52 protein-coding genes and 1 pseudogene (2 of these 53 cut by a window edge) are annotated in these 56,856 nt (G+C 66.7%); 14 read left to right on the plus strand and 39 right to left on the minus strand.

The window, feature by feature from the left end:
* Window positions 1-97, minus strand: the 5' end (the start) of a protein-coding gene (gene dgcN, locus B7G54_RS08740; protein ID WP_085038721.1) for a diguanylate cyclase DgcN/YfiN. 1,172 nt of this gene lie to the left of the window's left edge; 97 of the gene's 1,269 nt are visible here — the first part of the coding sequence; it begins with the start codon at window positions 95-97; its stop codon lies off the left edge, out of view.
* Complete coding sequence (yfiR, locus tag B7G54_RS08745) at window positions 94-798, minus strand: regulatory sequestration protein YfiR (protein WP_085038722.1); 705 nt, start codon at window positions 796-798, stop codon at window positions 94-96. The genes dgcN and yfiR overlap by 4 nt, the downstream gene beginning before the upstream one ends.
* A 627-nt stretch (window positions 799-1,425) precedes the next feature.
* Between yfiR and B7G54_RS08755 the strand changes: the two genes are divergently transcribed.
* On the plus strand, window positions 1,426-2,667 hold the full coding sequence (locus B7G54_RS08755) for an NAD(P)/FAD-dependent oxidoreductase (RefSeq protein ID WP_085038724.1): 1,242 nt from the start codon (window positions 1,426-1,428) through the stop codon (window positions 2,665-2,667).
* Window positions 2,668-2,690: 23 nt separating this feature from the next.
* Here the strand turns inward: B7G54_RS08755 and B7G54_RS08760 are convergent, their stop codons facing one another.
* The 9 genes from B7G54_RS08760 to B7G54_RS08800 all read right to left on the minus strand — a co-directional run bounded on the left by B7G54_RS08760 (window position 2,691) and on the right by B7G54_RS08800 (window position 11,891).
* Window positions 2,691-3,458, minus strand: coding sequence for a FadR/GntR family transcriptional regulator (locus tag B7G54_RS08760; RefSeq protein WP_085038725.1), 768 nt, complete (start codon window positions 3,456-3,458; stop codon window positions 2,691-2,693).
* Between the two features lie 68 nt (window positions 3,459-3,526).
* Entirely contained in the window at window positions 3,527-4,417 is an 891-nt protein-coding gene (locus B7G54_RS08765; RefSeq protein ID WP_085038858.1) for an L-fucono-1,5-lactonase, read from the minus strand.
* 60 nt (window positions 4,418-4,477) lie between these two features.
* Entirely contained in the window at window positions 4,478-5,419 is a 942-nt protein-coding gene (locus B7G54_RS08770) for an ABC transporter substrate-binding protein (protein ID WP_085038726.1), read from the minus strand.
* An 88-nt stretch (window positions 5,420-5,507) separates the two neighbouring features.
* On the minus strand, window positions 5,508-6,545 hold the full coding sequence (locus B7G54_RS08775; protein ID WP_085038727.1) for an ABC transporter permease: 1,038 nt from the start codon (window positions 6,543-6,545) through the stop codon (window positions 5,508-5,510).
* Window positions 6,546-6,564: 19 nt separating this feature from the next.
* Entirely contained in the window at window positions 6,565-8,103 is a 1,539-nt protein-coding gene (locus tag B7G54_RS08780; protein WP_085038728.1) for a sugar ABC transporter ATP-binding protein, read from the minus strand.
* Between the two features lie 12 nt (window positions 8,104-8,115).
* Entirely contained in the window at window positions 8,116-8,892 is a 777-nt protein-coding gene (locus B7G54_RS08785; RefSeq protein ID WP_085038729.1) for an SDR family oxidoreductase, read from the minus strand.
* Between the two features lie 43 nt (window positions 8,893-8,935).
* Entirely contained in the window at window positions 8,936-10,213 is a 1,278-nt protein-coding gene (locus B7G54_RS08790; RefSeq protein WP_085038730.1) for an L-fuconate dehydratase, read from the minus strand.
* Between the two features lie 23 nt (window positions 10,214-10,236).
* Window positions 10,237-11,079, minus strand: coding sequence for an ureidoglycolate lyase (locus tag B7G54_RS08795; RefSeq protein ID WP_085038731.1), 843 nt, complete (start codon window positions 11,077-11,079; stop codon window positions 10,237-10,239).
* A 47-nt stretch (window positions 11,080-11,126) separates the two neighbouring features.
* Complete coding sequence (locus tag B7G54_RS08800; RefSeq protein ID WP_085038732.1) at window positions 11,127-11,891, minus strand: SDR family oxidoreductase; 765 nt, start codon at window positions 11,889-11,891, stop codon at window positions 11,127-11,129.
* Between the two features lie 664 nt (window positions 11,892-12,555).
* On the opposite strand from B7G54_RS08800, the gene B7G54_RS08805 reads away from it, so the two are divergent.
* The 3 genes from B7G54_RS08805 (at window position 12,556) to B7G54_RS08815 (ending at window position 14,499) form a co-directional block, all read left to right on the plus strand.
* Window positions 12,556-12,846, plus strand: a complete 291-nt coding sequence (locus B7G54_RS08805) for a DUF3331 domain-containing protein (protein WP_021161446.1) — start codon at window positions 12,556-12,558, stop codon at window positions 12,844-12,846.
* 155 nt (window positions 12,847-13,001) lie between these two features.
* The gene (locus B7G54_RS08810; RefSeq protein ID WP_085038859.1) at window positions 13,002-13,988 is read left to right on the plus strand and encodes an oxidoreductase; all 987 of its coding nucleotides are present in this window, start codon (window positions 13,002-13,004) and stop codon (window positions 13,986-13,988) included.
* Between the two features lie 214 nt (window positions 13,989-14,202).
* The gene (locus B7G54_RS08815; protein ID WP_039366237.1) at window positions 14,203-14,499 is read left to right on the plus strand and encodes a DUF4148 domain-containing protein; all 297 of its coding nucleotides are present in this window, start codon (window positions 14,203-14,205) and stop codon (window positions 14,497-14,499) included.
* Between the two features lie 202 nt (window positions 14,500-14,701).
* Here B7G54_RS08815 and B7G54_RS08820 read toward each other — a convergent pair whose 3' ends face one another.
* From B7G54_RS08820 to B7G54_RS08845, 6 genes are all read right to left on the minus strand, one after another.
* Window positions 14,702-15,898 (minus strand): TauD/TfdA family dioxygenase, encoded by a 1,197-nt coding sequence (locus B7G54_RS08820; RefSeq protein WP_085038733.1) that lies wholly within the window; start codon window positions 15,896-15,898, stop codon window positions 14,702-14,704.
* 22 nt (window positions 15,899-15,920) lie between these two features.
* Window positions 15,921-16,877, minus strand: coding sequence for an alpha/beta hydrolase (locus B7G54_RS08825; protein WP_085038860.1), 957 nt, complete (start codon window positions 16,875-16,877; stop codon window positions 15,921-15,923).
* Between the two features lie 33 nt (window positions 16,878-16,910).
* Window positions 16,911-17,399, minus strand: a complete 489-nt coding sequence (locus tag B7G54_RS08830; RefSeq protein WP_085038734.1) for a thioesterase family protein — start codon at window positions 17,397-17,399, stop codon at window positions 16,911-16,913.
* Between the two features lie 12 nt (window positions 17,400-17,411).
* The gene (locus B7G54_RS08835) at window positions 17,412-18,377 is read right to left on the minus strand and encodes an L-carnitine dehydrogenase (protein WP_011354221.1); all 966 of its coding nucleotides are present in this window, start codon (window positions 18,375-18,377) and stop codon (window positions 17,412-17,414) included.
* A gap of 88 nt (window positions 18,378-18,465) precedes the next feature.
* Window positions 18,466-19,395 carry a 3-dehydrocarnitine:acetyl-CoA trimethylamine transferase CdhC gene (gene cdhC, locus B7G54_RS08840; RefSeq protein ID WP_059525285.1) on the minus strand — a complete coding sequence of 310 codons (930 nt, stop codon included), beginning with the start codon at window positions 19,393-19,395 and terminating at the stop codon, window positions 18,466-18,468.
* A gap of 76 nt (window positions 19,396-19,471) precedes the next feature.
* The gene (locus B7G54_RS08845) at window positions 19,472-20,425 is read right to left on the minus strand and encodes a choline ABC transporter substrate-binding protein (RefSeq protein WP_085038735.1); all 954 of its coding nucleotides are present in this window, start codon (window positions 20,423-20,425) and stop codon (window positions 19,472-19,474) included.
* Window positions 20,426-20,748: 323 nt separating this feature from the next.
* On the opposite strand from B7G54_RS08845, the gene B7G54_RS38555 reads away from it, so the two are divergent.
* Together B7G54_RS38555 and B7G54_RS08850 are read left to right on the plus strand one after the other, a co-directional pair.
* On the plus strand, window positions 20,749-21,078 hold the full coding sequence (locus tag B7G54_RS38555; RefSeq protein WP_133059153.1) for a hypothetical protein: 330 nt from the start codon (window positions 20,749-20,751) through the stop codon (window positions 21,076-21,078).
* The gene (locus tag B7G54_RS08850) at window positions 21,036-22,619 is read left to right on the plus strand and encodes an isocitrate lyase (protein WP_085038736.1); all 1,584 of its coding nucleotides are present in this window, start codon (window positions 21,036-21,038) and stop codon (window positions 22,617-22,619) included. The genes B7G54_RS38555 and B7G54_RS08850 overlap by 43 nt, the downstream gene beginning before the upstream one ends.
* 81 nt (window positions 22,620-22,700) lie before the next feature.
* Here B7G54_RS08850 and B7G54_RS08855 read toward each other — a convergent pair whose 3' ends face one another.
* Window positions 22,701-23,597: a LysR family transcriptional regulator gene (locus B7G54_RS08855; RefSeq protein ID WP_085038737.1), complete on the minus strand. Its 897-nt coding sequence runs from the start codon at window positions 23,595-23,597 to the stop codon at window positions 22,701-22,703.
* A 121-nt stretch (window positions 23,598-23,718) separates the two neighbouring features.
* Here B7G54_RS08855 and B7G54_RS08860 point away from each other — a divergent pair, with 121 nt between their 5' ends.
* Window positions 23,719-24,162 carry a DMT family transporter gene (locus tag B7G54_RS08860; RefSeq protein WP_085038738.1) on the plus strand — a complete coding sequence of 148 codons (444 nt, stop codon included), beginning with the start codon at window positions 23,719-23,721 and terminating at the stop codon, window positions 24,160-24,162.
* Window positions 24,163-24,233: 71 nt separating this feature from the next.
* Here the strand turns inward: B7G54_RS08860 and B7G54_RS08865 are convergent, their stop codons facing one another.
* From B7G54_RS08865 to B7G54_RS08895, 7 genes are all read right to left on the minus strand, one after another.
* On the minus strand, window positions 24,234-25,739 hold the full coding sequence (locus B7G54_RS08865; protein WP_085038739.1) for an aldehyde dehydrogenase family protein: 1,506 nt from the start codon (window positions 25,737-25,739) through the stop codon (window positions 24,234-24,236).
* Window positions 25,740-25,772: 33 nt separating this feature from the next.
* Window positions 25,773-26,213, minus strand: a complete 441-nt coding sequence (locus tag B7G54_RS08870) for a c-type cytochrome (RefSeq protein WP_244289310.1) — start codon at window positions 26,211-26,213, stop codon at window positions 25,773-25,775.
* Window positions 26,214-26,314: 101 nt separating this feature from the next.
* Entirely contained in the window at window positions 26,315-26,815 is a 501-nt protein-coding gene (locus tag B7G54_RS08875) for a c-type cytochrome (RefSeq protein WP_085038741.1), read from the minus strand.
* A complete protein-coding gene (locus B7G54_RS08880) occupies window positions 26,812-27,357 on the minus strand; it encodes a methylamine dehydrogenase light chain (RefSeq protein WP_011354212.1) in 546 nt (181 codons plus the stop codon). The genes B7G54_RS08875 and B7G54_RS08880 overlap by 4 nt, the downstream gene beginning before the upstream one ends.
* A gap of 39 nt (window positions 27,358-27,396) precedes the next feature.
* A complete protein-coding gene (gene mauD, locus B7G54_RS08885; protein WP_085038742.1) occupies window positions 27,397-28,023 on the minus strand; it encodes a methylamine dehydrogenase accessory protein MauD in 627 nt (208 codons plus the stop codon).
* On the minus strand, window positions 28,020-28,574 hold the full coding sequence (locus B7G54_RS08890) for a MauE/DoxX family redox-associated membrane protein (protein ID WP_085038743.1): 555 nt from the start codon (window positions 28,572-28,574) through the stop codon (window positions 28,020-28,022). The genes mauD and B7G54_RS08890 overlap by 4 nt, the downstream gene beginning before the upstream one ends.
* A 7-nt stretch (window positions 28,575-28,581) precedes the next feature.
* Window positions 28,582-29,739, minus strand: coding sequence for an amine dehydrogenase large subunit (locus B7G54_RS08895; protein WP_085038744.1), 1,158 nt, complete (start codon window positions 29,737-29,739; stop codon window positions 28,582-28,584).
* Between the two features lie 244 nt (window positions 29,740-29,983).
* Between B7G54_RS08895 and B7G54_RS08900 the strand changes: the two genes are divergently transcribed.
* The 5 genes from B7G54_RS08900 to B7G54_RS08920 all read left to right on the plus strand — a co-directional run bounded on the left by B7G54_RS08900 (window position 29,984) and on the right by B7G54_RS08920 (window position 36,050).
* Window positions 29,984-30,946 (plus strand): helix-turn-helix domain-containing protein, encoded by a 963-nt coding sequence (locus B7G54_RS08900; protein ID WP_085038745.1) that lies wholly within the window; start codon window positions 29,984-29,986, stop codon window positions 30,944-30,946.
* Window positions 30,947-31,073: 127 nt separating this feature from the next.
* On the plus strand, window positions 31,074-32,018 hold the full coding sequence (locus B7G54_RS08905) for a GlxA family transcriptional regulator (RefSeq protein ID WP_085038746.1): 945 nt from the start codon (window positions 31,074-31,076) through the stop codon (window positions 32,016-32,018).
* Between the two features lie 490 nt (window positions 32,019-32,508).
* Complete coding sequence (locus B7G54_RS08910; protein ID WP_085038747.1) at window positions 32,509-34,221, plus strand: M36 family metallopeptidase; 1,713 nt, start codon at window positions 32,509-32,511, stop codon at window positions 34,219-34,221.
* Window positions 34,222-34,300: 79 nt separating this feature from the next.
* Complete coding sequence (locus B7G54_RS08915; protein ID WP_085038748.1) at window positions 34,301-35,554, plus strand: M20/M25/M40 family metallo-hydrolase; 1,254 nt, start codon at window positions 34,301-34,303, stop codon at window positions 35,552-35,554.
* A 127-nt stretch (window positions 35,555-35,681) separates the two neighbouring features.
* Window positions 35,682-36,050: a YbjQ family protein gene (locus B7G54_RS08920; protein WP_085038749.1), complete on the plus strand. Its 369-nt coding sequence runs from the start codon at window positions 35,682-35,684 to the stop codon at window positions 36,048-36,050.
* A gap of 10 nt (window positions 36,051-36,060) precedes the next feature.
* On the opposite strand, the pseudogene B7G54_RS08925 reads toward B7G54_RS08920, so the two are convergent.
* From B7G54_RS08925 to betC, 8 genes and pseudogenes are all read right to left on the minus strand, one after another.
* Window positions 36,061-36,342: pseudogene (locus B7G54_RS08925) on the minus strand (PepSY-associated TM helix domain-containing protein); the annotation flags it as partial.
* A 97-nt stretch (window positions 36,343-36,439) separates the two neighbouring features.
* Window positions 36,440-37,123, minus strand: coding sequence for a Fe2+-dependent dioxygenase (locus B7G54_RS08930; protein ID WP_085038750.1), 684 nt, complete (start codon window positions 37,121-37,123; stop codon window positions 36,440-36,442).
* A 44-nt stretch (window positions 37,124-37,167) separates the two neighbouring features.
* A complete protein-coding gene (locus B7G54_RS08935; RefSeq protein WP_085038751.1) occupies window positions 37,168-39,357 on the minus strand; it encodes a TonB-dependent receptor in 2,190 nt (729 codons plus the stop codon).
* 543 nt (window positions 39,358-39,900) lie between these two features.
* Complete coding sequence (locus B7G54_RS08940; RefSeq protein WP_085038861.1) at window positions 39,901-41,151, minus strand: MFS transporter; 1,251 nt, start codon at window positions 41,149-41,151, stop codon at window positions 39,901-39,903.
* Window positions 41,152-41,401: 250 nt separating this feature from the next.
* Window positions 41,402-42,814, minus strand: coding sequence for a cysteine--tRNA ligase (gene cysS / locus B7G54_RS08945; RefSeq protein ID WP_085038752.1), 1,413 nt, complete (start codon window positions 42,812-42,814; stop codon window positions 41,402-41,404).
* Between the two features lie 383 nt (window positions 42,815-43,197).
* On the minus strand, window positions 43,198-44,337 hold the full coding sequence (locus tag B7G54_RS08950; RefSeq protein ID WP_085038753.1) for a porin: 1,140 nt from the start codon (window positions 44,335-44,337) through the stop codon (window positions 43,198-43,200).
* 258 nt (window positions 44,338-44,595) lie between these two features.
* Window positions 44,596-45,561 (minus strand): choline ABC transporter substrate-binding protein, encoded by a 966-nt coding sequence (gene choX, locus B7G54_RS08955; protein WP_085038754.1) that lies wholly within the window; start codon window positions 45,559-45,561, stop codon window positions 44,596-44,598.
* Window positions 45,562-45,606: 45 nt separating this feature from the next.
* Window positions 45,607-47,142 carry a choline-sulfatase gene (gene betC / locus B7G54_RS08960; protein WP_085038755.1) on the minus strand — a complete coding sequence of 512 codons (1,536 nt, stop codon included), beginning with the start codon at window positions 47,140-47,142 and terminating at the stop codon, window positions 45,607-45,609.
* A gap of 264 nt (window positions 47,143-47,406) precedes the next feature.
* On the opposite strand from betC, the gene B7G54_RS08970 reads away from it, so the two are divergent.
* Both B7G54_RS08970 and purU read left to right on the plus strand, forming a co-directional pair.
* The gene (locus B7G54_RS08970; protein ID WP_085038756.1) at window positions 47,407-48,312 is read left to right on the plus strand and encodes a choline sulfate utilization transcriptional regulator; all 906 of its coding nucleotides are present in this window, start codon (window positions 47,407-47,409) and stop codon (window positions 48,310-48,312) included.
* A gap of 223 nt (window positions 48,313-48,535) precedes the next feature.
* Complete coding sequence (gene purU, locus B7G54_RS08975) at window positions 48,536-49,420, plus strand: formyltetrahydrofolate deformylase (protein WP_085038757.1); 885 nt, start codon at window positions 48,536-48,538, stop codon at window positions 49,418-49,420.
* 163 nt (window positions 49,421-49,583) lie between these two features.
* Here the strand turns inward: purU and B7G54_RS08980 are convergent, their stop codons facing one another.
* From B7G54_RS08980 to B7G54_RS09005, 6 genes are all read right to left on the minus strand, one after another.
* A complete protein-coding gene (locus tag B7G54_RS08980) occupies window positions 49,584-51,239 on the minus strand; it encodes a trimethylamine N-oxide permease (protein ID WP_085038758.1) in 1,656 nt (551 codons plus the stop codon).
* A gap of 227 nt (window positions 51,240-51,466) precedes the next feature.
* Entirely contained in the window at window positions 51,467-52,330 is an 864-nt protein-coding gene (locus B7G54_RS08985) for a glycine betaine ABC transporter substrate-binding protein (protein WP_085038759.1), read from the minus strand.
* A 134-nt stretch (window positions 52,331-52,464) separates the two neighbouring features.
* The gene (locus tag B7G54_RS08990; protein WP_085038760.1) at window positions 52,465-53,613 is read right to left on the minus strand and encodes an FAD-binding oxidoreductase; all 1,149 of its coding nucleotides are present in this window, start codon (window positions 53,611-53,613) and stop codon (window positions 52,465-52,467) included.
* 112 nt (window positions 53,614-53,725) lie between these two features.
* The gene (locus tag B7G54_RS08995; protein ID WP_085038761.1) at window positions 53,726-54,967 is read right to left on the minus strand and encodes an aromatic ring-hydroxylating oxygenase subunit alpha; all 1,242 of its coding nucleotides are present in this window, start codon (window positions 54,965-54,967) and stop codon (window positions 53,726-53,728) included.
* A 52-nt stretch (window positions 54,968-55,019) separates the two neighbouring features.
* The gene (locus tag B7G54_RS09000) at window positions 55,020-55,805 is read right to left on the minus strand and encodes an electron transfer flavoprotein subunit beta/FixA family protein (RefSeq protein WP_085038762.1); all 786 of its coding nucleotides are present in this window, start codon (window positions 55,803-55,805) and stop codon (window positions 55,020-55,022) included.
* On the minus strand, window positions 55,802-56,856 hold the 3' portion of the coding sequence (locus tag B7G54_RS09005; protein ID WP_085038763.1) for an electron transfer flavoprotein subunit alpha/FixB family protein. 115 nt of this gene lie beyond the right edge of the window; 1,055 of the gene's 1,170 nt are visible here — the last part of the coding sequence; the start codon falls outside the window, past its right edge; it ends in the stop codon at window positions 55,802-55,804. The genes B7G54_RS09000 and B7G54_RS09005 overlap by 4 nt, the downstream gene beginning before the upstream one ends.

Genomic DNA, 56,856 nt, shown 5'->3' on the forward strand with positions numbered 1-56,856 from the left:
CGACGAACGCGAGGCGCAGGTGCGCGCGGCGCAGCACGCTTTGCAACGTGGGGCGCGGCACGCGCGACAGGGCAACGGGCGGGGCGTGCCGTGTCATGGTGCCCCCGGCCGCCGCGCGAGATTGAGCACGTTCGGATGTACGCGCACGCCGCTGCGTGCGACGGCGTCGAGATTGATGTCGAACGACACGCGTTCGCCGTCGACGTTGAGACAGAACATGCCGCCCGCGGTGCAGGATGGATCGTGTTCCGAAATCGTCAGCACCGGATGGCCGGCCACCGCAGCTCTCACGCGCGCGCGCTCATCCGCGCTCAGGTTGCCGAGATAGACGATGTCGCAGGCGATGCCGAGCGCGGGATCGTCGAAGCGCACGCGCTGCACGTCGAGCAGCGTCGAACCGGCCTGCAGCGTATCGGTCAGGCCGCGTGCGTAGTCGGGCCGGCCCGTGACGCACAGATGCAGGCGCACGGGTGTCGTCGGCCAGTGGGTGAAGCTGATGATGCCCAGCACGACCTGACGCACGGCCGTGTCGTGTGATGCCGCTGCGGAATCGGCAGGGGCGGGGCTCGCGGCGGCAACCATGCGCACCATGTCGGCGGGATCGACAGCCTCGGCGGAAGCGCCGGCGAGCACGGCCTGCGCCGCCCCCAGAACGCAAACGATTGCGACCAGCGCATGGCGCAGCGGAGCGGTTCGACCGGGACGGCCGGGCGCCGTTCGCGCGGCGATTGCCGCCGCGCCCGCTGGCGTCGCTGCAGTCGCGAAACTGGCAGTCGACGCGCACACTTTCGCATCCATGATGGCAACATCCGCTGGCGTCGCTCCGGCGCTGCCTCCCGCCTCCCTCCATGCGCGTGCAGGCACCGAATTACGCGCATGATGGCTTCATCTTAGGTAAAAATTCGCATGACCAACCAGTGGGAAACACCCGCGAGAAACGTTGGAAAGTATGCGGAATGAGTGTTGTGCGCACGTACGTGCCTGCCGATGTCGAGCCCGTGTCGACGTTGTGAAATTGATCAGCGGATTGGACGCACGCACACGCCAAACTTCATACAATCCGTCGCGCGATGCCAATCGCCGACATGTCGAATGACGTCTTGCTCGACCGCGTCCTCGTCAGCCGGAACATCGCGTTTGCGATTGCCGGCGCAACAGCCTGCGTTCGACAGCGCGGCATCGATCGCGCAGGCGGGCACCGTCTCGGGTCGCACGACTACGACCACTTTGCAGAGGTGCCCGATACGCACGTGCTCATGCAGCCGTGAGAGACGTTGTCCGGGCCACCTGCCATGCGCAGGCCGCATGCGTCCTATTGGTGCCCCACGCCGCCGCGAGTATGCTTGCAGTTCGAACGATCTCCAACCCAGGTGCACATGCCCCATCACGGGTGCGCGCACCACTAACCGTCTTTCACCACCATCGATGGATTTCGACGTCATCGTTCTCGGCGCAGGCATCGTCGGCGTCTCCGCGGCACTCCACCTGCAGGATCGCGGGCGCAAGGTTGCCCTCGTCGATCGAGGCGCGCCCGGCGAAGGCACGAGCTTCGGCAACGCGGGGCTGATCGAGCGCTCGTCGGTCGAGCCCTACCCGTTCCCGCGCAGCCCGTTCACGCTGATGCGCTACGCGCTGAACCGCTCGACCGATCTCTACTGGCACAGCGCATCGCTGCCCGCATTCGCGCCATGGCTTGCACGTTTCTGGTGGGAATCGGCGCCGCTGCGTCACGCGGCAGCGGCGCGCGACATGCTGCCGCTGATCGAGCGCTGCATCGTCGAGCACGATGCGCTGATCGCGCGGGCCGGCGCCGGTGAACTCATTCGCGCGAACGGCTGGCTGGAAGCGTTCCGCACGCCGGCCGCATTCGAACGCGGCGTGGCCGAAGCCGGACTCACTGCGCGCCGCCACGGGCTCGGCATCACGCCGCTCGATGCCGGCGCGCTGCTCGCGCACGAACCGAGCCTCGCGCCCGGCTTCTGTGGCGCGCTGCACTGGCTCGATCCGAAAAGCGTCGTCGATCCGTCCGCGCTCGTCAAAGCGTACGCTCAACTCTTCGTGCAAGGCGGCGGCACGCTGCTGACGGGCGACGCCGCGAGCCTCGACGCATTGTCGCCAGGCTGGCAGGTCACGACGGAACAAGGCAAGATCGCCGCGCCGGCCGTGGTCGTCGCGCTCGGGCCGTGGTCCGACACGGTGTTCGGCAAGTTCGGCTACACGATCCCGCTGCGCGAGAAGCGCGGCTATCACATGCACTACGCGCCGTCCGCGCGCGGCGTGCCGTCGGCACCGATCGTCGATCGCGAATACGGTTACGTGATCGCCCCCATGAAGCGCGGGCTGCGGCTGACGACCGGCGTCGAGATCGCGCGGCGCGGCGTGCCGCCGACCGGCGTGCAGCTCGAACGCGCGGAACGTGTGGCGCGGCCCACGTTCGGTTTCGGCGAGCGGCTCGACCCACAACCGTGGCTCGGCTTCCGGCCCTGTACGCCCGACATGCGCCCGGTGATCGGCCCCGCACCCGCGCATCGCGGGCTATGGTTCTCGTTCGGGCACAACCATCACGGGCTGACGCTCGGCCCCGTCACCGGCCGCCTGCTGGCCGAGATGATGACGGGCGAAGCGCCGTTCACCGATCCGGCGCCGTATCGCGCGGATCGCTTCTGACCAGGCAACGTGTCAACGCGCACTCAGTCGAGCGCGCGGCCGAAGATGCGGATCACTTCGTCGAGATGCTCGGCCATCGCGCGGCGCGCGGCGTCCGGATCGCGTGCGCGGATCGCATCGAGGATCGCGCGATGTTCGAGTTCCGACCGGTGCGGCATGTCGTTCGGCATGTACAGCGATTGCAGCCGCTGGAACATCAGGTCGTACTTGTGCGCGAGCAGCTGCTTGATCATCAGCGCATAGGCGGCGTTGTCGCTCGCTTCCGCGATGCGGATATGAAACAGCCGGTCGCCCGGATGCGTGAGCGAGCCGCTGCGGTTGTCTTCCTGGTTGCGCAGGAACGCTTCGTGGATCCCTTCGATCTGCTCGTCCGAGCCGTGCTTCGCGGCAAGCGACGCGGCTTCCGGCTCGATCAGCCGGCGCGCCTGCAACAGCGCGAACGGCGGGATTTCGGTATCGAGGTCGAGCGCGATGCCGAGTTCCGGATCGATCTCGATGATCGTGAACGGCGCGGCCTTCTCTGCCAGGTCGGGCGCGGGTTCGGGTGCGGCGGCCGTTTCGGGGTGGCGCACCTTCACGCCGTCGCCGACGCGCACGCTCACGAGCCCGCTCACTTCGAGCGCGATCAGCGCCTCGCGCACCGACGTGCGCGACACACCGAACTGTTCGGCGAGTTCGCGCTCGGGCGGCAGGTAGCTGCCCGGCGGAAAATCGCCGGACTCGATCATCGCACTGAGCTTGTCGGCGATCTGCTGGTAGAGGCGGCGGTTCTGAATCGGCTGGATGGACATACGTTGATGCAGGTGATCGGTTTCGTTCCGGACGGTCTGACGAATCGAACAGACCGTTCGCGCCTATTCTATATGCCGCGCGTCATCGCGCCCGGCACCGCATAGCATCGCGCGGCGGTGCCGCCCCACAGCGCGTTGCGCTCGGCCGCCGACAGCCGCGATTCGGCCCAGCGCTCGACGATCGACGCGACTTCGTCATACGACGCGGCCAGCAGGCACACGGGCCAGTCCGACCCGAACATCAACCGCTGCGGGCCGAACGCGTCGAGCGCCGCGTCGAGACATTGCTCGATACGCCGGACGTCCTTCCCGCGCAGGCCGCGCTTCCAGTCAGCCTCGGTTACAAGCCCCGACAGCTTGCACGCGACATGCGGCAGCGCGCCCAGCTCGCGCAACGCGGCGCGCCAGCGCGCGAGCGCGGTGTCGTCGCGCTCGAAATCGGCGAGCGCGGGCTTGCCCGCATGATCGAGCACGAGCCAGTGCGCATCGTGCCGCGCGCAGAAGGCATGCACGTCCGGCAACTGCCGCTCGAATACGAGCACGTCGTACACGTAACCGTGCGCCTGCAGCCACGCGACGCCGCGATTGAAGCCCGGCTCCGCGACGAACGCGCCGGCATCGGCTTCGTCCTGCACCTGGTGACGGAAGCCGCGCAGCTTCGGGCTGTGCCATTCGGCGATGCGATCCGCGAGCTGCGGCGCGGCGAGATCCTCCCAGCCGACCACCGCCGCGATGCGTGCATCGTCGCGCGCGAGATCGAGCAGGAACGCCGTCTCGTCGCGCCCGGCACGCGCCTGCACCGCGATCGACGCGCCGAGCGCCTGCGCATGCATCAGCGGCCATAGCGCGTCGGGCAGGTAGTCGCGCGCGAGTACCTCCATCCCGGGGCCGATCCACGGGTAATCGGCGGCGCGATAGCGCCAGAAGTGCTGATGGGAATCGATACGCACTGCACCCATGATGCCCTCGTGTCCGGTCGCCGCAGCGGCGGCGCGCGCCACCGCCGCTCGACACAACGTTCAGTCGTACAACACCGCCGCGATCTTCGGATCGTCGATATTGGTCTTGTCGTACCAGTAGAAACCGGTATCGATGACCTTCGGCAGTTTCTCGCCCTTGATCGCCTTCACGGCTGCCTCGACCGTCTTGTAGCCGATCCCGATCGGGTTCTGCGTGATCGCGCCGGCCATCAGCCCGCTGCGGATCGCATCCTTCTGCTGCTTGCCGGAATCGTAACCGACGATCACGACCTTGCGCTTCATCTCGCGCACGCCATTCACCACGCCGATCGCCGAGCCTTCGTTGGTACCGAACAGCCCCTTGAGCTTCGGATACGCCTGCAGGATCGACTTCGTCACCTCGGTCGACTTCAGCTGGTCGCCTTCGCCGTACTGCACGGTCACGACCTGCACCTTCGGGTGCGCCGACTTCATCCGTTCGAGAAAGCCGTCACGGCGGTCGATGCCGGTGCGGCTCGTCTGGTCGTGCGCGACCACGGCCACTTCGCCTTCGTCGCCGATCAGCGCGGCGAGCTTGTCGGCGGCGAGCGACGCGGCGGCCTTGTTGTTGGTCGCGGCCGTCGTCACCGGGATGTCGCTGTCGACGCCCGAGTCGAACGCGATCACCGGGATCTTCTCGGCCTGCGCCTTCTTCAGGAGCGGCAGCGCGGCCTTGCTGTCGAGCGCCGCGAAGCCGAGCGCGGCCGGCTTCTTCGCGATCGCGGCCGACAGCATGTCGATCTGCTTGTCGACCATCGCCTCGGTTTCGGGCCCTTCGAACGTCACCTTCACCTTGTAGTCCTTCGCGGCCTGCATCGCGCCCGATTTCACGGCCTGCCAGAACTGATGCTGGAAGCCCTTCGAGATCAGCGGGATGTAGGTTTCCTGCGCCTGCGCGCCGGCCGTGACGCCGACGGCGAACGTCAGCCCGACGATCGCGTTCAACACCTTGCTCCTGATCACTTCGCGTCTCCTTTTTTCGTATCGACTGGAACGACTGGAACGCCGGCCGGAACCGGCGGTTAAGCGCATGCCTGCGTGGATGCGTGGATCAACGGCGCCGCCGGCGCAGGATGTCGACGTAGACGGCCAGGATGATGATCACGCCCGTCACGACCGTCTGCCATTCCTGCGCGACCGACATGATGCGCAGGCCGTTGGTCAGCACGCTCATGATGAACGCGCCGATGATCGTGCCGACGATGCTGCCCGCGCCGCCCGACAACGACGTGCCGCCGATCACGACGGCCGCGATCGCATCGAGCTCGTAGCCCTGCCCGAGCGCGGGCTGCGCGGAATTCAGCCGCGACGCGATCAGGAGCCCGGCGATCCCGCACACCGCGCCGCTGAACGTATAGACCGCGATCTTCCATGCGTCGACGTTCACGCCCGACAAACGCAGCGCTTCCTCGTTGCTGCCGAGCGCGAACGTGTAGCGGCCGAAGATCGTGCGGTTCAGCACGATCGATGCGCCGATCGCGACGAGGAACAGGATCAGCACCGCGTTCGGAATCGGCAACGCGGGGATCAGGTTGCCGATCAGCGAATCCTGCGCGATCGACGTGAAGCCCGGCGTGTCGTTGAAGTAGATCGGCCGCGTGCCCGAAATCACGAGCGACAGCCCCTTGAGCAGCATCATCATGCCGAGCGTCGCGATGAACGGCGGCACCTTCATCTTGGCGATCACGAAGCCCGACACGCAGCCCGACAGCGCGCCGAAAAACAGCGCAGCCAGGATCCCGAGCGGCAGCGGCATGCCCCACTTCGTCAGCACGACGCCCGCCATCACCGCGCAGAACGTCATCAGCGTACCGACCGACAGGTCGATGCCCGACGTGATGATCACATAGGTGCACGCGACGGCCAGCACGCCGTTCACCGCGGTGGCCTGCAGGATCGTGACGAGGTTGTCGACTTCGAGGAAGTTCGGCGACGCGAAGCTGAAGAATGCGATCAGCAGCACGAGGCTCGCGAACGCGAGCAGCTTCTGCCGCGCGGCCGGGTTGAAGAAGCGGGCTCGGAAACCGGATGCGCCGGCCGGCGTGTCGCCGGAAGCAAGAGGCGGAACGGGATGCGTATCGTTGGACATGATCGGGTAAGCGTCTGAATCAGGACAATACGGTCGACTCGCGCTGCGTCGCGAGCTGCATGATCTTTTCCTGCGTGGCGTCGGCCGCGCGCAATTCGCCGGTCACGCGCCCTTCGCACATCACGAGGATCCGGTGGCTCATGCGCAGCACCTCGGGCAGTTCCGACGAGATCATCACGATCGCCTTGCCGTCGGCGGCGAGCGCGTCGAGCAGCTTGTAGATCTCGCTTTTCGCGCCGACGTCGATGCCGCGCGTCGGCTCGTCGAAGAACAGGATGTCGCAGTCGCGCAGCAGCCATTTCGCGATCACGATCTTCTGCTGGTTGCCGCCCGACAGCAGCCGCGCCGGCTGCGTGACCGACGGCGTGCGGATCGCGAGCTGCCGCACGTACGCCTGCGCGGTGTCGCGCAGCGCACGCGCGTCGAGGAACACGCCGCGGCGCACGAAGCGGCGCATGTTCGACAGCGCGATGTTGTTCTGTACGTCCATCCCGACCGCGAGCCCGAAGTGCTTGCGATCTTCGGACAGGTAGCCGATGCCGTGCTTGACTGCATCGGCCGGCGTGCGGATCGATACGGTCTTGCCGTGCACGCGGATCTCGCCCGCATCGACCGGGTCCGCGCCGAACACCGCGCGCGCGACCTCGGTGCGGCCGGCGCCCATCAATCCCGCGAAGCCGAGGATCTCGCCGCGCCGCAGCGTGAAGCCGACATCGCGGATCGCGCGGCCGCGCGACAGCCCGCGCACTTCGAGCGCGACGTCGTTCGCGGACGTATCGGGCGGCGTGCGAAATTCCGTCGCGAGCTGGCGTCCGACCATCATCGCGATGATCGCGTCCATCGACGTGTCCGCCATCGGCACGGTCGCGACGTACTTGCCGTCGCGCATCACGGTCACGCGATCGGCGATCTGGCGCAGCTCGTCCATCTTGTGCGAGATGTAGACGATGCCGACACCGTGCTTGCGCAGGTCGCCGATGATGCGGAACAGCTCGGCGATCTCCGCGTTGTTGAGTGCGGCGGTCGGCTCGTCCATGATCAGCACGCGCGAGTCGAACGACAGCGCCTTCGCGATCTCGACCATCTGCTGCTTCGCGACCGTGAGCCGGCCGACCGGCGTACGCGGGTCGAGATCGAGGCGCATCCGCGCGAAGATCGCGGCCGCGTCCCGGTTGAGTGTCTCTTCGTCGACGAACACGCCGAAGCGGCCGCGCGGCTCGCGGCCGATGAAGATGTTCTGCGCGACGCTCAGGTGGTTCATCAGGTTCAGCTCCTGATGGATGATGCCGATCCCGAGCGCCTGCGCGGCGCGCGGATCGGCGATCTCCACCGCGCGGCCGTCCATCCGGATCTCGCCTTCGTCGCGCTGGTAGACGCCCGCCAGGATCTTCATCAGCGTCGACTTGCCGGCGCCGTTCTCGCCCATCAGCGCATGCACTTCGCCGGCGCGCAGGTCGAAACGGCAGTCGTCGAGCGCCTGCACGCCCGGGAAACGCTTGCCGATACCGGTCAACGCGATCAGCGGCGGCGCGGCATTCAGGTTCGGGTCCGGTTGCATGGATCGCTGCCCTCAGCTGATCGCGCGGTCGAGATGCGTATAGCCGCCGTCGACGAACAGCCACTGGCCCGTCGTGTGCGATGCGCGGTCCGACAGCAGGAACACGGCCGTATCGGCGATCTCGTCGGCCGTCGTGAAGCGCTTGCCGAGCGGCACCTTGCCCGCGATGCCGGCCAGCTTCGCGTCAGGGTCGTCGAAGCCGGCGAGCCAGTTCCGGTACAGCGGCGTCATCACCTCGGCCGGAATCACCGCGTTCACGCGCACGCCGTCGTCGCGCAACGCGACGGCCCATTCGCGCGTCAATGCGAGCTGCGCGCCCTTCGATGCGCAATAGCCGCTCGTGTTGCCCTGCCCGGTGACGGCCGTCTTCGACGAGAGGTTGACGATCGCGCCGCGCGCCGCCTTCAGGTGCGGCACGCAGTAGTGCGCCATCACGTAGTAGTGGATCAGGTTGCGTTCGAGCGACGCGACGAACGCGTCGCGCCCGGCATCGAGCCCGACGCTGTCGTTGACGCCCGCGTTGTTGACCAGGCCGTCGAGGCGGCCGAACCGCGCGATCGTCTCCGCAACCGCATCGCGGCATTGCGCTTCGTCCTGCAATTCGACCGAGATGCACGCGGCCTGCGGCTGCTTCTGCACGAGTGCGCGCCAGAACGCGTCATCAGGCGCGTGGCGCGCGAACACCACCGGAATCGCGCCTTCTTCGGCGAGCCGCATCGAGATCGCGGCGCCGATGCCCGACGCGCCGCCGGTCACGATCACGACCTTGTGTTGCAGATTCAAATCCACTTCGCGTCTCCGTCGTTCATGTTGTCGGCACACTCAACGCGTATCAGCCGCGGAACCGGTATTGCTCCAGCGATTCGGGCTTCATCTCGATCGAGAAACCGGGCGCCGTCGGCGGCATGTACGCCGCGCCGCGCACCACGCACGGTTCGACGAAATGCTCGTGCAGGTGATCGACATACTCCGTCACGCGCCCTTCCTTCGTGCCGGAAATGCAGATGTAGTCGATCATCGACAGATGCTGCACGTACTCGCACAGCCCGACGCCGCCCGCATGCGGGCACACGGGCAGCCCGTACTTCGCGGCCATCAGCATCACGGCGAGAATCTCGTTCACGCCGCCGAGCCGGCACGCATCGATCTGCACGACGTCGATCGCCCCGCGCGCGATGAACTGCTTGAACAGCACGCGGTTCTGGCACATCTCGCCGGTCGCAACCTGCACGGGCCCGATCGCATCGCGGATCTTGCGATGCCCTTCGACGTCGTCGGGGCTCGTCGGCTCCTCGATGAACCACGGCCGCGCGAACGCCAGCTCGCGCACCCAGTCGATCGCCTCGCCCACTTCCCACACCTGGTTCGCGTCGATCATCAGCTTGCGGTCCGGGCCGATCACCTCGCGCGCGATCGTCACGCGGCGGATGTCGTCTTCCAGGTTCGCGCCGACCTTCAGCTTCACGTGCTCGAACCCGGCTTCGACGGCTTCGCGGCACAGCCGCCGCAGCTTGTCGTCGCTGTAGCCGAGCCAGCCGGCCGATGTCGTGTAGCACGGGTAGCCGTCGCGCTCGAGCAGCGCGATCCGTTCGGCCTTGCCGGGCACCTGCCGGCGCAGCAGGCCGAGCGCTTCGTCCGGCGTCAGGCAGTCGGTCAGGTAGCGGAAGTCGATCGACCGCACCAGTTCCTCGGGGCTCATGTCGGCCACGAGCCGCCACAGCGGCTTGCGTTCGGCTTTCGCCCACAGATCCCATACCGCGTTGACGACGGCGCCCGTCGCCAGGTGGATCGCACCCTTGTCGGGGCCGATCCAGCGCAACTGGCTGTCCGACGTGACGTGCCGCCAGAAGCGGCCCATGTCCGCGCGGATCCAGTCGAGGTCGAGGCCGACGACGAGGTGACGCATCGCGTCGATCGCCGCGCAGCAGATCTCGTTGCCGCGCCCGATGGTGAACGTGAGCCCGTGACCTTCGAGCCCGTCGCGGTCGGTTTCGAGCACGACGTACGCGGCCGAATAATCGGGGTCCGGGTTCATCGCATCGGAGCCGTCGAGCTGGCGCGAGGTCGGGAAGCGCACGTCGAGGACGCGCATCGATCGAATGATAGGCATGGCGAATCGTCCGCGAAAGGAAATCAGGCCTGCACGGTGCGCTGGCGTTGCTCGCCCAGCCCGTCGATGCCGAGCGTGATCACCTGCCCGGCGCGCAGATAGACAGGCGGTTTCTGCCCGAGACCGACGCCCGGCGGCGTGCCGGTCGAAATCACGTCGCCCGGCTGCAGGCTCATGAAGCGGCTCAGGTAGCTGATCAGGTGCGGCACGCGGAACACCATCGTCGCGGTCGTGCCGTTCTGGTAGCGATGGCCGTCGACGTCGAGCCACAGCCGCAGCGCGTGCGGATCGGGCACTTCGTCGGCCGTCACGAGCCACGGGCCGAGCGGCCCGAACGTGTCGTTGCCCTTGCCCTTGTCCCAGGTGCCGCCGCGCTCGAGCTGGAATTCGCGCTCCGACACGTCGTTCACGACGCAGTAGCCGGCGACGTGCGACAGCGCGTCGGCTTCGTCGATATAGCGGCCGCCCTGGCCGATCACGACGCCGAGCTCGACTTCCCAGTCGGTCTTCTCCGAGCCGCGCGGGATCTCGACGTCGTCGTTGGGCCCCGAGATCGCGCTCGTCCACTTGCCGAACACGACGGGCTCCTTCGGCACTTCCATCCCCGATTCGGCCGCGTGGTCGGAATAGTTGAGCCCGATGCAGATGAACTTGCCGACGCGGCCGACGCACGCGCCGATGCGCGGCGTACCTTCGACGAGCGGCAGCGACGACGGTGGAATGTCGCGCAGCCGCGCGAGCGAGGCCGGTGACAGCGCATCGCCGGCGATATCGTCGATCACGCCGGACAGGTCGCGGATATGGCCCTGCGCATCGAGCAGGCCCGGTTTTTCATGGTGCTTGTCGCCAAATCTCAGCAGTTTCATGTCGTCTTGAACGGAAACGGAAAGTGAAGGGGAAAGAAAAGGCGCGGTCAGTTTGACCAGCCGCCATCGATCAGGTGGATCGCGCCGGTCGTGAACGACGCTTCGTCGGAGGCCAGGTACAGCGCGAGCGCGGCCACTTCTTCGGCGCTGCCGATGCGGCCGATCGGCTGGCGCGCGACGAATGCCCGGCGCACCTCGTCGGTCGACACGTGGCGCGTGTGCGCCTGGTCCGCGATCCGCTGCTCCAGCGACGGCGATTCGATCGTGCCCGGGCAGATCGCGTTGCAGCGGATGCCCCGCTCGACGAAGTCGGCCGCCACCGCCTTGGTCAGGCCGATCACGGCCGCCTTGGTCGTGCCGTAGACGAAGCGGTTCGGCACGCCCTTCACGCTCGATGCAGCCGACGCCATGTTGATGATCGACGCGCCGCCGGCTTCGAGCATCGCGGGCAGCAGCGCCCGGATCAGCCGGTACATCGACGTGACGTTCAGGTTCATCGAGAACGCCCATGCTTCGTCGTCGCAGTCGAGGATCGAGCCGTGATGGACATAGCCCGCGCAGTTGAAGAGCACGTCGAACGCGCGCGCGCTCGCGGCGAGCGCCGCGACGCCCTGCGCATCGGTGACGTCGAGCCGCCGCGTGGACAACCGGCCGCCCGCGCGTTCGGCGTCGGCCTCGAGCCGCACGAGCGCGGCTTCGTTGATGTCGGTCGCCAGCACGTCGGCGCCCTCGCTCGCGAACCGCAGCGCGGTCGCGCGGCCGATGCCCTGCCCGGCCGCCGTCACCAGCGCGCGCTTGCCCTGCAATCTCATGAGCACGTCTCCCGAAAAAGCCGGCCATTCGTCGGCCGATTGGCACAAAGGACTAAAGGTCCAACCAATCATAGGAAATGATTTTGCGCTTGTCACGGAATCGGGATTCAGTATTTACCCGAGCGGGGAAATCGGTCGGCCGAGTCAGGATTCAGCGTTCGACGGTGCCCGGGAGCACGCGCCGAAGTCCGCGCACACGCAATACCGGCGGGCCTTCCGGCCGTCTATTCGCACACGCCCGGCACGACACCGCGCCAAACTGACAAAAAAGTCATGTTCACGTCAGCGTCTCAACGGGATGCGCGCGCCATCATGGCGTACCGGACCGCGCTTCCGGTCCATCGCCTCCCCGCCCGCGTTCGATCCCTGCGGGCACCTCCGTCCCCCGGCGATGGGCTCCGTGACTGGGCGAGCAGACACGGCGCGCGGGCCGATTTTCCGCCCTGGGCTTCGCGCCCGGGGCGTTTTTGTCTGTGGTTTCCAAGAAAATAAGCGTGGATTGTTTCTAAATCGGCAAAAGGTAATTTGAGCCAGACAGGATGTTTTTTCCGGTCACAGACGCTTACATTTAGCGCACCACTCATGGAAACCGCTACGGATTCGCCATCGGGCAGTGACATCCACTGCCACGGCCGAAACCGCACGAGCTTTAGGAAACGGCAAAATGAAGGCCTCCAAATCCCTGCCTGTGCTCGATCCCGCCGACGTCCACGTCGAAATCCTCGAACGTTCCGATACGCTGCTCGTCGTCCGCTGGGTCGAACCCGGCCGCTGTCACTACGGTGAACAGCGCTGGCGCCGCCGCTTCGCGCAACGCACCGGCACCTGCGCACTGTCGCGCCAGGTCATCCAGCGCGGCGACGAAGTCTTCCGCCCGGCCGAACGCCCGGCACCCGCGAACGCGGCCGCGATGATCTCCGCCGCCGAAGTGCTCGCGCTCGCCGGCGGCAGGTAAATCCTGCCGGCCGCGCGTCGCGGCACGCGGCGCCAGTCCTAGAAGCGCCGGTCTAATTCCCCCGCTTGTCTGCCACGCCCGCGCGCACTATCGTTACACCACGCAATGTAATGATTACGTGCCGCGACCGCCCGGTCGCGCCGATGGAGGCAGACATGCATGCATGGAGCGCGCGCCACGTCCCGGCGCAGGGCGGCAAGGTCGCGGTCGTGACCGGCGCCAACAGCGGGCTCGGCTGGCAGCTCGCGGAAACGCTTGCCGCGAAAGGCGCGACGGTCGTGATGGGCTGCCGCGACGCCGCCCGCGCCGCGCAAGCGGCCGACGCGATCCGCCGGCTCCATCCCGATGCCCGCGTCGAAGTCGATGCGCTCGACCTCGCCGATCTCGCGTCGATCGCGCGCTTCGCGGCCGATGTGGCCGAACGCCATGGCCGCGTCGATATCCTCTGCAACAACGCCGGCGTGATGTTCCTGCCGCTGCGCCATACGCGCAACGGCTTCGAGATGCAGTTCGGCACCAACCACCTCGGCCATTTCGCGCTGACCGGCCATCTGCTGCCCGCGCTGCGCGCCGCGCGCCGGGCGCGCGTCGTGACAATGTCGAGCGGCCTCAACCGCGGCGGCCGGATCCGCGTCGACGACCTGCGTGCCGAGCACCGCTACAACCGTTATCTCGCCTATTGCGACAGCAAGCTCGCGAACCTCGTGTTCGCGATCGAGCTGCAGCGCCGTTTCGAGCGCGCGGCGGTCGCCGGGATCAGCGTGGCCGCGCACCCGGGCTACGCGGCAACCAACCTGCAGTTCGCGGGCCCGGCGATGGACAGCTCGCCGGCCCGTGCCGCGCTGATGCGCGCCGCGAACCGCTATCTCGCGCAGCCGGCCGACCAGGGCGCGCTGCCTGCGATTCATGCGGCGACCGCGCCGGATCTCGCCGGCGGCGCGTATATCGGGCCGTCCGGCTGGTTCGAGTCGCGCGGGCTGCCGGCGCCCGCGAGCGTGCCGCGCGCGGCACGCGACGTGGCCTCGGGGGCGCTGCTGTGGGAAGCATCGGAAGCCGCGACGGGCGTGCGCTTCCTCAGCTCGGGCGCGCCGGCCGGACGCCCGCCCGGCCGGCCGTTCGATACGGCGGCCGAGGTACGCTGAAACGCGCACCACCTCCCGCAACATTCCTCACACTTATTACAGCAACCGAAAAGAAAGCCGGTTGAAAGCCTGATTCGACGTACCACTGTTACCACCCAGGAAACAATTTATCGTCAAAATCAGCGTTTACCCTCAACCCTCTGATGACTAAGATTGGATCAATCGCTTAAGACATGGTGTCGAGAGCGAACTCAATAAAACACCGGAGGTCATCATGAAATCGCTCGTTTCCGCAGTCGTTGCCGCTGCCGCCCTGTCCGCTTCGTTTGGCGCATTCGCCCAAAGCACCGTGACCCGCGCGCAAGTGCGCAACGAACTGGTTCAGCTCGAACAAGCCGGCTACAAGCCGGGCGTGTCGAGCCCGTACTACCCGAACGACATCCAGAGCGCCGAAGCGCGTGTTCATGGTGCCGACACCAGCGGCTACGGCGCGCAACCGGCTCCGGCCGTCCACTCGGGCGCCCCGGCTGCATCGTCGAACGCTCGCGACTCGATCTTCTTCGGCCAGTAAGCCGATGCGCCCTCGGCGGGCGCCGCGCGTCGCGCGATGAAGCAGGAAAGTCAGGACGAGCCCCCTTGCGGGGCTCGTCCTTTTTTATGAAACGCATACCTCCGCCGCCCGGCAACGGGTGGCTTCGCCCGGGCGCCAGGCGTCCGGGCGCTTTTTCATTTGCGAGGTACGCGTGCGGGCAGGATGAAGCCGGGTGCTACCGTCAGCGCCGCACGGCCGCGGCGGGCGCCGAACGCGACAGCACGCGCCAGCGCGACAGCAGTTCGTCGCGATCGACATAGCAGCCCTGCAGGTGCCGGCGGCCGCTGGACGGATCGAACTCGGTGCGCGCATGCAGCACGCGCCGGTTGTCGAACGCCCACATGTCGCCCGCCCGCAGCCGGCGCTGTACGCGAAAGCGCGGCTCGCGCGCCAGCGCGAGGAACCGCCGGTACGCGCGATAGACGGCCGCGACCGAGCCGGCCGGCGCATCGAGCGGCCCGCGCAGGAAGTTCGCGACGCGCACCTCGGTGACGTTGCCGCGCGCATCGAGCCCGATCACCGGCGCCGAGCAGCGGTAGTCGCTGTTCGCACTCTTGTTCCAGAACTCGAACGGCGTCGACGCGAGTTGCGCAAAATCGGCCGGATACTCGCGCCGCAGTGCATCCGCGAGCGCGAAGCCGTCGAGGAACACGCTGTCGCCGCCGGTCGCGTCGTTCGCAAGGCAATGCAGGAACTGCACGCCCGGCTGCAACTCGCGGGTCGGCAGATCGGTATGCGGCGGCAGGTTCAGTGACGTATACGCGTTGCTGTCCGGGCGCGGCTTCGATTCGACGTCGAACAGCACGCCGAAATTGCTCTCGCGGATCAGGCCGATGCGGCGCGCGATCTCGTCGACACGGCCACGCTCGGCCGGCACGCCTTCGACGAGCGTCAGCCCCGTGCGTTGCAACGCGGCGAGCCACGCGAGCAATGCGCCGTCGTCCGCCATCACGTCGCGCCACGCGAACACGCCGATGGCCGTCGCATCGTCGCCGGCCCACACGTGCCGCCCATGCGCGGCCTGGCGCTCCGCGCGCGACGCGTCGTCATAGGCATGCGCGCGCAGCCAGCCCGGCGACCATGCGCTGCGATGCCCGTCGTTCCACTCGACATGCAGCGCGCCGTCGGCTTCGATATGCACCGTGAGCGCGGAGAGATCCTCGCGCGCATCGGCGATCTCGAACACCTGTTCACGCGTAACCGCGTGCACGCAGGCGGAACACGCGCAGTTGTCGCGCAGCCAGTCGAAATGAAACGGCGATCGTCGCATGTCGCTCCACTCGACGTCCACCGCGCCGTCGCCAATCGTCGCCGCCGCAATGGCCGCGTCGGCCGAAAACGTCCGCCAGTCCTCGATACGGTGTTGCGCTGCCTGCATCGTTGCCTCCCGGAAACGCCCGCTACGCGTGTGGTGCGAGCAGAAACCCGCCGACCGTCCGGTGCAGCCGCGCAGCCTGCGGGCTCGTTCCGAGCGCGCGCCAGCAGCCGTGCACCAGCCCCTCTCCCATCCAGTAGTGCGCAGCACCGCCGGCCGCGCGAATCCGTTCGACGTACACGCGCGCATCGTCGCGCAGCGGATCGTGTTCCGCGCCGATCGCAAGCACGGGCGGCAGGCCATCGAAACGCGCCGCCGCGAGCGGTACCGACGCGCGCAACAGCGGGTTGCCGTCTCCCAGCGCATCGGACAGGCCGCCTTCCCAGTACAGCGCACGATAGCGATGGACGTCGTCGAGCGTCAGCATCGGCGCATGCGCGTCCGTTTCGCGCGCGGGCGCTTGCGGTTCGAACCCGAGCATCGGATAGACGAGCGCGAGGCCGTCGACACTGCCTTCGCCCGCATCGCGCAACGCGGTGGCCACGGCCGCCGCGAGCATGCCGCCCGCGCTGTCGCCCGCGAGCGTCAGCGGATGCACGCAGGGCCCGAACGGCCAGCGTGCGTCGCGCGCGGCGCGCGTGACCGCCAGGCAATCTTCAAGCGCGGCCGGCGCGCGATGCTCGGGCGCCAGCCGGTAGTCGACCGCGATCACGTCGAGCCCCGTATCGGCCGCCAGTTGCGCGGTGATCAGCGCATGACTGTCGAGCGAGCCGACGACGAAGCCGCCGCCATGAAAGAACAGCACCGTGCCGCGCGGCGTGCCATGCGCGCACGTGTAGCGCCTCAGCGCGATCGCGCGGCCGTCGGGCACATGCCAGACGGCGTCCTGCTGCACGATGCCGGCCGGCAGCGCGGCCGGTGTCCATTCGGCCGCGAAGCGGTCGTAGAGGCGGCGCTGCTCGCCGGGCGAGCGCGCCGCCGCGTCGGCCGGATACCACGCGTCGACGGCGGCAACGAACGCCGCGATTTCCGGTTCGAGCATCGTGTGCATTCCGAGGTTGACGGTTCGCGCCGGCTAGCGGCGCGGCGGCAGCCCGATCACGCGGCCCGCATACGCGGGTGCCGCGCAATCGCGTTGCAATGCATGCAGCTCGGCCACGCGTGCGGCCACGTCGTCGTCGAACGGCGCCGATTTCGCGCCGTCGCGCGTATCGACGTGCAGCAGCATCTGCTCGCTCGCCGATACCGCATCGTCATGCCCGTGCGCGAACAGTTCGAGATACAGGTGCAGCCGCTTCGCGTCGTGCGCGAGCACGCGCGCATCGACGCGCACCTGTGCGCCCTCCTTGATCTCGTGCAGGTAGTTCACGTGCGCTTCGAGCGTGTAGACCGAGCGGCCCCGCTCGCGACGCGCGGCGTCGTCGAGGCCGATGCGATCCAGCAGCGCATCGGTCGCGAAGCTGAAGATCAGCAGGTAGAACGCATCGCGCAGGTGGCCGTTGTAGTCGACCCATTCGGGCCGCACCACGTCGCGGTAAATCGTCAGCGGGGTATCGCCCGTCATCGTCTCTCGTCCTCAGTCTTCGAACCGCATCCCGTGCCGCGCCTTCACCGCGGCGATCGACTTCAGCACCTCGGTGATGCACTCGTCGCGATAGCGCTCGAGTTCCTTGATGCTGCGCGTGCCCTGCTGTTCGGTCGTGCCTTCGACGACGCTGTCGATCAATGCATCGGTGAGCGTGGGCGCAACCAGCTTCGTCCACGGCAGTTCGAGCGCGGGGCCGAACTGCTGCATGAAGTGTCGCATGCCCGCGTCGCCGCCGGCGAGCGTGTAGGTCAGGAACGTGCCCATGAACGACCAGCGGATGCCCGCACCGAAGCGGATCGCATCGTCGATCTCGCCGGTCGTCGCGACGCCTTCGTTGACGAGGTGCAGCGCCTCGCGCCACAACGCTTCGAGCAGGCGATCGGCGATGAAGCCCGGCACTTCCTTGCGCACGTGCAGCGGCCGCATGCCGAGCTTGCGATAGATCTCCATCGCGCCTTCGACCGCTTCCGGCGACGTGCGCGCGCCGCCAAGCACTTCGACGAGCGGCAGCAGGTAGACGGGATTGAACGGATGGCCCACCACGCAGCGCTCCGGATGCGTCGCCCGTGCGTAGAAATCCGTCGGCAGCAGCCCCGACGTCGACGACGCGATGATCGCGTCGGGCTTCGCCGCGCGGCTGATCTGCTCGTGCAGTTCGAGCTTCAGCGCTTCGCGTTCGGGCGCGCTTTCCTGGATGAAATCCGCATCGGCGACGCATGCCTCGATCGTCGATACGAAACGCAGCCGCGCGGGATCGGCGCCCGGCGCGAGGCCGACGCGTTCGAGCGCGGGCCACGCGTTCGCGACATTCGCGCGCAGCCGCTCTTCGGCGCCCGGCGCGGGGTCCCAGACGACCACGTCGAGACCGTGCGCGAGCGCGCGGGAAATCCATCCGCTGCCGATCACGCCGGTGCCGATGGCGGCGAACGTCTTGATGTCGGTCTTCACAGCCATGTCAACGCATCCTTCAAATCAGGGGAAATCGGTGGGCGGCCGCGCCTGTGCGTGCCGCCGTGTCCTATCAATCAGTCAGCGAAACCGCTCACGCGAACTCGGCGACCGCACGGCGTTCGAGCGGACGCTCGCCACGTGCGGGCAAGCCGAGCTTGCGGCGCCCTTCGGCCGGCGTCAGCACGCGGCCGCCGAGCCGTTCGACGATCTCTCGCGCGCGCTCGACGAGCGTGCCGTTGGTCGCATGCACGCCGCGATCGAGCCAGATGTTGTCTTCGAGGCCGACGCGCACGTGGCCACCGAGCAGCATCGCCTGCGCAACCATCGGCATCTGCATGCGGCCGATCCCGAAGCCGGCCCAGTGCGCGCCCGGCGGCAGGTTGTCGACCATCGCCTTCATCGTGCCCGTGTCGGCCGGCGCGCCCCACGGAATGCCGAGGCACAGCTGGAACAGCGGCGGATCGTCGAGCAGCCCTTCCTTCAGCAACTGCTTCGCGAACCACAGATGGCCCGTGTCGAAGATCTCCAGCTCCGGCTTCACGCCGAGCTCCTGGATGCGCTTCGCGCCGGCGCGCAACTGCGCGGGCGTCGACACGTAGATGTAGTCGCCGTCGCCGAAATTCAGCGTGCCGCAGTCGAGCGTGCAGATTTCGGGGAGCAGTTCCTCGACATGCGCGAGGCGCGTGAGGCCGCCGACCAGGTCGGTGCCCTTGCCGAAGCGCATCGGGTCCTCGCCCGGGCCGATCTCGAGATCGCCGCCCATGCCGGCCGTCAGGTTGATGATCACGTCGACGTCGGCCGAGCGGATGCGGTCGACCACTTCGCGATACAGGTTCGGGTCGCGGCTGCCGCGCCCCGTCTGCGGATCGCGCACGTGGCAGTGCGCCACCGTCGCGCCGGCCTTCGCGGCCTCGATCGCGGCGGCCGCGATCTCCTTCGGCGTGACCGGGATCGCCGGGTGCTTGCCGACCGTATCGCCGGCGCCGGTGACGGCGCAGGTGATGATGACTTCATGGTTCATGCTGGTTGCCTCGCTTGAATCGGGTTGTGTCGCATTGCGGGGGCGTCGGGGCGCGCCGGGTGCGGCGCGCGGGCCGTCACAGGCCGAGATACGCCTTCACGGCCGGCAGCCCGTCCTTGCCGTCGAACGTCCTGACGCCCGCGAGCCACGGATCGAGCACCTGCGGGTTCTTCTTCAGGTACGCCTTCGCGGCATCGGCCGGCTTCGTCTTGTTCATCACCGACTGCATCAGCTGGTTCTCGAGCTGCGTCGAGAAGCGCAGGTTCGTGACGAGCTTGCCGGCGTTCGGGCAGCGCGCGATGAAGTCGGGCGCCGTCAGCGTGTACACGCGCGCTTCGCCGTAGTTCGGCCCGAACGCCGCGTCGCCGCCGGACAGGTAGTTCATGCTCAGCTGGATGTTCATCGGATGCGGTTCCCAGCCAAGGAAGACGACCCACTTCTTCTCGCGGACCGCGCGCTCGACCGTCACCAGCATCCCGGCTTCGCTCGATTCGACGAGCTTGAAGCCGCCGAGCCCGTACTGGTTCGTGTCGATCATCTTCTGGATCGTCGCGTTCGCGCTGCTGCCCGGCTCGATCCCGTAGATCTTGCCGTCGAGTTCCGCGCGGTGCTTCGCGATGTCCTCGAAGGTCTTCAGGCCGGCCTGGTATTCGTAGCTCGGCACCGCGAGCGTCGCCTTCGCGCCCGACAGGTTCGGCGGCTCGACGACGTTGATCGACTTGCTGTCGAGGAACGGCTGGAGCTGCTTCTGCTGCACGGGCCACCAGTAGCCGAGCGACACGTCGAGCTGCTTGCTCTTCAGGCCGGCGAACGAGATCGGCACCGACGCGATCGTCGTGGTCGGCTTGTAGCCGAGCGCCTCGAACACGGTCGACGCGAGCGCCGTGGTCGACGTGATGTCGGTCCAGCCGATATCCGCGAAACGCACGGTGCGACAGGTCGCGGCATCTGTTTCGGCAAGCGCCGTGTGCGTGAACGCGCCGGTCGCCAGCACGGCCGCGGCAAGCGCGGCAATCTTCGTCGACTTCATGGTTCGTTTCCTCCCGGTTGGACGCGTGGCAGCCGGTGCGCGGGGTGTGCCCGGCCTGCATCGTGGGAGTAAAAGTAACGAGCCATATTGGCCGCGAGAAGACCGGCGGCGACCTGTTCTTGACTATTTGCGACTATGAGTGGAAACCACTAGGTTTCTTGAGAGGCTTGATGGATGGGGTTTCCACGCGAATCTCCGATTGATTTGGCTTGTCCACATGCGGCGCGACGCTTTCGCTTCTGCGGGGCACGAAACGGGGGGCCGGTGCGGCTTCGGGCCCGCAGTGCTCGCGCCGCACCGACGAACGGGTGTCACGAGCGCGTGTGAAGCTGGCCCGGCCTCCAGCAGCCGAAAGCGCGTTTCGTATTGCGGAATTCGCGCCGACTTCCGGCGCCGCCGCCTTTTCGTCGCTTGAAAACATGTTTTACATCGCAAAAATCGCAACGTATCTCATTGAAAAACAAGCAAAAATAATGTCTTATGTCTTATATAAGACATCGCCAAAAGCACGACGGGCGGCGTTACTATTTGTCCATGCAGTTCGCTTCGACAGACGTAGCGGGCACGCTCAACCAGTTACTCAAACGCGCTTTGCTCCCAGGAGATTGACATGGCCCAGTATCAAGACGACATCAAGGCAGTTGCCGGTTTGAAGGAAAACCACGGCAGCGCGTGGAATGCGATCAGCCCCGAGTACGCCGCCCGCATGCGTGCCCAGAACAAGTTCAAGACGGGCCTGGACATCGCCAAGTACACCGCGAAGATCATGCGCGCCGACATGGCCGCCTACGACGCCGATCCGGCCAAGTACACGCAGTCGCTGGGTTGCTGGCACGGCTTCATCGGCCAGCAGAAGATGATCTCGATCAAGAAGCACTTCAACAGCACCGAGCGCCGCTACCTGTACCTGTCCGGCTGGATGGTTGCCGCGCTGCGCTCCGAGTTCGGCCCGCTGCCGGACCAGTCGATGCACGAAAAGACTTCGGTCAGCGCGCTGATCCGCGAGCTGTACACGTTCCTGCGCCAGGCCGACGCCCGTGAACTGGGCGGCCTGTTCCGCGAGCTGGACGCCGCCAAGGACGCTGCTGCAAAGGCCGCGATCCAGGACAAGATCGACAACCACGTCACGCACGTCGTGCCGATCATCGCCGACATCGACGCCGGTTTCGGCAACGCGGAAGCCACGTACCTGCTGGCCAAGCAGTTCATCGAAGCAGGCGCATGCTGCATCCAGATCGAAAACCAGGTGTCCGACGAGAAGCAGTGCGGCCACCAGGACGGCAAGGTCACCGTGCCGCACGAGGACTTCCTCGCGAAGATCCGCGCGATCCGCTACGCGTTCCTGGAACTGGGCGTGGACGACGGCATCATCGTGGCCCGTACCGACTCGCTGGGCGCCGGCCTGACCAAGCAGATCGCCGTGACCAGCACGCCGGGCGACCTGGGCGACCAGTACAACGCGTTCCTCGACTGCGAAGAACTGTCGGCCGACCAACTGGGCAACGGTGACGTCGTCATCAAGCGCGACGGCAAGCTGCTGCGTCCGAAGCGCCTGCCGAGCAACCTGTTCCAGTTCCGCGCCGGCACGGGCGAAGCGCGCTGCGTGCTCGACTGCATCACGTCGCTGCAGAACGGCGCCGACCTGCTGTGGATCGAAACCGAAAAACCGCATATCGCACAGATCGGCGGCATGGTCAGCGAGATCCGCAAGGTCATCCCGAACGCGAAGCTGGTGTACAACAACAGCCCGTCGTTCAACTGGACGCTGAACTTCCGCCAGCAGGCATACGACGCGCTGAAGGCCGCGGGCAAGGACGTGTCGGCCTACGACCGTGCGCAGCTGATGAGCGTGGAATACGACGAGACGGAACTGGCAGCGCTGGCCGACGAGAAGATCCGTACGTTCCAGGCCGACGCATCGCGTGAAGCCGGCATCTTCCATCACCTGATCACGCTGCCGACGTACCACACCGCCGCGCTGTCGACCGACAACCTGGCCAAGGAATACTTCGGCGACCAGGGCATGCTGGGCTACGTGGCCGGCGTGCAGCGCAAGGAAATCCGTCAGGGCATCGCCTGCGTGAAGCACCAGAACATGTCCGGCTCGGACATCGGCGACGATCACAAGGAATACTTCAGCGGCGAAGCAGCGCTGAAGGCGGCAGGCAAGGACAACACGATGAACCAGTTCTGATACCGGTCGTCTCCAGGCGAAAAGCCAACCCGTTACGGGTTGGCTTTTTTTTGTCCGGCGACATCGCTCGCGGCGTGCTCGTCAATCATCAACCTGCATACTTCCCGCGACCACTCGCACGAACGCATCCGCCAGCACCGTCGGCTCGACCGGCAACACCAGCGCGCAAGCCGATTTCGCGTCTTCATCCGAGATCGGCACGAAGGCGACCCCGTCGATACCGAGGCTCGCCATCCGTTCCGGCACGATCGCCACGCCTTGCCCGGCCGCGACGAGATTCAGCATCGACGTCTTCGGCGACACGATCCGGGCCGTAGCCGGCACGAATCCCCGCTTCAGGCAAAGATCGATCACGACGCGCGCGAGCCCACCCCGCTCCCGATACACGGCCGATACGAACGGCTCGTGCCGCAGCCGCGCGATCGCCGTGCGCTTGCGGCCCGCGAGCGGATGATCGGCCGGCACCGCCACGCACAAGCGCTCGGCCGCGAGCTCGACGAAGCGCACGCGCGGATCGCGGCGCAGCACCGGCAAACGAACGATCCCGATATCGGCGTTGCCGTTCGCGATCTCCAGCACCTGATCCTCGGACGATGCGCGGTCGAGATCGATCCGCGCGCCCGGACACTCGCTCATGAAGCGCTCGAGCACCGGCATCAGGCTGCCGACGGGAACGGTGCTCGAATGCAGGAGCCGCAATACGCCCGCTTCGCCGCGCGACAACTGCGCGCCCTCCTCGGCGGCGGCAGTCAGGGTCGCGGGAATCGACGCCACGCGATCGCGATAGATCGCGCCTGCCGGCGTGAGGCGCACACCCCTCGGCTCCCGGTCGAACAGCAGGAACCCCAGCTCGTCTTCCAGTTGACCGATCTGCCGGCTGAGCGCCGACTGCGCGACGTGGAGCGCGCTCGCGGCCGGCGTGAAGCCGCCGAGATCGGCCACGGTCAGGAAATACTGGATTTGCCGCAGGGATGGCATGCCGAAAAGAGATGGATAAGCGCCCGATTTGATATTTGCGTTATACCGTTGCGCTTCCCAGAATGGAAGCCTGCCGTGCCGCAACCGCCGTCACGGCCACCTCGCCGGAGCCCCCTTCTTCGTGACGACTCTCCTGTCCTATCTGCTGGTCGTTGCCGCCGGCATCAGCGTGGCATTGCAGCAGGTGCTCAACGCCAACCTCCGCGCGCAGCTCGGCTCGCCGTGGTGGGCCGGTTCGGTCAGCTACCTCGTCGGCCTGGCCGCGATGCTCGCCGTCGCGCTCCTGTCCCCGCACCCGCGCTTGAGCGGCACCGTCACCGGTGCGGGATCGTGGTTCAGCTGGACCGGCGGATTCTTCGGCGCGGTGTTCGTCGGCATCGCGATCCTGATGGTGCCGCGACTGGGCGCCGCGACGACGCTCGCGCTGATCGTCGTCGGGCAGATGACCGGCGCGCTCGCATTCGACCACTTCGGCGTGCTCGGCATCCAGCAGCATTCGGCCAGCCCGATCCGCATGGCCGGCGCGGCGTGCCTCATTCTCGGGGTGGTGCTGGTTCGTGCGTGACGTCGTCATGCGCCGCTGTCGCATGCGCGTGCGCGGCCGACGTAGCGGCAACGCACGCGCCCGCGCCACACTCATGCGTAGTTCATCATCACCGACTTGCTTTCCGTGTACTGGTCGATCACCGCGCGGCCGAGTTCGCGACCGAAACCCGACTGCTTCATCCCGCCGAACGGCATCGCGTTGTCGAGCAGCGAGTGACAGTTGACCCACACCGTGCCGGCCGCAATACGCGGGATCAGCTTGTGAATCGCGGAAAGGTCGTTCGACCAGATGCTCGCGCCGAGACCGTAAGGCGTGTCGTTGGCGAGCTGCACGGCCGTCTCGACGTCGTCAAACGGCATCGCGACGAGCACCGGCCCGAAGATCTCCTCGCGCACGACGCGCATTGCCTGCGTCGTATCGACCAGCACGGTCGGTTCGACGAAGAAGCCGGGGCCGTCGATCGCGCGGCCGCCCGCGGCGGCACGGGCGCCCTCGCCGAATCCCGAGTCGATATAGCCGCACACGCGCTGGCGCTGCTTCGCCGATACGAGCGGGCCGATCTGCGTCGACGGATCCATTCCCGGGCCGATCTTCAGGCTCGCGGCGATCTTCGCGACGCGCTCGATCACGTCGTCGAATACCTTCGAATGGAGGTATGCGCGCGACCCGGCCGTGCACACCTGCCCCTGATTGAAGAAGATCGCGTTCGCCACGCCCAGTGCGGCCTTGTCCGGATCGACGTCGGGCAGCACGATCACCGGCGACTTGCCGCCGAGCTCGAGCGACATCCGCGTCATGTTGTCGAGCGCCGCATGGCCGATCGTCTTGCCCGTCTGCGTCGAGCCCGTGAATGCGATCTTGTCGATGCGCGGATCGCGCGACAGCGCGGCGCCGGCCGTGCGACCGTAGCCGGTGACGATATTGACGACGCCGTCCGGGAAACCGGCTTCCTGTATCAGTTCGCCCAGTCGCAATGCGCCGAGCGGCGTATCTTCCGCTGGCTTCAGCACGACGGTGCAGCCCGTGGCCAGCGCGGGCGCAAGCTTCCACGCCGCCATCAGCAGCGGGAAATTCCACGGAATGATCGCGCCGACCACGCCGACGGGTTCCTTGCGCGTATAGGTGAAGATCTCGCTGTCCGGCAGGTACGGCATGCCCGCGTCGATCACGCTGCCTTCGATCTTCGTCGCCCAGCCGGCCATGTAGCGGAAGCACTGCGCGGCCATCGCGACATCGAGCCCTTGTGCCACCGTCACGGGCTTGCCGTTGTCGAGCGACTCGATTTCGGCCAGCTCGCGCGCATTCGCTTCGACCAGGTCGGCAAGCGCCAGCAGCAGACGCTCGCGATCGGTGGTCTTCGCGGTGCGCCACGGCCCCGCGTCGAATGCGCGCCGCGCGGCGGCGACGGCCTGCTGCACGTCGTGCTCGTCCGCTTCGGGCACACGTGCGAGCACAGTGCCGTCGGCCGGATTCACGACGTCGAACTGGCGGCCCGACGCCGCATCGCTCCACTCGGCACCGATCAGCATCTTCTTCGGCTTCGCGAGAAACGCGCGCGTGGCGTCGAGCAGCGGGAAATTGTCGTTCGTCTCCATCTTCCTGATTCCTCGATTTCCTGAATGGGTCGGTTAGTAGCGATCGGCGACGCCGTCGATCCCGCGTGCCTGCAACGCGCGAACGAGGCCGGCGCGCACGGTCGCGACGTCGGAAAACGCGGGACGGCGGTGCGCGGCGACTTCGGCGGCCGTATACGGCTTGAAGTCGCGCGGCAGCGCGTCGCGGTTCATGGTCGTGAGTACCCAGTTGAGCACGTCGGCCAGATCCTGGTCCGACAGTGCCGAGTTCGACGCGCCGGGCACGCGCATCACGTACTCGCGCCCCGCCGGCAGATGCGTGAAATAGCCGAGCGAGTTGGCGAGCGGCGGCACCTTGCCAGAGATGCCGCCGCCCGTCGCCGTGTGGCAGCCCATGCAGTTGAGCACCCAGTGCTGCCGCGCGAGCGCCGCGTCGGCCGCGCCTTCGGCATGCGCCGGTGCCGCGGTCAAACCTGCGACCGCGCCGGCCAGCATCAGCAGCGGCGGCAGGCGACGCGACACGTTGCCGAGCCACGATGCCGCCGCGCGCCGCGTGCGGGCCGCGAAGTCGCCGACACGGGACGCGCGGGCGAGCGTCACAGGCCAAGCCCCTTGATGACGGCTTCGCGTTGCGCATGAACGGCCGTGCCATCCATCGCCTTCGCGCGCGCCGCGCGGATTTCGGCCGCCGTGAACGGCTTCGCGTCGCCGTGCTGCGCGTTGAGATCGAACACGACGTAGTTGAGCACGTGCGCGATATCGTCGTCGCTCGCGCTCGCAAACGACGGCATCTTGAAGTTGTAATTCTTGTCGCGCACCTTGATCTCGCCGAACATCCCGTGCAGCAGCGTCGCGACCAGTTGTGCACGCCCCGGCTCGGCCGTCGCGTACTTGCCCGGATACTCGGTCAGCGGCGGGGCGAGCCCGTCCTGCCCTTTGCCGCCCGCCTGGTGACACACCACGCACTGCGCGTCGAACAGGCTCTTGCCGGCCGGGTAATGCACGGTTTCCTGCGCGCCGGCGGCGCCCGCCAACGCGAAGGCAGTCATGCCCGTCATGCATGCGACGGCGATCTTTCCAGCTTGCATCCCTTTCATTGCTTTGCCGCTCCCAGCAGAACCGAAACCGAACAGTGATAGTTCGAATTGCCGTTGGCCATGCACCAGTTGATGTCGTTGTTCAACGACAGCTTGTACAGCGGCTTCTCGCGCTCGTTGCGGTTGCAGAAGCACTTGCCGCACGACGTCTTGCCGCAGCAATCGTTGTACGACACGATGTAGTCCGAACCGTCGTGCGGATTGCGGCATGTGCCGATCCACGTGATCGGCGAAGGCGTCGTACCCGGCGGGCAACTGCTCGACGTGCCGCCGCAGCAACTGCACAGCCAGCCGTCGATCGCGCAGTATTTCCAGTAGTCGCAGCTCATCGGGTCGTCGCTTGCCCCCGATGCGGCACCGCCGGAGGCCGCAGACGCGCCCGACGCCGCATCGGCCGCATACGCGGTGCGATCGACGGGCAGCAGCGGCAGCATCGCCGATCCCACCAGCACCTTGCCGAGCTTCGCCATCGCGCTGCGCCGCGAACTATGCTGCGCGACACCGCGCGCCGACCGCTCGAACCATGAATCAAACAGGCCCATGTCGTTGTTCTCCGTTGACGTTGAAAGAGGGTCGGCCGGTCATGCGTGCTGCGCGTGCGTGTCGTGGCTGTGATCGCCGTGCACGAACTGCTGCAGCGACGCGACGCCGCGCTCCTTCGCTTCGAACAGGCTCTCGAGATGCTCGCGCGTGTTGACGAGCCCCTTCGCGCGCACCGTGCCGGTTTCGTCGAGCAGCACCGCGTACGGCAGCTTGCCGATCTGGTACGCGAGGCCGAGTTCCTGCGACAGCACGTACGGGAAGCGCCCGAGATCGTGCTTACGTGCGAAGCGCGTGTGTTCGTCGATATCGCCGTCGCTCGCGAGCACGATGTTCACCGGTGTCGATTCGCTCGCCTGCAGCGACGGCAGCAGCGGCAGCAGCTTCTTGCAGACGGGGCACGTCGGCGACAGGAAGAACAGCAGCGTCGCCTTGCCCGATGCATCGATGCCGCCGACCTTCACCTGCGAGCCGCGAATGTCGGTCAGCTCGAACGTCGGCGCGATCGCGCCGACCGCCGGGCCCTTGTCGATCATCAGTGCGCCGGCCGGCATGATGCGTTCATACAGGATGCCGATCTGCCGCACGAGCGCGAGGCAGATCGCGCCGAGCGCGAGGACAGCCACCCACAGCAGGGCGGTGGAAACGGTGAGAGCGGTTTGCATCATGAATTCCTCAGGTGGGAAAGGCGCGGTACGTTGGCGAGCAGCACGTCGACGGTGAGCAGCGCGCAGACGATCAGCAGCACGGAGAAGAACAGCGTCAGGTAGTCGAACCACACGACCGCGCGTGCGCCCGGCTCGACGAGCGCGGTCGCGGCCAGCGCGGCGAGCAGCAGCGCGCGCCCGACGTGCAGCCAGCCGATGCCACGCGGTGCGTCCGCGCGCGCAGCCGCGAAGCCGGAACAGCCGCAGTCGATGTCGGTATGGCCGCGCAGGAGATTGATCGCAATCGCGGCGGCGAAGGCCACGAGCAACGCGATCAGGCCGATCGCGCCGGCCGTGCGCGTATCGGGAAACAGCAGCGCCGCGGCGCCGGCGGCTTCCGCGAGCGGAATCGCGAACGCCACGGGCGCGGTCAGCGCATCGGGCAGCAGCCGGTAGCCGGCGAGCGCCTGGCTGAACGCGGCGGGCCGGCGCATCTTCGCGAAGGCATCGAGCAGCACGACGACGGCGGCGCCGGCCTGGGCGCTGGTGGCAAGTACGGGATCGAGCGTCATCGCGGCCTCACGGGTTGACGAGCAGCGACGACGTATTGCCGATCTGCTTCTCGACGTTCTGCAGCTTGCCCGTGCGCGCATCCATCACGACGAGGTCGGACGTCGCCGTCAGCCCGTAGAGCAGCGGCTTGTCGTCCTCGCTGACCTGGATCGACACGAGGGGATCGACCTTCTGCTGCGCGAGATCCCAGCGCGCGACACGCTGCTTCGACTTCAGGTCGACCACCCACACCTGCGTGCCGGCATCCTTGTGCGAACCGTCGCCGCCCTTGTGCATCAGCACGTAGTAGCGGTTCTGCCTGGCCTGCACGGCCGTCTGCTGCATGCCGCCCGGGCGCCAGCCTTCGGCACGCTCGGCATCCGTCAACAGCGGCCACGGCTTGCCGAACACGGGCTTGTCGCCGCTGAAATCCGCGCTGCGCACGTTGCCGCCATACGTCGTGAACAAGTAGCCGCCCTTGTAGCGCGACGCGTTCACGAACGCCGGATCCTTGTCGACGTCGATGAACGCATCCGACATCACGCGCTTCGTTTCCTTGCCGTTCGCATCGAGCGCGACGGTCAGCGCCTTGCCGCTTTCGCACAGCGCGGTGAAGCGGTCGTTGCCCGACGGATACGCGAGCACGCAGGCCGCCGTGTCGATCTCCGACAGCATCTTCTTCGACACCGCGTCGATCACCGTCACCGACGCGGCCGGCGTGATGTTCGCGACATACAGCCGCTTGCCGTCTGCGCTGAACGCGGTGTTGTACGGCGACGGCACGTGCTGCGCATGCTTCGCCGGAATCACGATCTCGCCCGCGTGATCGAGCGTCGTGTTGTCGGTCATCTCGACGACGTCGGTGCGCGTGCCGTGCGAGCCGCGCGAGAAGTAGGTCGTCGCGACGAAGCTCGTCCTGTGATCGGGCGAAATCGCGAAGCCGGGGCCAAAGCCGCCATCGATCTGGCCGAGCAGCTTCTTCGCATCGGCGTCGTACACGTAGATGCGTCCGTCGGTCATCGACGGCATCGAGATGTCGACGATATAGACCGCGTGCGGATGCCACGGCGGCATCTTCTGCACGAGCAGTTCCTCCGGCTTTTCCGTCGCGTTTGCGCTGCCGGCCCATGCCGCCGCGAACGCCAGCGTCGCCGCGAGCACCGCGGTTCGTCGCCTTGTCCTCATGTCGCCTCCAGTTGGGGAATCACGTTATGTGGGGCGACTGTAGTTCGACAATAAATCCGCTCAGCACCCGGACCGGCACCGCGTGCGTGCCGATTCGGGATATTGGAAAACTGCCTGAAAGCCGCGTCGGCCGGCGTCTTCCGACCCTCTGGCGCATGCGCCCGAAATAGCGCTCCCCCTTATTGCGCCGACCACGCGGTCGGTTTAATCTTGCGCGGTCCTGATCGACGCACCCGGAGGCGCTGTGTTCGTGTTTCACGAGAGGTTCGACAACGCGGACCGGCATGCCGAGGCGCTGCGCGGCTGGAACCAGCGCTACGACCAGATCGGCTCCGGCGCATATCGCAGCGCGGTCAAGCATGCGGTGCTGGACGGCGTGCAGTTGTTCCAGGAAGCCGCCAACGTTCGCATCATCCAGCGCGGACGATTGCCGCACGGCCATACGGTGTTCGGCATGCCGCTCACCGGCTCGGGCGCATTCGCATTCGGCGGCACGCGCATCGAACGCGGCACGATGGTGATGGCGCGCGGCGGTGTACCGTTCGAGCTGCATTCGCCCGACGACATGTCGCTGATCGGTATCGTCGCCGATGGCGAACTGATGCAGCAGGTCGAGGATGCGGCCGATGTCCACCTCGACGAAGCCGCATTGCGGCGCGGTGTGGCCGACATGCCCACCGCCGTGCTGATGCGCGCGAGCGTGCAGGTCGCCACGCAACTCGAGCGTGTGCTGTCGGCACCCGATACCTACCGCGACGCACGCGCGCAGCGCGAACTGCGCGGCGAGATCGGCGGCGTGCTGGTCGATCTCCTCACGTACCGGATGCCCGAGCCGCCGAACCGTCTCACGCACGCCTGCCGCGCCGACATCGTGCGCCGCGTGCACGACTACGTGATCGGCCATCCCGAAGCACCGGTCGACGTGCTGAGCCTGTGCGCGCAATTGCGCGTAAGCCGGCGCACGATGCAGAACAGCTTCCAGTCGGTCGTACAGACCAGCCCGTTGCATTACGTGCGCTCGCTGCGCCTGTCGCAAGTACGGCGGATGCTGCTCGATACGCGGCAGGCCGACCTGCCGATCAGCGACGCGGCCGCGCGCTGGGGCTTCATCCATCTCGGGCATTTCGCGAACGCTTACAAGGCGCAATTCGGCGAGTTGCCGTCGACCACCGCGCGCCGGTCCGTACGCGGCGCAAAAACGCGCTGAAGCCGCGCAAAACCCGCGATAATCTCCCGCTGACCGTTCGGCGCGCGCGAGCCGGCCGCAACGCATGCCCGCCCGCTCGCCGCCCCGTGCGATGCGCGACGACCACCGGATTCCATCCCCTGCCCCGATGCCCGAGGATTTCCACTTCCTGTTGCTGCCCGGCTTCTCCGCACTCGGTTTCATGTCCGCGGTCGAACCGCTGCGCGTCGCGAACCGCTTTCGCACCGAGCTCTATCGCTGGCACGTGATCAGCGCCGACGGCGCGCCCGTCGCCGCGAGCAACGGCATCCCGGTCGCCGCCGAAGCCGCGTGCGCGGAGGTCGACAAGGTCGATACGGTGTTCGTCGTCGCGGGCTTCGATCCGCTCGTGTGCTACACGCGTGCGATCGGCGACTGGCTGCGCCGCCAGCACCGTCACGGTGCAACGCTCGGCGGCATCGACACGGGCAGCTTCGTGCTCGCGGAAGCCGGGCTGTTCGACGCATCGCAGCCGCTCACGCTGCACTGGGAAGCGCTGGCCGCGTTCCGCGAACGCTACCCCGGCCTGAATGCAACGCAGGAGCTGTTCGAGATCGACGACCGGCGCATCACGTGCGCGGGCGGCACCGCATCGATCGACATGATGCTCGACCTGATCGGGCGGCGGCACGGCGCCGATCTCGCGGCAGCGATCTCCGAGCAGTTCGTCGTCAGCCGGATCCGGCAGCGCTCGGACAGCCAGCGGCTCGAGATCGCCGCGCGCTACGGCGTGCACAACCGCAAGCTGATCCAGGTGATCGGCACGATGCAGCGGCACATGGAAAACCCGCTCGGCTCCGATGCGCTCGCGCAGGAGGTGTCGATCACGCGGCGCCAGCTCGAACGGCTGTTCAGCGCAACGCTGGACGACACGCCGACGCATTTCTACCTGAACCTGCGGCTCGATCGGGCACGTGAGCTGCTGCAGCAGACCGACATGAGCATCACATCCGTATGCGTCGCCTGCGGGTTCGAATCGCCGTCGCATTTCTCGCGCACGTATCGCGCGCGATTCGGCTTGAGCCCGCGCAGCGACCGGCGCGCGACGCGCTGATCGTCGCGGGTTTCAGGCACAATCCAGCGCGGTATTGCGCGTTCCGGCAGCGTTTCCCGCCGCTCGCTGAACAATACCGGCGATTGATCGACGGACCGAAGCGGTCATCGAAAATAAATTGGAATGTCGCTGAAAATATTCTGTAACATACCAAAAAAAGTTAGATAGGCAGCCTAACGACACGCGTGCCGCATCTCGGCGCGCGTCGCGCCACGCGGGCTACCAACCGATATCGATCCGATCCGAGGGGTATGACATGACGATGCTTGATTCGCCGTCGCCGCACCTGCCTGCCGTTCGCTTCTTCGTCCGCTCCCCCCGCTCTTCGCCCGCCCGTTTCTTTTCGACCTGACATTTAGGTTTCCTTAGTCAGTCGACGTTCCCAACACCGCTTCGCCGCACCGGCTCCATCGAGCCGGCGCGCGGGCCGTGTCGTGCCTGCGCGCCACGAATGCGCGGGCGTGTCCAACCGTTGAGATGAGGATCACGTATGCAGACATCACGCAAAGCACTGCCGCTCGCCCTGGGTCTCGCGCTCGGTTTCGGCATCGTCGGCGGCACCGCGGCCGATACGAAAGTCTCTAATCCGCAAGTAACGAGCCTGCGCGAAAGCCTGACGCGCGGCGTCGCGCCACCGGCCGCCAAGGCCGATACGGCCGCCGGGCAGTTCCGCGCGGACGGCGTCGCCGTCACGCTGTACAACCCCGCGTATCGCGCGAAGAAGGCTGCCACGACACCCGCCGCCACCGCGCGCGACTTCGTCGCATCGCAGGCCACGCAGCTCGGGCTCGACGCGACCGCGCTCGCGAGCCTCGTCGTCACGTCGGAACGCGCCGATGCCGACTTCACCGTCGTGCGCCTGCAGCAGCAGGCGGCCGGATTGCCCGTGTATGGCAGCGATATCGCGGTAACGGTGGCGAAGGACGGCCGCATCCTGTACGTCGCGAGCAACACGATCAACGGCGTGGTCGCGACGTCCCGCAAGTCGCAGGCCGTCGACCAGCAGCAGGCGCTCGACCGCGCACGTGCGTATCTCGGCGTGAGCGGCTTCACGAACCTGGATGCGCAGCTCGTCGCCTTCGTCGACAAGGCCGGCACGCATACCGCGTGGAAGGTGCGCGGCCGCCCGAACGACGGCCCGAAAGGCGACTGGGAACTGCTGATCGACTCGGGCAGCGGCGAAGTGCTGCGCGCCGAGGACAAGGCGTTCTACGCGACCGACGGCACGGGCTTCGTGTTCCGTCCGGACCCGCTGTCGCCGACCAAAAGCAGCTACGGGAGCACGGGCTACAAGGACAGCAACGACACCGATTCGTCGCAGCTCACCGCCGCACGCGTGCGCGTCACGCTGAAGGATCTTGCGCAGTCGGGTGGGCGTTACTCGCTGTCGGGCCCGTATGCCGCATGCGTCGATTTCGACGCGCCGCTCGACAAGGCGTGCCCCGTGCAGTCGACGCCCGCGTTCGAGTTCACGCGCGGCAACCTGTATTTCGAGGCCGTGAACACGTACTACCACATCGACACGTTCCTGCGTTACGTGAACCAGACGCTCGGCATCAAGGCGATGCCGTACCAGTACACCGGCGGCGTGCAGTACGACCCGCACGGCGAATCGGGCGACGACAACTCGTCGTACTCGTCGAGCAGCGGCCGGCTGACCTTCGGGCAAGGCGGCGTCGACGACGCGGAGGATGCGGACGTCGTGATCCACGAGCTCGGCCACGGCATCCACGACTGGGTGACGAACGGCGGCCTGTCGCAGCAGGAAGGCTTGTCGGAAGGCACCGGCGACTATCTCGCCGCCGCGTACAGCCGCGACTTCAACCAGTGGAGCCCATCGGATGCGCAGTACCACTGGGTCTACAACTGGGACGGCCACAACGAGTTCTGGGGCGGCCGCGTGACCAACTGGAACGTCGGGCGCACCTATGCGCAGGCGCGTGGCGCGGAGATTCATACGGCCGGCCAGTACTGGGCCTCGTGCAATCTCGTCGCGCGCGACGCGATCGGTGCGCAGGCGATGGACAAGGCGTTCCTGAAGGGGTTGTCGATGACCAACAGCTCGACCAACCAGAAGGCCGCCGCGCAGGCCGTGCTGACGGCCGCGTCCGCGCTCGGCTACAGCAGCGCGCAGCTCGCCGCGATCGGCAATGCGTACAACCAGAGTTGCACGTACGGCGTGACCGTACCGAAGAAGTCGTAATTCCGCAGCAGGCGGGGGCGCGTCGCACGACCTGCGGCGCGCCCTCTTCCTCGACATCGCCATCCTCACGAGATCGAACATGCCTACTCTGAAACTGACCCGCCTGAGCGCCGCGCTCGGCGGCATGCTGCTGACCGCCGCCGCGCACGCGACGCCGGTGTGGATCACGCTCGGCGACGCGGCGTTCCGCCAGTTGCAACGCATCGACGCCAGCGCCACCGCGCAATACAGCACGACCCTCGACGCCGGCAAGACGGACGACGGCGCCGCGCGCCGCGAAACCGTCCACGTCGTCGAAATCGACGATTCGCGGCTCGGCGAGCTCGCCCACGCCGTCCACCATACCCGCGGCCACGGGCCCGGCTATGTCGTGCACGACTCGTTCGACGAAGCGCGCCAGGCACTGCAACCGTTGCCGCCGACGCTCTCGAAGCAGGCCACGGCCGCCGTGTACAAGGTATCGAACGCGCCGCAGATCGGCACGTGGATCCAGCAACTGCAGGCCAGTAACATCGTCGGCACGATCACGTCGCTGTCCGGCTTCACGAACCGCTACTACACGACGTCGCACGGCGTCGCCGCGTCGGACTGGCTCGCATTGCAGTGGAAGCAGCTGGCGGGTTCGCGTGCCGACATCACCGTCGAGCAGTTCGCGCACACCGGCTTTCCGCAGAAATCCGTGATCCTGACGATCCGCGGCAGCGATCCGGCCGCGGGCACCATCGTGCTGGGCGGCCACCTCGATTCGACGGTCGGCCGCACGACGGAGAACACGCGCTCGCCCGGCGCGGACGACGATGCGTCGGGTATCGCCAGCCTGACCGAAGCGCTGCGCGTGCTGCTGGCGAACAACTACAAGCCGAAGCGGACGATCAAGTTCGTCGGGTACGCAGCCGAGGAAGCCGGGCTGCTCGGCTCGAAAGCGATCGCGAAGCAGTTCCGTGCGCAGAATGCGAACGTGGTCGGCGTGCTGCAGCTCGACATGACGAACTACAAGGGCGATCCGAAGGATATCTACCTGATTACCGACTACACGAACGCGTCGCAGAACACCTACCTGACGAACCTGGCGAAGACCTATCTGCCGGAACTCGCGATCGGCACGTCGCAGTGCGGATATGCGTGTTCGGATCACGCGTCGTGGAATGCGCAAGGGTATCCGGCGTCGTTCCCGTTCGAGGCCGACCAGAACGACAGTCCGTATATCCATACCGTGAACGACACGCTGGAGAATTCGGATCGCCAGGCGAATCATGCGCTGAAGTTCGGCAAGCTGGCGCTGGCCTATGCGGTCGATCTCGGCGGGAACGGCAGCGCGACCGTCAAGCGTTGACCGGGCGACGGCCGATTCCGGCGGAACGGGCGCGCAGCACGGGCGCGCCCGTTCGAAGCCGGTCGAGCCCGTGTGCCGTTCCGGATAGAATCGTCATTCGCTCACTTCAGCAACACGGTGCAATGCCATGACCGATATCTCCCGCTCGTTCGGCGATCTCACGCCCGAACGCGTCACGACCGCGTTCGACCTGCCCGGCCACACGACCGTCCGCTCGCTCGGCGTCGCACAGGGCATCATCGTGCGCTCGCGCTCGATCGTCGGCTCGTTCGGCGCGTCGCTGCAAACCCTCTTCGGCGGCAACATCACGCTTTATACGTCGCTGTGCGAGAAGGCGCGCCAGCAAGCGTTCGACAAGATGCTCGGCGACGCGCGCAAGCTCGGCGCGAATGCGATCGTCGCGATGCGCTACGACTCGACCGAGATCGGGTCGGGCGTCACGGAAGTCATCTGCTACGGCACGGCCGTGCAGGTCGCCCGCGACGCCGGCGCCTGACCGCCTGCGGTTACGCGCCGGCCGCCCACACGATCGCAACGATCGAGCCGGTCACGAGCACCACGCCGACGGTCTTGCGCCTGTTCAGTTCGGTCCACAGCAGCACACCTGTCAGCGACAGCAGGATCAGCGCACCCGCGAGCGTATCGACGAGCAGCACCCAGCCGATACTCAATCCGACGCCCTTGTGCAGGTTCGTCAGCCACGCAAGCGTGCCGGTGCCGGTGCGCTTGAGCGTCATCGTGTCGCTGCCGACCCAGTAGTCGACCGCGACGTTCTCTCGCGGCGACGCGATCGCGTGCCGCCGGCGCCGGCCGGACGCGCACCCGGCGCGGTGCGCGACGCGGGCGACGCGGGCGACGCGTCGATTTCGATGGGATAGGCAACGCTCACGTTTCGCTCCAGATTCTCAAAAGATTGTGATAACAACCGACGAGACTGCGGCACGCCTGCGCATCGGCGCCGCCGGCATTGAGCCGCTGGATCGCGGTGTCCATGTCGAACAGCAGCGCGCGCTGCGCATCGCCGCGCACGAGGCTCTGCACCCAGAAGAAGCTCGCGACGCGTACGCCGCGCGTGACCGGCGTGACCTGGTGCAGGCTCGTCGCCGGATAGACAATCATGTCGCCGGCCGGCAGCTTGACCTGCTGCACGCCGTACGCATCCTCGATCACGAGTTCGCCGCCGTCGTATTCGTCTGGCGCGGACAGGAACAGCGTGACGGACACGTCGGTGCGCAGCTTCACGCCGTTCGGCAGCACGCGCACCGCGCCGTCGACGTGGCTGCCGAACGTCATCCCGCCTTCATAGCGGTTGAACAGCGGCGGATAGACCTGATTCGGCAGCGTCGCGCTGATGAACAGCGGATTGCGCTCGACCGCGGCGAGGATCACGTCGCCCAGCTCGCGCGCGACCGGCGAATGCTCGGCGATCTGCTGGTTGCGCTTGACCGGCGCGCCCGTGTAGCCGGCCGTCGCGCGGCCGTCGACCCACGCGTCGCCCGCATGATCGAGCCGGTCGCGCACCGTGCGCACCTGTTCGGGCGTCAGCACGTTCGGGATGTGTACTAGCATCGTTCCACCTTTTTCATCGAATGCCGCGGCGGCATGCGTATCGCTCAGAACCGGTAGTCGAGCGTCGCGAGGAACGTGCGCCCGACGCCCGGCACCGCGCGGCCGCCGTCCGACTGGATCAGCGCATCGTAATAGAACTTGTTGGTCAGGTTCAGCAGGTTCAGCCGCAGGTCCCACTGCTTCGCGTGATACGCGGCCGTCGCGTCCCAGCGCGTATAGCCGCCCACCTGGACGTAGTCCGTGTTCGCCGCGTAGCGTCCCGACATGTACGTCGGACCGCCGCCGATTTCCCAGTGCGGCGTGAATGCATACGTCGTCCAGAGCGTGAAGGTATTGCGCGGCGTATTCGCGAGCGTCTTGCCCTGCGTGCCGTCGCGTGCGCTCAGGATCACGCCGTTCATGTACGTATAGCTGCCGAACACCTGCCACTTCGGCGTGATGTGGCCCGTCACGCTCGCCTGGAAGCCACGCACGCGAATGTCGCCTTCGAGCAGGTATTCGCCCGTCGACGTCTGCGTGCGCGCGTTGCTCTTCTCCTGCTGGAACACCGCCGACGTGACCGACAGGTTGTCGTTCAGCAGATCCCACTTGCCGCCCACCTCGTACGACTTCGTGTGTTCGGGCGACAGGTTCTGCGTGTTGTTCGTGACCGTCAGCGTCTCGAGCGACGGGTTGAACGACGTGCCGTACGAGAAGTAGTACGACTGCGATTCGGTCGGCTGGTAGATCACGCCGGCCCGCACGCTCGTGAAATAGTTCGTCTGCGACGCATAGCCGGGCGCGCTCACCGTGTTCGCGAGATGCGCCTGGAAGCGATCCCAGCGCAGCCCGCCGACGAATTTCCAGTCGCGGCCGATCGACACCGTATCGTTCATGTACGCGGCGAGCGTGGTCGCGCCCGATTCGGCATGGTTGGCCGGCGTCTGCGTCGCGTTGGTCGCCGTCGACGCCAGGTAGGCCGGATCGATCAGCGACAGGATCGGCAGGCCGCTGCGCGTGTACGCCTGGTTCGTGTAGCTGTCGTGGCCGACCTCGACACCGGCGATCAGGTCGTGCTTCACGAAGCCCGTGTCGAACTTGAAGTGCGCCATCGTGTCGTTGTCGACCGAATGGTTTTCGATCACGCGGTCGTGGCTCGCGAGTTTCACGTACAGCGCGGACATCGGCAACGACGTGTAGTTGCCGTTCGTCAGTGCGGTGCTGGACGACAGCGGCCCGGTCAGCACGGCGTTCGCCGCCGTCTCGCGTGCATCCGTCATCGAATGCGAGAACGACGTGCGGTTGCTGATCGTCAGCGCATCGTTGACACGATGGTCGATGCGCGCGGACACCGTCTGCACGTCCTGGACCGTGCGATCGTCGGTGAGACCGTAGAACGTGTTCTTCGGCACCGGCGCCGGATGGCCGTTGACCGCGAGCACGCCGTAGTCCGGCATGTCGTCGTTGTGCTGGATCAGCGCGGACAGCGTGACCTCGGTCGGCGTGCCGATGCCGAAGCGCAGCTCCGGCGCGACCCCGTAGTCCTTGTTCTTCATCACGTCGCGCGTCGAGCCGAGCGACTGGCCGAACGCGTTGATGCGGAACGCCGACGTCGCACCGAGCGGCCGGTTCAGGTCGACGCTCGTGCGGTAGCGATCGTCGGTGCCGACCGTCGTCGACACCTCGGCCGACGGCTTCAGGTTCGCCTTCTTCGACACCTGGTTGATCACGCCGCCCGTCGAGCCGCGCCCGAACAGCATCGACGACGGGCCGTACAGCACCTCGACCGAATCGAGATCGAACGTGTCGCGGTAGTACTGGTTGCGGTCGCGGAAGCCGTCGAGATAGATGTCGTTCTGCGCGGTAAAGCCGCGCAGGTTGATGTTGTTGCCGATCTGCCCGCCCTCCGCGCCGCCGATCGTGATGCCCGGCGCATTGCGCAGCGCGTCCTGGAACGACGTGAGCCCCTGCGATTCCATCAACGCCTTGTTGATCACCGTGACCGACTGCGGAATATCGCGCAGCGCGGTCGGGGTTTTTGCGCCGACGCTCGAGCGTTCCGCCTGGAAGTCCTGATGCTCGGCCTGCCCCGACACGCTGATCGTCGGCAGCGTGTCGGGCGTGCGCGCGGCGGGCTTGGCGTCGGCAACGGGGGTCGCGTCGACGGCGGGCGCGCCCTGCGCGAGCGCGGGCGAAACGATGGGCATGGCAAAGGCCAGCGCGAGCGCGCTCGCGAGCGGGGTCCTGTTCGGCATGGAAATCCAGTCGGGAAACCGTCCGCGTGGACGCGCGATGCTGCGCGCACGAGGCACGGATACGTTGGCTGACTGGCCGTCCCGAATCAGGCTGAGGGCGGCGCTGGCTGGCTACGGTTGACGAGTGATCGACGGGCTTGCCCCATCGACCATGAAAATGAGAATCGATATCATTTCATGTATTTCCATTTGTTTCAATTTCAGAAACTTTGGCACACCAATGATTATCGTTTCGAAAAATTACAGAAATGAATGTGTAGTTTATTGAATGCTTTTCGTAATTTACAACCGACATTCTTCCGACGATAAGTGCCCGCAATCCGTTGACCAGCAAGCCATTGACGGATCAGGCACTTCCTCGCGACAGCATGGCGGAATCGAACGATTCGCGCGCGTTTCAAGGCGTCTGAATCGCGCCGAATCCAGCTCCGGACGGCCTCTACCATTAATCAGATGATTGAACGTGCCGGACAACGAAAGCAATTCGACTGAATATGGAATGGCATTTGAAATATTCAGACGTGAAGCTGCGTCGGCATCGCTTCAACGCTCTCGTTCCAGCGACGTCATGTTCCGCAGTTGCGGGAACAACCGCATCCACGTGAGCGCGACCAGGATCGTCGCGGCACCGCCGACGACGATCGCCGTCGGCGCGCCCCACCACGCGGCCGTCACGCCCGACTCGAATTCGCCGAGCTGGTTCGACGTGCCGATGAACAGCGCATTGACCGCGCTCACGCGCCCGAGCATCTCGTCGGGCGTGCGCAGTTGCACGAGCGACAGGCGCACGACGACGCTGACCACGTCCGATGCGCCGAGCGCGGCCAGCGCCACGAGCGACAGCGCGAAGTGCCGCGACAACCCGAACACGATCGTCGCGACGCCGAACGCGATCACGCCGCCGAACATCGCGCGGCCCGGGCGCCCCTTCAGCGGAAATCGCGTCAGCCACAGCGTGCCCGCGAGTGCGCCGACCGCGGGCGCCGCACGCAGCGCACCGAGCCCCCACGGCCCGACCTGCAGGATGTCGCGCGCGTAGATCGGCAACAACGCGGTCGCGCCGCCGAACAGCACCGCGAACAGGTCGAGCGACAGCGCGCCGAGAATTGCCGGCTCGCGCCGGATGAACGCGATGCCCGAAAACACCGAGCGCAGCGTGACCGGCTCGCGGGCGGGCGGCGCGCTACGCAGCGGAATCGTGCCGCTCAGCACCGCCGCGATCGCGAATGCGGCGACGCTCGTGCCGAACGCGGCGGGCGCGCCGACACCGTACAGCAGCCCGCCGAACGCGGGCCCGAGGATCTGCGCGGCCTGGTTCGCCGACGTCGACAGCGCGGTCGCGCGCGGCAGGTCGGTGCGCGGCACGACGGCCGGCAGCAGCGACGACACCGACGGCGACTCGAACGCGCGGGCGGTGCCGACGATCGCTGCGAGCGCATAGACTGCCGGCGCAGCGAGCCATCCTTGCACCGCGCCGAGCAGGAATACGCCGGCGGCCAGCGCTTCGACGCTCTGGCAGATCGTCGCGATGCGCCGGCGATCGTAGCGGTCGGCCACCTGTCCGACGACGAGCGTCAGCGCGAACATCGGCACGAACTGCGCGAGGCCGACGAGGCCAAGCGCGAACGCGCTGTGCGTGAGCGCGTAGACGTACCAGCCGATTGCAACCGACAGGATCTGGAAAGCCAGGGAAGACATCACGCGCGTGCCCCAGAAGCGCTGGAACGGGACGTGGCGAAACAAGTTGGCGGGTAACGGGGATAAAGGACTGGGGTCGGGCACGGAGTCGGTCATCGAGGTCTCGGCGGTCGGCGCTGCGCGCCGGTACCGTTCGGGAAACGAGCGCACACGCCGGCGCGTGCGCGCGACAACGGTGCAGACGCGGCCAAATCGCGATGATATGCCAACCGCGGAAAACGGGCAGTGGCCGTGGCCGGCGACATCGTGCGGGCACGGGTGCCGACGCTTCCGGCGGCCGCGCGGATCGCGGCCGCCGGGTAGTCGTGCGGGCTCCTCATCTTCCGATGCAGGCGGCCCGCAGGCTTCACCGCGGCAAGGTACCCGTATCGGCCGGACCCACGGCGACGCCGAACAGACGCTGACCTTCCTGGGTGTCCTCGACTCTCCAGCCTTCCGCGCTCAACGCTTCCCGGATCAGGTCGGCTTGCGCCCAGTCCTTGTCCGCCCTCGCGCGCTCACGCTCACCGAGCAACACACGAACGCGTTCCGGAATGTCGAACGCAACCGGTCTCCATTCGCGCAGCCCGAGGCCCAGCACGGCGTCGAAGCTGTCCACGGTCGCTTTCAGGGTCGCGGGTGGCAGGTTGCTCCTGGCCAGATCCCACAGCACCGCGAGCGCCCTGGGCAGGTTCAGGTCCTCGTTCACTTCGGCGTCGAATCGCGCAGCGAAATCAGGATCGACGCGCCCGCCGTCCGGCCAGCCGGCATAGAGGTGCCGAAGTCGATGCAGCGCGGTTTGTGCCGCATCGAGCGACGCCCACGTGAAATGCAGCTTGCTTCGATAGTGGGCCGTCAGGCACAGGTAACGGTACGCGAGCGGATCGACATTCCGGCTCTGCAGGGTCTGCAGACGGACGAAGTCGCCGCTCGACTTCGACATCTTCGTATCGGCATCGAGCGTCAGGAAGTGCCCGTGCATCCAGTAATTCGCGAGGTGCGTGCCGTGGGCCGCCCGCGTCTGCGCAATCTCGTTGCTGTGATGCACGGCGATATGATCCTCGCCGCCGCAATGGATATCGAACAACGTCCCGAGATACTTCGCCGACATCGCCGAGCATTCGATATGCCAGCCCGGAAAGCCGCGCCCCCACGGGCTGTCCCATTCCATTTGCCGCCTGACGTCGGCCGGGCTGAACTTCCACAACGCAAAATCCGTGATGCTCCGCTTCCCGCCCAGCGCAACCCGCTTGCCCGCCTGCAGCCCTGCGCGGTCCAGCCGCGCGAGATAACCGTAGTCGTCCTGCCGACTGGTGTCGAAGTAGAGGCCGTCGTCCGTCCGGTAGACGTAGCCGGCCCGGTCGAGCGTATCGATGAACGCGATCTGTTCGGCGATATGATCCGTGGCGCGGCACCAGACCGTCGGCTCGAGCAGGTGGAGCGCGCGCCAGTCCCTGACGAAAGCCTCGGTGTAGCGCCGGGCGATGGCCCACGCCGATTCGCCGGTCCGGCGGCTCCCCTTCTCCATCTTGTCTTCGCCTTCGTCCGCATCCGAAGTCAGGTGCCCGACGTCGGTGATATTGACGACGTGCCGGACCGCATATCCGTTGCGCTCCAATACGCGACGCAGGAGATCCTCGAACACGTAGGTTCTCAGGTTGCCGATGTGGGCATCGTCGTAGACCGTGGGGCCGCAGCAGTACATGCCGACCTGCCCGGCCCGGATTGGCGTGAACGGACGCACGGTACGCGACCAGGTGTCATACAGCGCAAGCGGCATCGAGTTTCTCCGTCCCGAAAGTGTCGGCCCAAAAGCAAAAAGGCCGCCTGGTATGCATCACAGGCGGCCTGAAGGCGATTGCTTGAAAGTTTAGCGAGTACGCTAGACGCAACTTCCCCCTGGCACGTTCTGACAACATGCACGGATCAGCGAGGAGAGGGAAATGGCGCGATCAAGCATGCGGACGATGCTAGCGCCTATAGACGGCATTGGTCAATACCGCGAGAAGACCGTTCCCGGTGACGGTCCCGGGCGCTAGCCACCCGCCGGCACTGCACGAACCGATCCGATGCCCGCTCACACCCATAAAAAAAAGCGCGAACCTCGGTTCGCGCCAAAGAGAGACCTCTCGCTGAAGATGTCGCTGCCCCACACCACCCCGCTTAGAACGAATGCCGCATCCCGATCCGCACGTCGGCCTGCGTCTGCGTCGTCGACGGCGTGAAGCTGTAGCCGATCACCGCATCCACGCCTTGCGACGCGCGCAGGTAATCGCCGGAGATGTACACGTCCGTGCGCTTCGACAGCAGGTAGTGCAGGCCCGCCGTACCCTGGTTCCAGTGATGGCCTTCGAGGCGCGTGTGCTGGTAGCCGGCGATCAGGCTCAACGCCGGCGTGAACTGGTACAAACCGCCGCCTTCATAGACCTGCATGTGCGACGACTGGCCGAAGCCCTTGATCGTCGTGTACGAGAAGTTGCCGTCGAGTGTCAGCTTGCCGATCGTGTAGCTCGTGCCGATGCCGAAGGTGCCCTGGCTGTCGACGTTCATCGGCGTGTTCGCAAACAGGTCGGTGCGCGCGCCGGTCGCCGGGTCGACGGTGACGGTCTGCTGGCCGAGGAACGTGTGCGTGCCGATCATCGCGTACGGATCGAACGCGTAGATGCCGTTCGGGTTGTTCAGGCGCGTGTACGCGGCACCGATCGAGAAATCGCCCTTCGTGAAGCTCGCGCCCGCGCTCCATGCGCTGTTGCGATGGAAGTTGCCCGCGACGTTGCCGAACGAGTACATCGCGCCGAACTTGAAGCCGCTCAGGTCGTTCGACAGGAACTTCACCGAATTCGGCAGGCGGTCGCCGTTGAAGCGGTCGAAGTCGCCCTGGTGGATCGCGTAGCCGCTGCCCCATGCCGAGATGTTGTAGATCGACACGAGTTCGTTCGTGATGTCGAGCTGGTTGCCGAACGACAGCGTGCCCCAGTCGTTCTGCAGGCCGACATACGCCTGGCGGCCGAATTCCGAGCCGCCGAAGCCGAGCTGGCCGGTGCCGAGGCGGAAGCCGCTCTCGAGGGTGAACACGGCCTTCAGGCCACCACCGAGATCTTCCGTGCCCTTGAGGCCGAAGCGGTTGCCGTACGCGACGCCGTCGTCGAACTTGACCACGTGCGAACCGCCCGTGTTGTTCACGTACGTGATGCCCGCGTCGAGAATCCCGTACAGCGTCACACTGCTCTGCGCATGCCCGATGGCGGGAATGCAGGCCGCGCATGCAAGCGCGGCGGCTACGGCAACTTTCGTGTGCTTCATTGTCGACCACCCTCCCTGAACCGTTCGATGGATAGAATCTCGTCCCGGCGCGTGCCGCGATGCGCCGGTGGATTCGAATTCGGTACGCCTACTGGCTTCGGTATTTCGCTTTCCGCAATAACGCAGCCATTGGCGAAAAATACAAACCCATATTTCGCGCCACCCGTCTGAAGGCGACACTAAATGGTCACGATGCGACTGCTCGGGAAAACACGTAGACGGGCGGCGCGGTAAAAACCGGCCGCCGCGAGGCGGGAATCAGCGACCGTCGAGGGCCGCGCGCACGGCCGGCAGGCCCGGTGCGCCGGCCGCCGTCGTCACGCCGTCCAGCCAGCCGGCGACCAGCGCCGGGTCGGCCTTCAGCGCATGCTGCGCCGCGAGCGCGGGCGATGTCTTGTGGTCGAGCATGTCGGCGATCATCCGGTTCTCGACGTCGACGGAAAACGTCATCTGCCGGAACAGCCGCGCCAGGTTCGCGCACTGGCCCGCGAACCCGGCCCGCGTGACCGTGTTGACCGTCGCGCCGCCATAGTTCGGGCCGAAATACGCGTCGCCGCCCGACAGGTAGGTCAGGTGGAACTTCGTGTTCATCAGATGCGGCTCCCATGCCAGAAACACGATCCAGCGCTTGTCGCGCACCGCGCGCTCGACCTGCGTGAGCATGCCCGTCTCGCTCGATTCCACGAGCGACCAGTTCGCCTGGCCGAGCGCATGGTCGGACAGCAGCCGCTTGATGTTCTGGTTCGCGGGCGCGCCGGGCTCGATCCCGTAGATCTTGCCGCCGAATCGATCCGCATAGCGCGCGAGATCGGCGAACGTATGCACGCCGGCGGCCGCCACGTAATCGGGCACCGCGAGCGTGAACTTCGCGCCGCTCAGGTTCGCGTGCAGCACGTCGATCGACTTCTCGTCGACGAACGGCTTCACGAGCGGCGCCTGCGCCGGCATCCAGTTGCCGAGGAACACGTCGACCTGCCCTTTCTTGAGCCCCTGGTACGTGATCGGCACCGACAGGTTCGCCACGTCCTGCCGGTAGCCGAGCGCCTTCAGCACGACGCCTGCCATCGCGTTCGTCGCATCGATGTCGGTCCAGCCGGGCGCCGCCATCTTCACGTCGCCGCACGTCTGCGGGTCGGCCGCGTGCGCGGCCTGCGTCGTCATCATGCAGGCGGCCGCGGCAAGCGCCGCGCCGATCCGGATTGCTGCATTGCATTGCCGTTCCATCGTCCGCTTCCTCCGTCGTTCGTCAGTGATCGCGATGCGGGACGCTCAGCGCCCGACACGCGGAAAGCGCGCCATCGCCTCGAGCGTGTCGAGCTCGATGTGGTTGCGCATGTAGCGCTGGCTCGCGTCGGTGAACGGCTGCCAGTCCCACGCCTGGATGCGGCCCTGTGTCGTCGCCGCGTAATGGAAGCGCCGGCGCCGCTGGCTCGCGCGCACCTGCCGGTCCAGTTCGGGCAGGTCCCAGCGCTGCGCGGCTTGTGCGCGGAACGCGGCGAGCACGCCGGCGGCTTCCGGCGTGCCGGCCAGGTTCGTCAGCTCGCGCGGGTCGTCCGACAGGTTGTACAACTGGTCGGGATCGAGCGGGCAATGCACGTACTTCCAGTCGCCGCGGCGAATCATCACGACCGGCGCGACCGCGCCTTCCGCGAGGTATTCGCCGAGCGCGACGTCGTGCGCCGGCGTGCCGTGCAGGTGCGGCACGAGGCTCGCGCCGTCGACCGGGTCGGGCCAGCCGCCGGCCGGTGCGGCGCCCGCAAGGTCGACGAGCGTCGGCAGCAGGTCGACGTGCGACACGGGCCCGCGCACGCGCGCGGCGCCGAAGCGGCCCGGCGCATGCACGATCAGCGGCACGCGGCAGCCGCCTTCGAAGAACGTCATCTTGTACCAGAGCCCGCGTTCGCCGAGCATGTCGCCGTGGTCGGAGGTGACGATCACGATCGTGTCGTCGGCGAATCCGCACTGCTCGAGCGCGGCCAGCACGCTGCCGAACTGCGCATCGACGTAGGACGTCGCGCCGTAGTAGGCGCGGCGCGCGGCGCGGATCTGCGCGTCGGTGGGCGGCGTGCGGTCGTTCTCGCAGACGAAGCGCAGCCGCTGCGAATGCGGATCGCTTTCCGCCGCCTCGAGGTGCACGGCCGGCATGTCGATCTCGTCGTCGCTGTACAAATCCCAGTATTCGCGCGTGATCGCATACGGGTCGTGCGGATGGGTCAGCGACACGACCATGCAGAACGGCCGCGCATCATGCCCGGCCGCGCGCTCGCGCGCGACGTCGTACAGCTTCTGCTTCGCGGCGAACGTGACTTCGTCGTCGAAATCGAGCTGGTTCGTGCGCACGCACGGGCCGGCCTCCAGCACCGAACTCATGTTGTGATACCAGCTCGGCCGCTCGGCCGGGCTGTCCCAGTCGGGCACCCAGCCGAAATCGGCCGGATAGATGTCGGTCGTGAGCCGCTCCTCGAAGCCGTGCAGCTGGTCAGGCCCGCAGAAATGCATCTTGCCGGACAGCATCGTCCGGTAGCCGCCCGCGCGCAGGTAGTGCGCGAACGTCAGCGTTTGCGCCGGCAATTCGGCGGCGTTATCGTAGGCGCCGATCCCCGACGGCAGCTTGCCCGTCAGCAGCGAGAAGCGCGACGGCGCGCACAGCGGGCTCGCACAATACGCGGCGTCGAACACCACGCCTTGCGCGGCGAGACGGTCCAGCGTCGGCGTGCGCGCGACGCGATTGCCGTAGGCCGGCAGCGCGAACGGCGTGAGCTGGTCGGCCATCAGGATCAGGATGTTGGGTGTCGGGTTCGTCATCGGCAGTCGTGGGGAAAACGGTGTTCGAATGGAACGGCGCGCCGCTCGCGCAGCAGGACGTCCGGCATGACGGAAGCAGCACGAAGAAAGTGCCGCGCCTGCGGCCCGCGACTGGCTAGAATCGCAGAATGCGTTGCGCGGCGGCCGTGAGGCACGCGTTGAAGCGGGCCATGAAGCGCATGTACCGCACCGTCCGATGCACTATCGCCCGCCCGAATTCGCGCGGGTAGGCGTCCGGTCCTTATGGGGCCATTAGAGGGACTTATGTCGAAATCCGAACCGTTACCGTCGATGCAGGCGCTGCGCGCGTTCGAATCGGCCGCCCGGCTCGCGAGCTTCACGGCCGCCGCGCGCGAACTCGGCTCCACGCAGCCGGCCGTGAGCCAGCAGGTGTTCCAGCTCGAGGCCGAACTGGGCGTGCCGCTGTTCGAGCGCAGCCCGCGCGGCGTCACGCTGACGGCCGACGGCCAGTGCCTGTACGAAGCCGTTCGACTGAGCCTCGACACGCTGCGCGGCGCGACCGCCACACTCCGTGCGCGCCGCGAGCACGGCGCGCTCACGATCGTCACCGACTTCGGCTTCGCGACTTACTGGCTGATGCCGCGCCTGGCCGGGCTGAAGCGCGTGATGCCGGATGTCGACGTGCGCGTCGTCACGTCACAGGATTACGACGCGCAGCGCGACCATGGCGACATCGCGATCCTGTTCGGCGACGGCCACTGGCCGTCGTGCACGGCCGCACGGCTCTTTCCGGAATCGGTCACGCCAGTGTGCTCGCCCGCGTTCCGCGACGCGCACCCGCACGTCGCACGGGCCGACCACCTGCTCGCGTTGCCGCTGCTGCACGTGCAGCCGACACGCCCCGAGCGCTGGCTGTCGTGGTCCGGCTGGTTCGACGCGCACGGCCTCGATACGGCGGCCGCCGCGCATGGCGTGACCTTCAACAGCTACGCGCTCGTGATCCATGCGGCGCTGCTCGGCGAAGGCGTCGCACTCGGCTGGTCGCCGCTCGTCGACGAACTCGTCGCGTCGGGGCAGCTCGTGAAGCTCGTCGACGCGCCGGTGGTCACGTCGCGCGGCTACTTCCTGGTGCGGCCGCCGCAGCGGCCCGAGCCGGACGCGACCCACGTATTCCGGCGCTGGCTGCTCGACGCGTGCTCGCCGGCCTGAACGGCCGCCCAGCCGGTCAGCAGCGATCCGCCTGACGCCTTGATGCCCGACGGGCCGGGCGCGCCCGCCCGGCCGCACTGGCGCGCCGATACCAGCCACACGGCGGGTTGGTTCTATCCGCTCCAAAATCGTCCTGATTTACTTGAGCCTCCCGCTACCCGCGTAGCCTGGCGCCCGGTGCGCCGCCGCGCGGGTTCGCGCCCCATGACATCCGAGGAACCTCATGACCGCCGACTCACGCCCCGATCAATTCGTCTTGACGCTGTCGTGCCCGAGCGCCGCCGGCCAGGTCGCCGCCGTCGTCGGCTTTCTCGAGCGCCATCGCTGCTATGTCGATGCGCTGAACGTGTTCGACGACGATCTCAGCAATCGCTTCTTCGTGCGCTGCGTGTTTCATCCGACGGATGAGTCGCTGCAGATCGACGCGCTGCGCCAGGAGTTCGGGCCGATCGCGGCCGAGCTCGGCGGCCACGACGGCGATACGCAATGGGCAATCCACGACGTGAGCGCACGGCCGAAGGTGCTGATCATGGTGTCGAAGCTCGAGCACTGCCTCGCGGACCTGCTGTTCCGCTGGCGGATGGGCGAGCTGAAGATGGACATCGTCGGCATCGTGTCGAACCATCCCGACTTCGAGCCGCTCGCCGCGCAGCACGGGCTGCCGTTCCGCCACTTCCCGATCACGGCCGATACGAAGGCGCAGCAGGAAGCGCAGTGGCTCGACTTCTTCGAGTCGAGCGGCGCCGAGCTCGTGATCCTCGCGCGCTACATGCAGGTGCTGTCGCAGGAAACCAGCGCGAAGCTCGCGAACCGCGCGATCAACATCCATCATTCGTTCCTGCCCGGCTTCAAGGGCGCGAAGCCGTATCACCAGGCGCATGCGCGCGGCGTGAAGCTGATCGGCGCGACCGCGCACTTCGTCACCGACGATCTCGACGAAGGCCCGATCATCGAGCAGGTCGTCGAGCGCGTCGATCATGCGCTGCGCCCGGAGCAGTTGCTCGCGGTGGGGCGCGATGTCGAATCGCTCACGCTCGCACGCGCGGTGAAGGCGTTCATCGAGCGGCGCGTGTTCCTGAACGGCGATCGGACGGTGGTGTTTCCGTAAGCGCATCGCGCTTTCATCGCGTTCGTTCCGCGCGCAGCAAACAAAAAAACCGACCGGCACTCGCCGGTCGGTTTTTTTATCGCTTGCAGTTCGACACTGCGCGCGACGGCTCCGGGTGCGGTGTCCGGATTCGTCGCGCGCGGCGCATGCCGCAGTCAGACGCTCACTTCACCCACGCGAAGTAATACGACAGCCAGATCGTCAGCCCCGCGCCCACCAGCGCCGCGTAAGGCATCAGGTTCAGCCACATCGCGCGCTTCGGCACTTCGAGCTCCATGTCGCGCTGCATCTGCGCAGGGAAGCGGCCGCGATCCTGCCAGTAGTGACGGAACAGGAACACCGGCACGATCAGCAGCATCGCGATCAGCCCGTTGCGCAGCGTGCCTTCGCCCTGCAGGTTCGCGCCCGCGCCGACATACACCAGGTTCGCGTAGCCGCAGAGCGAGCCGGCGACGAGCAGCCACGTCGGGCAGCGGAACGGCCGATCCCAGTTGCCGCGATCCATCCGGTGGATCCAGCCCGACTGGAGATTCAGGAATACGAACAGCATGTAGCAGACGTTCGAGATCGACAGCACCGTCATGTAGTCCGACATCATCAGCAACACGAGGTTGAAGCCGAGATCGGTCCACATCGCGCGCGTGGGCGAGCCGTGCTCGTTCACGTGCGACAGGTACTTCGGCAGCCAGCCGTCGACCGATGCCTGGTACAGCGTGCGCGACGAGCCCATCATCGACGTCATCACGATCAGCAGGATCGACAGCATCAGCATCACGACGACCGCATTCGCGACCCATGCACCGCCGCCGACGATCTTCGCCATCGCGGCCGCGACGCCGGTGCCGTCGCCGATCGACGGATCGAGCATCGCCTGCGTGCCGAGCGCGCCCTGGAACGCCATCGGCACAAGCGTCATCACGACGAGACACAGCGCGCCCGACCAGAAGATCGCCTTGGCCGTATCGCGGCGCGGATCGCGGAATTCGCGCGTGTAACAGACGGCCGTCTCGAAGCCGTACGACGCCCAGCCGGCCATGAACATCGCGCCGAGCGCCATCGTGACGCCCTGCCCGTTCCACGAGCCGAACGTCGCGGCCGTGAGATTGCCGTGCGCGTCGTGGCCGAGCGGCAGCAGCGGGAGCAGGTTCGACATCGGCACGTCGCCCGTGATGAACGGCACGATGCCGACGATCAGGAGTGGCGTGAGCGACGCGATGCCGAGAATGCGCTGCGTGCGTGCAGCCTTCGATGCACCGCTGTGCTGAAGCTTGAACGTGATGAGAAGCAGGATCGTCGCGATGATGAACGTCGCATTGATCCGCAGGGACAGGCCCGGCTTAATGAACCCGAGATCCGCAATCCTGAGCTGCCATTGCAGCACCGCCGCGTTGGCGGGAAAGAGACTCGTGAGCGCATAGCTCGCCGCGAGGCCGCAGCCGAGCGCGAGCATCGGCGACCACGCGAGCCAGTTGCACCACACGGACACCGGGGCAATCAGCTTGCTGTAACGCACCCAGCCGATCGCACCGTACACGGACGCACCGCCCGATTTATGGGGAAATAGTCCCGATATTTCCGCATAAGTCGCGCTTTGAATCAGCCCCATCGTGATCGCGGCGATCCAGATCGCCCACGCGGGCTGGCCGATCGTCGCACATACGCCGCCGATCGTGAACAGCACGCCTGCCGGCACACCGCTCGTTACCCAAAAAGCGTCTTTCCAAGTCAGGCCACGATGCAGCGTGTGGCCCGTCGAATCATGTGAGATGGTTGCCTCAACATCACTGGTGCGATTCGCACGCAGTCCTGCTTGACTCATCCAATTCCTCCTCTCGTTCAGCGTGGGCGCTTCAGCGCTTCCTCTGGTCCGATACAAAGCGGGATGACTCCGCACAAGGGCGCTAGTGTAACAACTTGCGCGCTTTTTTGCAGATTCCGCAAAATAATTCCGGGATAAGGCTGCGTCGCAGTGCGATTATTTCGCATTCCTAGCAACCTGCCCCGGACTGTCTCTTCATCTATTTATTGCGGCGAATCGCCGCGGACTTACTGCGCGCCTTCCGTCCACGAATTCACGCGGTCGGCATGTGCCGCAATCCACGCATCCGCAGCCGCTTCCGGCTTCGATCCGCTCTGGATCGCCAGCATCACGCTGTCGATTTCACCCGGCTTCCACTGGAATTTCTTCAGGAACGCGACGACCGGCTTGGCCTTGGTCTCGAGCCCCGGATTCACGACGCTGTCGACGTGCTCGGCGCCGCCGAATACTTTCTTCGGATCCTCGAGGAAGCGCAGCTTCCACTTCGCGAACATCCAGTGCGGCGCCCAACCCGTCACGATGACCGGCTTGTTCGCATTGACCGAACGCGACAGCTCGGCCGTCATCGCGCTGCCCGAGCTCGGCATCAGCGTGTAGTTCAGCCCATAGCTCTTGATCGCATCGTCGGTCTTGCGCATCACGCCGGCGCCTGCGTCGATGCCGACGATCCGGCCGCCGAAACTGCTCTTCTCCGCATTCAGGTCGTCGATGCTCTTCGCCTTCACGTACGCGGGCACGATCAGGCCGATCTTCGCATCGGGGAAATTCGCACCGAGGTCGACGACCTTGGCCTTGTATTCGTCCCAGTACGACCCGTGCGTGACCGGCAGCCACGCGGACAGCGTCGCATCGAGATCGCCGCGCGCGACGCCCTGCCACATGATCCCGGCAGCGACCGGCACGAGCTGGACCTGGTAACCGAGTTTCTTCTCGATCACGCGGGCCGCGACGTTCGACGTCGCGACGCTGTCGTCCCAGCCTTCGACGTAGCCGATCTTCAGCGTGGGCTTCGTATCGGCGAGCGCCGATGCGCTCAGCGCCACCATTGCCGACAGTGCGCCGGTCCACAACAACTTTCCGAACAGCTTCATGGTCGATCTCCTTGATATGCGCACCGTGCGCGTGGTCTCTCTAGGTTCTTCAACCACAAATCCGCGGTATCGTTGTTTTCCGACGGATGCTTGTCCGGACGCGACGCGCCCGGACAGCCGATGGCGTGTTTCGACTACTTGTCGATCACGAGATCCGACAGCGGCTTGCTGCAGCACAGCAGCACCATCCCCTGGTCGATCTCGCGCTGGCGGATACCGCCGTTGTGCTTCATTTCAACCTGCCCCGACACGAGCTTCACCTTGCAGGTGCCGCACATGCCCTGCGTGCACGACGCCGGCAGCCGCACGCCCGACTGGCGCGCCGCCTCCAGCACGTGCTGCTCCGAGCCGCACGAGATCTCGCGATTGCTCTTCGCGAAGCTGACCGTGTACTGCTTCGTGCCGGTGTCGGCCCCCTCGGCCAGCGGCGCGAGTTCGGCAAGCAGTTCGTCGCTCGCGGTCTGCGCGAGCGTCTCGAACGAGAAGCTTTCCTCGTGATACTGCTTGCGATCGAAGCCGGCTTCGTCGAGCAGGTCGCGCACGGCCTTCATGTACGGCGCGGGGCCGCACGTGAAGATCTCGCGTTCCATGAAATCCGGTGCGATCAGCTTCAGCAACGGCAGCGTCAGGAAGCCCGTGACGCCCGGCCAGTTGGTCCGCGCGCCCAGGCGCTCGACGACGAACGACGTGCGGAAGTTCGTGTGGTTCGATGCGATCAGGTCGAGCTCGCGCGCGAAGATGATGTCGTCCGGCGTGCGCGCGCTGTGCACGAACAGGATGTCGCGATCCTCCGCGAGATCATGGTGCGCGCGGCTCATCGACATCAGCGGCGTGACGCCCGAGCCGGCCGACAGGAACAGGTACTTGCGCGCCGGATGCCGTGCGCACGTGAATTCGCCGGCCGGGCCGAGCACGCGTACCGGCGCGCCCGGCTGCAGGTTGTCGTGCAGCCAGTTCGACACCTTGCCGCCCGGCACGCGCTTGACCGTGATCGAGATCGTGTGCGGACGCGCCGGCGACGACGAGATCGTATAGCAGCGGTTGATCGTCTCGCCTTCGATGTCGAGCTCCAGCGTGATGAACTGCCCCGGCTCGAACGAAAACGCACGGCCTTGCGGCGAACGGAAGAAGAAGCTCTTCACGTCATGGGTTTCCTGCCGCACCTGGCAGCACACCAGCGTTTCCTCGACGTCGCTCGTCCAGCGCTCCGGAAGCGCGGTCCAGAACGCCGGGTGCGTCACCCGGCTTTCCGCCGGCTCGAAATTGGCTGCATCTCGCATCATGCCAACCTCCGCCGGGCCGCCCCAAGAAGGTTGGCCGCCCCCTCGGGGGGCAGCGAGCAAAGTGAGCGTTGGGGTTGTTTCATCATTGACTCCGCTTGCTTTCCGCTGACTACTACGCGCCGGTTTTTTCGGCGAGCCGGCCGATGTACCAGGCCGAGAATTTTTCGACGAGACCTTCCGTGAACGGCGAATACGGGCCCGGCTCGTACGCGCTGCTGGTCGCGCCGCGCTGAGAGAATTCGACGAGCGCGCGATCCTGGTCGTTGGTCGCGTTCCACACGGCCGTGAGGTTCTTCACGTCGTAGTCGATGCCTTCCTTCGCATCCTTGTGCACGAGCCACTTCGTGCGCACGAGCGTCTTGCCGGCCGACAGCGGAATCACCGAGAACGTCACGATGTGATCGCTCATGAAGTGGTGCCAGGAGTTCGGCTGCGTCCAGAACGACAGCCCGCCGAGGTCCGCCTTGTCGAAGCCGCCGAGCAGCTTCTTCGACGCGACCTTCGCGTCGAGCGTCTGCGATTCGCCGTGACGATCGAGCGGCAGGCGCTGCGTGCGGAAGCCCGTCACGTCGAGCAGCTTTTCGATTTCCTCGGACGGCAGGCCCATCTCGGCCCACTCCTTGCCGCGCCGTACGCACGTTTCAGCGAACGCATCCATGCCTTCGGCGTTCGCATCGGAACGCTGGTAGCCGAAGCCGTATTCGTACAGCGAGATGGTCAGCTCCGGATGGTTCGCGACGCAGTGATAGCACTCGCGGTTGTTCTCCATCGTGAGCTTCCAGTTGCCTTCCTCGATGATGTCGACCTGCGCGGCGATCTTCGTGCTCGGCAGGTCGTGCGGCAGCAGGTACGGCTCCATCTCGGCGCGCAATTGCGCGAAGTCGGCAGGCGGCTCGTCGGCGAGGCAGACGAAGATCAGGCCCGCGAGGTTCTCGACGTGCACCGACTTCAGGCTGTGCTTGCAGCGGTCGAACTTCTCGCCCATGTGCTCGGCGAACATCAGCTGGCCCGTCAGGTTGTAGGTCCAGCTGTGGTACGGGCACACGATGTTGCCGACCGAGCCCTTGTCTTCATTGCACAGGCGCGCACCGCGGTGACGGCACACGTTGTGGAACGCGCGGATCGCCATGTCGTCGTCGCGCACGATCAGGATCGAATCGCTCCCCAGCTCCACGGTCACGTAGTCGCCCGGCTCCGGAATGTCCGGCTCGACCGCCACCTGGATCCAGTGCTGGCGGAAAATCGCCTCCATGTCGAGCGCGAAGATGTCCTCGCTCGTGTAGAACGGTGCCTCGAGGCTGTGGCCTTCCTTGCGCCGCTCGATCAATGCACGAATGTCTGCCGATACTTTCATCGTTTGCTCCGGATTCCTTGCATCCCTGGGTTCTTGCCGACAGGCATCAAAATCAGTAGTCGATGAGCTGATGCTCGCGCAAATACGCGAGGATCACTTGTGCTTTTTCGACCGAACTCCCTTCATTTACGACGTTGCCGCCACGGCTTTCGGTCGTCGTCGCGGACAGCATCCGGGCATGCCCGGAGCGCTTCTCGGCGGCGACCAGCTTTACGGGTTTACGCTCGATCGGGCCGACCGTCCACGCGGCTGCATCGGCGTCCGCGCCGGGCGCCGCGAGTGCGGGCCGAATCGCACCGGCGCGCAGCCGCGCATACGCGTAGCGCGGCTCGGCATTGGCGAGCGGATGGACGGCGACGACGGCCGGCAGCGCCGCGTCGACGCGCCGCCGCAGCCCTTTCGGCAAAAATTGCCGGACGGCCACGCGGCCGCCGTCGACCGTCACGTCGACGGCCGAGCCAACCAGCGGATAGCCGAGCGCCGCGGCGATGCGATACGGCAGCATGCCGGTGTCGTACGCGCCCTCGGCGCGCGTGCCGGTCAGCACGAGGTCATAGCCTTCGACGCGTGCGGCGAGCGCATGCACGGCATCGTCGCCGTCGCGGCAGGCCAGCACCTCGACCTCCCGTGCGCCGAGCGCGAGATATTCGGCAAGCGCCGCATTCGCAGGGTCGCCCGCATGGATCACGTCGAGCTTCGCGCGATGCCGCTCCGCGAGCTGGCGGCCGGTTTCGAGCGCAGCCGCGTCGTTGCGGCTATAGCGCGCGACGCCGCTGACCGGATGGCGGCCGACGGACACGAGCACCGCGATGCGTTGCAACTGGCGGGGGGCGTTCATGCGGCGACTCCTTCCGGTTCACGATTGCCGACCGCGGCCGGCGACTCTCCACGCGCGGCGCGCGCGGCCTGCACCTGTTCGATCAGCGCGGCAATCGTGCCCTGCGCGTCGCCCACCACCGTCAGGTTCGCGCGCTTCGCGATCGGCGCGCTGCCGTCGAGGTTCACCGCGATCACGTGGCGGCAGTCCTTGATCCCCTGCAGGTGCTGCACCGCGCCCGAGATACCGAACGCGATGTACACGCTCGCCTCGACCGTCTTGCCGGTGGCGCCGACCTGCTTGTCGCGCGTGAAGTGGCCGTTGTCGACCGCGACGCGGCTCGCGCCGATCGCTGCTCCGAACGCGCCGGCCAGCCGCTCGAACGCGCCGATGTCGGACACGCCGTTGCCGGCCGACACGATGAAATCGGCTTCCTCGAGCGCGACCTGGGCCGCATCGATTTCGTCGAGACCGAGATCGCGGTACGGCTGCACGGCGTCATGCGCCGGACGGATGAAATCGGTGGCGAGACGCTCGCCTGCGCCGACGAACGGCAGCTTCGCGTCGACCGCGTTCTGCGCGAGCAGGATCACGTCGGGCAGCGCACGGGTGGCAAAGGCGCGCCCGGCCTGCGCATACGCGCCGACATGCTTCGCGTCGATCTCGACGACGTGGGTCGCGACGCTCGCGCCGGCGGCCGCCGCGTAACGCCGGCCGAGATCGCCGTCGCCCGTCGCGTTGTCGGGCACGAACACGTGTTTCGGCGCGAGCGCCGCAGCGCAGGCCTGCAGCGCTTGCAATTCGCTTTCAGGGTCGAACGCGCGGCGATCGAAGCCGGCGAGTTCAAGCAGCTTGTCGACGCCCAGTTCGGCCACGTCGTCCTTCAGTTCGCCGAACGCGAGCAGCGCGACTTCGGTCTGTGCGTCGGCGAGCAACGCCGCGGCGGCGATCGCCTGCCGCGAATGATCGTCGAGTGCGCCACGTTCGCTGTGCGCGACCACCAGCATCACGTGCTTCGGATCCTGCACCGCGCGGCGTGGCTTCGCGGCCGCTGCGCCGTGGCCGTGCGCGG

Origin of the sequence: Burkholderia puraquae (genome assembly GCF_002099195.1) — a bacterium.
Lineage (GTDB): Bacteria > Pseudomonadota > Gammaproteobacteria > Burkholderiales > Burkholderiaceae > Burkholderia > Burkholderia puraquae.

Excerpts from the sequence above, each read along its gene's own strand:
- cdhC (WP_059525285.1), bottom strand. The coding sequence starts at position 19,395 with ATGAACCATGAAGTCATCATCACCTGCGCCGTCACCGGCGCCGGCGAT.
- B7G54_RS08875 (WP_085038741.1), bottom strand. The coding sequence starts at position 26,815 with ATGAAAGGGATGCAAGCTGGAAAGATCGCCGTCGCATGCATGACGGGC.
- B7G54_RS08980 (WP_085038758.1), bottom strand. The coding sequence starts at position 51,239 with ATGAGTCAAGCAGGACTGCGTGCGAATCGCACCAGTGATGTTGAGGCA.
- B7G54_RS08765 (WP_085038858.1), bottom strand. The coding sequence starts at position 4,417 with ATGGGTGCAGTGCGTATCGATTCCCATCAGCACTTCTGGCGCTATCGC.
- mauD (WP_085038742.1), bottom strand. The coding sequence starts at position 28,023 with ATGATGCAAACCGCTCTCACCGTTTCCACCGCCCTGCTGTGGGTGGCT.
- B7G54_RS08910 (WP_085038747.1), top strand. The coding sequence starts at position 32,509 with ATGCAGACATCACGCAAAGCACTGCCGCTCGCCCTGGGTCTCGCGCTC.
- B7G54_RS08985 (WP_085038759.1), bottom strand. The coding sequence starts at position 52,330 with ATGAAGCTGTTCGGAAAGTTGTTGTGGACCGGCGCACTGTCGGCAATG.
- B7G54_RS08880 (WP_011354212.1), bottom strand. The coding sequence starts at position 27,357 with ATGGGCCTGTTTGATTCATGGTTCGAGCGGTCGGCGCGCGGTGTCGCG.
- B7G54_RS08790 (WP_085038730.1), bottom strand. The coding sequence starts at position 10,213 with ATGCCTATCATTCGATCGATGCGCGTCCTCGACGTGCGCTTCCCGACC.
- B7G54_RS08920 (WP_085038749.1), top strand. The coding sequence starts at position 35,682 with ATGACCGATATCTCCCGCTCGTTCGGCGATCTCACGCCCGAACGCGTC.
- B7G54_RS08995 (WP_085038761.1), bottom strand. The coding sequence starts at position 54,967 with ATGAAAGTATCGGCAGACATTCGTGCATTGATCGAGCGGCGCAAGGAA.
- B7G54_RS08820 (WP_085038733.1), bottom strand. The coding sequence starts at position 15,898 with ATGCAGGCAGCGCAACACCGTATCGAGGACTGGCGGACGTTTTCGGCC.
- B7G54_RS08810 (WP_085038859.1), top strand. The coding sequence starts at position 13,002 with ATGCATGCATGGAGCGCGCGCCACGTCCCGGCGCAGGGCGGCAAGGTC.
- B7G54_RS08895 (WP_085038744.1), bottom strand. The coding sequence starts at position 29,739 with ATGAGGACAAGGCGACGAACCGCGGTGCTCGCGGCGACGCTGGCGTTC.
- B7G54_RS08800 (WP_085038732.1), bottom strand. The coding sequence starts at position 11,891 with ATGAGATTGCAGGGCAAGCGCGCGCTGGTGACGGCGGCCGGGCAGGGC.
- B7G54_RS08890 (WP_085038743.1), bottom strand. The coding sequence starts at position 28,574 with ATGACGCTCGATCCCGTACTTGCCACCAGCGCCCAGGCCGGCGCCGCC.
- B7G54_RS08870 (WP_244289310.1), bottom strand. The coding sequence starts at position 26,213 with ATGCTGGCCGGCGCGGTCGCAGGTTTGACCGCGGCACCGGCGCATGCC.
- B7G54_RS08815 (WP_039366237.1), top strand. The coding sequence starts at position 14,203 with ATGAAATCGCTCGTTTCCGCAGTCGTTGCCGCTGCCGCCCTGTCCGCT.
- purU (WP_085038757.1), top strand. The coding sequence starts at position 48,536 with ATGACCGCCGACTCACGCCCCGATCAATTCGTCTTGACGCTGTCGTGC.
- choX (WP_085038754.1), bottom strand. The coding sequence starts at position 45,561 with ATGGAACGGCAATGCAATGCAGCAATCCGGATCGGCGCGGCGCTTGCC.
- betC (WP_085038755.1), bottom strand. The coding sequence starts at position 47,142 with ATGACGAACCCGACACCCAACATCCTGATCCTGATGGCCGACCAGCTC.
- B7G54_RS08905 (WP_085038746.1), top strand. The coding sequence starts at position 31,074 with ATGCCCGAGGATTTCCACTTCCTGTTGCTGCCCGGCTTCTCCGCACTC.
- yfiR (WP_085038722.1), bottom strand. The coding sequence starts at position 798 with ATGGATGCGAAAGTGTGCGCGTCGACTGCCAGTTTCGCGACTGCAGCG.
- B7G54_RS08915 (WP_085038748.1), top strand. The coding sequence starts at position 34,301 with ATGCCTACTCTGAAACTGACCCGCCTGAGCGCCGCGCTCGGCGGCATG.
- B7G54_RS08795 (WP_085038731.1), bottom strand. The coding sequence starts at position 11,079 with ATGAAACTGCTGAGATTTGGCGACAAGCACCATGAAAAACCGGGCCTG.
- B7G54_RS08970 (WP_085038756.1), top strand. The coding sequence starts at position 47,407 with ATGTCGAAATCCGAACCGTTACCGTCGATGCAGGCGCTGCGCGCGTTC.
- B7G54_RS08755 (WP_085038724.1), top strand. The coding sequence starts at position 1,426 with ATGGATTTCGACGTCATCGTTCTCGGCGCAGGCATCGTCGGCGTCTCC.
- B7G54_RS09000 (WP_085038762.1), bottom strand. The coding sequence starts at position 55,805 with ATGAACGCCCCCCGCCAGTTGCAACGCATCGCGGTGCTCGTGTCCGTC.
- B7G54_RS08775 (WP_085038727.1), bottom strand. The coding sequence starts at position 6,545 with ATGTCCAACGATACGCATCCCGTTCCGCCTCTTGCTTCCGGCGACACG.
- B7G54_RS08865 (WP_085038739.1), bottom strand. The coding sequence starts at position 25,739 with ATGGAGACGAACGACAATTTCCCGCTGCTCGACGCCACGCGCGCGTTT.
- B7G54_RS08930 (WP_085038750.1), bottom strand. The coding sequence starts at position 37,123 with ATGCTAGTACACATCCCGAACGTGCTGACGCCCGAACAGGTGCGCACG.
- B7G54_RS08940 (WP_085038861.1), bottom strand. The coding sequence starts at position 41,151 with ATGACCGACTCCGTGCCCGACCCCAGTCCTTTATCCCCGTTACCCGCC.
- B7G54_RS08760 (WP_085038725.1), bottom strand. The coding sequence starts at position 3,458 with ATGTCCATCCAGCCGATTCAGAACCGCCGCCTCTACCAGCAGATCGCC.
- B7G54_RS08850 (WP_085038736.1), top strand. The coding sequence starts at position 21,036 with ATGGCCCAGTATCAAGACGACATCAAGGCAGTTGCCGGTTTGAAGGAA.
- B7G54_RS08835 (WP_011354221.1), bottom strand. The coding sequence starts at position 18,377 with ATGGCTGTGAAGACCGACATCAAGACGTTCGCCGCCATCGGCACCGGC.
- B7G54_RS08805 (WP_021161446.1), top strand. The coding sequence starts at position 12,556 with ATGAAGGCCTCCAAATCCCTGCCTGTGCTCGATCCCGCCGACGTCCAC.
- B7G54_RS08935 (WP_085038751.1), bottom strand. The coding sequence starts at position 39,357 with ATGCCGAACAGGACCCCGCTCGCGAGCGCGCTCGCGCTGGCCTTTGCC.
- B7G54_RS08855 (WP_085038737.1), bottom strand. The coding sequence starts at position 23,597 with ATGCCATCCCTGCGGCAAATCCAGTATTTCCTGACCGTGGCCGATCTC.
- B7G54_RS08950 (WP_085038753.1), bottom strand. The coding sequence starts at position 44,337 with ATGAAGCACACGAAAGTTGCCGTAGCCGCCGCGCTTGCATGCGCGGCC.
- B7G54_RS08845 (WP_085038735.1), bottom strand. The coding sequence starts at position 20,425 with ATGAAGTCGACGAAGATTGCCGCGCTTGCCGCGGCCGTGCTGGCGACC.
- B7G54_RS08990 (WP_085038760.1), bottom strand. The coding sequence starts at position 53,613 with ATGATGCGAGATGCAGCCAATTTCGAGCCGGCGGAAAGCCGGGTGACG.
- B7G54_RS08830 (WP_085038734.1), bottom strand. The coding sequence starts at position 17,399 with ATGACGGGCGATACCCCGCTGACGATTTACCGCGACGTGGTGCGGCCC.
- B7G54_RS08825 (WP_085038860.1), bottom strand. The coding sequence starts at position 16,877 with ATGCTCGAACCGGAAATCGCGGCGTTCGTTGCCGCCGTCGACGCGTGG.
- cysS (WP_085038752.1), bottom strand. The coding sequence starts at position 42,814 with ATGCCGCTTGCGCTGTATGACACCTGGTCGCGTACCGTGCGTCCGTTC.
- B7G54_RS08780 (WP_085038728.1), bottom strand. The coding sequence starts at position 8,103 with ATGCAACCGGACCCGAACCTGAATGCCGCGCCGCCGCTGATCGCGTTG.